The organism is Saccharopolyspora antibiotica (assembly GCF_047200635.1).
In the GTDB taxonomy this organism is placed as follows: domain Bacteria; phylum Actinomycetota; class Actinomycetes; order Mycobacteriales; family Pseudonocardiaceae; genus Saccharopolyspora_C.
The window spans coordinates 1-55,480 of record NZ_JBJZOI010000030.1 but is presented as its reverse complement, the minus strand read 5'-3'; the positions used below and the strand labels follow the sequence as shown (position 1 = coordinate 55,480).

The following is a 55,480-nucleotide window of genomic DNA, read 5'->3' as shown; positions in this document are numbered from 1 at the left end:
GAACGGGCGGGAGGGCAGCGTCTGGTACCAGTACGCCACCGAGGAGATGTCGTCGGAGCGCTTGTTCGCGTGCCCGTGCTCGATGCTCACCTTGATCGAGGACTCGAAGGTGATCGGGTCCTCCACGTGGAAGCGGTAGTAGGAGACCTGCCCGCTCCAGTTCCGCCCGCCCGGCAGCGTGAGCCCGTGGTACGGCGCGTGGTAGGGCTGGCTGGGGCACCAGGCGGTGTTGAAGTAGTCCTCGGTGCCGGTGCCGTGCAGCCGGGGCGGCCAGGGCTCGCCGTCGATGAAGATCATGTCATCGCCCTCGCCGTACCAGTTCCAGTCCGTCGTGGAGCGCAGGTTGTGCACGTTGAGCACCGAACCGACGTAGTGCCCGCGTCCCTCGGCCTCCAGGAGCACGTAGTTGCCCGCGCCGTCGAGGTTGATCCCGCCGAACAGGAACTCGTCGTTGGTCTGGTCGCCCTGCTCCACCCCGTCGGCGGGGTCCTCGCGGCGCCACTGCGCGTGGAAGTAGCCCAGCTCCGGATCCGCCCGGTGGTACTGCTCGTAGTCGATGTAGTAGTAGAAGATCACCGGCTTCAGGCTCATCTCGCTGATCAGCTCGAACCGGGCGCCCTCGGCGAAGGGCATCGCGAACCAGCAGTTGAAGCCCTTGCCGTCCTGCGGGCTCATCTGCAGCGGCGCGGAGACGAAGTTCTCGGTGCGCCCGTGGCCGATGCCGAAGAAGTCCCCCAGCGGCACCAGCACGCTCGGGTGCGCCGCGTCGTCCCAGGTGATCTTGAGGACGAGCCGCCGCAGGTAGTCGCCCTCGACCTCCGGCCGGTGCGGCCCGTCCTCCACCGCCACGGTGCACCACAGGTGGGTGACCGCGCCCGGCCCGGAGAGGCGAGCGAGCTCGCGGCTCTCCCCCGGCTGCAACCGGATGTTGTCGGTGTTGCCCCCCGTGCGGTCCCAGCTGGAGACCCGGCCCCGCTTGGACTGCCGCAACCTCGGCAGGTCCCGCAGGCTGCTCCCGAACGTCCCGTACCCGGACATGCGCCCCTCCCACATCGCGCCGCGCGCCACCGCGCGCACCGCTCATCCGATGAGATCCCCACGACACGTGCAGTCAACGTTCCGCGGCCCGTTCGTGTCGAGATCCTTCATCCGATCGGCATTTGCCAAGATCACCGTTTGCCGGTTTCGCCGATGCGGGAGGGCGGAGCTCAGGCGTGCGGCGGCCGGTAGTGCTCGACCCGCCGCAGCACGCCGCGGATCCGGGCCGCGTGCAGCGGCGACAGGGCGTAGCCCGGGTAGCTGGCGAACCAGCTCGCGCTGCCCATGCTGACCGCGTCCGCACCCGCCCAGAAGTACTCGCGGCAGTCGTCGAAGCTCCGGATGCCGCCGGTGCCGATGATCGGCAGCGTGACGCCCGCGTCGCGGAGCTCCTTGACCACGCGCAGCCCGATCGGCTTGATCGCCCGACCGGACAGGCCGCCGAACCCGTTCTTGAGCAGCGGCTGCCCGGTGTTCGGGTCCAGCCGCAGCCCCTTCACGGTGTTGATCGCGGTGAGCGCGGAGACCCCGTGCCGGGCGGCGAGCTTCGCGTGCGCCACGTAGTCGTAGTCCGAGGAGAGCTTGAGGATCACCGGGTGGTCGCTGCGCGGCACCGCCTGCGCCAGCACCGATTCGATGATCGAGTTGAAGTCGAAGTTGACGTTGTGGCAGGAGACGTTGAACTCGACGGCCGCGATGTCCCCGGCGGGCACGGCGGCGTTGACCTTCTCGACGAGGGTGACGAACTCCTCCGGGGAGAAGCCGCCGACCGAGATGATCGTGTTCTGCGAGCGGGTGCGGGGGTAGTAGTCGCGCAGGTAGGCGTCGATGCCGACGTTGCACCAGCCGAAGGCGTTCAGCCAGCCCCCGTCGACCTGCCGCAGCGCCCGTCCGTAGCGCTTGAGCAGGGCCGGGACCTCGTGCAGCGGCCACACGTCCTGGTTGGTGAAGTGCCCCTCGCGCGGCTCGACGGTGACGGTGCGGGTGGTGATCGCGCCGAACCTCTCCAGCGGGACGAACATCGAGATCGGGCTCATCCCGTAGGGCACCACCTTGGAGTTGGCGACGCCGTAGCCGAGCAGGCTGGACGAGGTCACCAGCCGGTTGCGCAGGTGGATGTCGCCGATCCGGACGGCGGGCGGCCGGGGCTCGTCCCGCACCAGCCGAAGGTTTCGCTCCTGGGCCACGCTCACGGTCTCCTCCTCCATCGCCGCCCGGCCGTGCGCCTCCCCCGCGGGGCCGCCCCGGGGGCCGGCGCGCGGGCCGGGATCTCCGGCGCTCGACGCCGCCCCCCATTGTCCCTCACCCGTTCGCCCCCTTCACAGGCGCGGTGCCGCAGTGATCAGTTGGAGTCGAACGGGCGGACGACGCGAGCCGCGCGGGGTTTCCCCGGCGGCGCGCCGTCGGGTGGAATCGGGTGCCGCGGTGGAAGCCCCCGACGGGCGGCCCCGCCGCGGGGACGCCCCGAGCTGGAGAGGACAGCGGTGCCCGAGACGACACGCCCCGATGCCACCGCGCGCCGCGCGCGCCGGGCGGTGACCGCGTACTTCGTGGTGAGCGGTTTCGCGCTGGCCTCGTGGACGGCGCGGATCCCGACGATCAAGCAGGACCTCGGGCTGGACGACTCCGGGGTGACGCTGGCGCTGTTCGCGGTGGCCGCCGGGTCGGTGCTGGCCATGCAGGTGTGCGGACACCTCACCGACCGGCTCGGCAGCGCCCGGCTGATGCCGCCCGCCGGGGTGCTGGTGGCCCTGTCCGGGGTGACGCCGGGCCTGGCGGGCGGGCTGCCCGCGCTGGTCGGCGGGCTGCTGGTGTTCGGTGCGGCGCACGGGACGATCGACGTGGCGATGAACTCGCACGCGGTGCGGGTGGAGCAGCGCTACGGGCGGCCGATCATGAGCACCTTCCACGCGACGTTCAGCCTCGGCGGCTTGCTCGGCGCGGGGTCGGGCGCGCTGGCCGCGCAGCTCGGGCTCACCCCGGCGGTGCACTTCGCGCTGACCGGGGCGGTGTTGGCGGCGCTGTCCCTGGTGGCCCGGCCGGCGCTGCTGCCGGCTGAGCCAGTCCCGGCCGGCCGGGGCGGGTCGCGGGCGCGCGGCATCCCGGCGGCGATCGTGTTCCTCGGCGCGCTCGGGTTCTTCTGCTCGGTCGGCGAGGGTTCGATGGCGGACTGGTCCTCGGTGTACCTGCACGACGAGCTGGGCACCGGGCCGGGCTACGCGGCCCTGGGCTACGCGGTGTTCTCCGCCACGATGGGGCTCTTCCGGTTCCTCGGCGACGGGCTGGTGGCGCGGTTCGGGCCGGTGCGGCTGGTGCGGGTCTGCGGGCTGATCGCGGGCGTCGGGCTGGGAGCGGCGCTGCTGGCGCACCACCCGGTCGCGGCGCTGGGCGGGTTCGCGCTGTTCGGCGTCGGTCTCTCCTGCATCGTGCCGCAGATCTTCAGCGCCGCCGGGCACCGCGATCCGGCGCGCAGCGGACGGGACCTGGCGCAGGTCAGCACGCTGTCCTACGGCGGCCTGCTGGCCGGTCCGGTGCTCATCGGGCTGCTCGCGCAGGGGTTCGGGCTCGGGGTCGGGCTGGCGGTGCCCGCGGCGCTGGCGCTGCTGGTGGCGGTGGCGGCCGGCGCGGTGCGCCCGCGCCCGGCTGCCCAGCCCGCGGGACGGGTCTGATCAGGCACCGGCTGTGACGGCGTAGCCTCCGGTTCGCTCGATCAGACGACACCGGAGCGGCGGAGATCACGGTTGCCCGACGCCGCGGCGGGGGAGTCAGATGAGCGTTGCGTGTCGAGCGCGCCGCTGCGGGCGCGTGAATTCGGAAGGAGGCGCTGTGGGCATTTTCAGCTGGATCATCTTCGGCCTGATCGCGGGCGCGATCGCGAAGCTCATCCTGCCGGGCAGGGACCCGGGCGGCATCATCGTGACGATCGCGATCGGCGTCGTCGGTGGTCTGCTCGGCGGCTGGCTGAGCAGCCAGTTCGGCGGAACCGGGGTGATGGAGTTCAGCGTGATGAGCTTCGTGTGGGCGGTGATCGGTTCGCTCATCCTGCTGATCGCCTACCGCTTGATCTTCGGCAGGTCGCGGTCCTGACCGCACGCACGACGGTGCCCGGGAGCCGCGCGCTCCCGGGCACCGCTGTGCCGCACGGCCCCGCTCAGGCCTCGCCCGGACCGGCGTCGGCGGAGCGGCGGGACTCCACCTCTCGGCGCAGCTCCCGCAGGTCGCGCATCGCCCGCACCGCCCGCTCGCCGTCGGCGGACTGCACCGCCAGCACCGAGATGTACTCGTCGTGCGGCAGCTCCAGCCGCGCCCAGGACGCACCGTCCGGGAAGCTGATCGCGCTCACCTCGTCCCACGAGTAGCGCCGGGTGCTGAAGACGTTGCGCACCTCCAGGCCCCCCAGGTCGGCGCGGAGCCGGGGCCGGGCCAGCAGCAGCGCCCCGCAGGCCAGCAGCACGCCGAGCCCCGCCATCGCGAGCTGGTCGGAGAGCCGGAAGTAGACGCCAGTCGGCGTCTCCCGCAGCAGCACCGCGACGACGGTGAACGCCACCACCAGCACGATCGCCACCGGGATCACCACCTGGCGGATCCTGATCGGCCGCACCACCACGGTGCGAACCGCGTCCGAGGGTCGCTCCTCCACCACGCCCGCGCCTCCCGCCGGTCCGTCCTGCACCTCAGCTGAGTCCATGCGCCCAGTTTGCCCGTTCCCGCCGCCGACGCGGCGGCGCCCCCGGGGGCCGAGGTGGGCCCGTCCACCGCGGCGACCGGGCGCGCGACCGGCGCAGCGCGCGGGTGCGAGGCGCGAAACTCCTCAGCGGGCGCGCAGGTCGCGGAGGACGAGGGCCGTCTCCAGCGCGGCGGCCGTCGCCTCGAAGCCCTTGTCCTCCACCGAGTCCGGGAACCCGGCCCGGTCCAGGGCCTGCTGCTCGGTGTCGCAGGTGAGCAGCCCGTTGCCGACCGCGGTCGACTCGTCCAGCGCCACCCTGGTCAGCCCGGCGGTCACCGAATCGCAGACGTAGTCGAAGTGCGGGGTACCGCCCCTGATCACCACGCCCAGCGCGACGACCGCGTCGTGGTCGCGGGCGAGCTGCTGGCAGACCACCGGCAGCTCGATCGAGCCCGGAACCCGGACCACGGTCGGTTCCGGGATGCCGGCCTCGCGGGCGGCCTCCCGGGCGCGCTCCAGCATCCGGCCGGTGATCCGCTCGTGCCAGCGGATGCCCGCGATGGCCAGCCTCAGCCCGTCCGCGCGCGGGACCTCGACCCGCGGCCTGCCCTCGCCGCTCATGCGGTGGCCCCCGGCCTGCCCACGCCGGTGCCGTCGCCGTCGCCGGTGACGGAGGAGTCCTCGCCGTCGTCGAGGTGGTTCAACTCGTGTCCCATCCGATCGCGTTTGGTGCGCAGGTAGTGCAGGTTCTCCGGGTTCGGCCGGATCGGCAGCGGTTCCCGCCCGGAGATCCGCAGGCCGTAGCCCTCCAGCCCGATCCGCTTCTCCGGGTTGTTCGTCAGCAGCCGCATGGACTTCACACCCAGGTCGCCGAGGATCTGCGCGCCCTGGCCGTAGTCCCGGCTGTCCACCGGCATCCCGAGCGCGACGTTGGCGTCCACGGTGTCGGCCCCGTCGTCCTGCAGCTGGTAGGCCTGCAGCTTGTGGATCAGCCCGATGCCGCGGCCCTCGTGCCCGCGCATGTAGAGCACGACGCCGCGCCCCTCCTCGGCGACCTTCTCCATCGCCGCCGCCAGCTGCGGACCGCAGTCGCAGCGCAGCGAGCCGAGCACGTCACCGGTGAGGCACTCCGAGTGCACCCGCACCAGCACGTCCTCGCCGTCGCCGAGGTCGCCGTAGACCAGCGCCAGGTGCTCGATGCCGTCGAGGGTGCTGTCGTAGCCGAAGGTGCGGAAGGTGCCGTGCGCGGTGGGGATGCGCGCCTCGGCGACCCGCTCCACCTGCTTCTCGAAGCGCCTGCGGTAGGCGATGAGGTCGGCGATCGTGATCAGCCGCAGGTCGTGCTCGTCGGCGAACACCTCCAGCTCGTCGCGGCGGGCCATGTCGCCCTCGGACTTCTGGCTGACGATCTCGCAGAGCGCGCCGACGGGCCGGAGCCCGGCGAGCCGCGCCAGGTCCACGCTGGCCTCGGTGTGCCCGGGCCTGCGCAGCACCCCGCCCTCGCGGGCGCGCAGCGGCACCACGTGCCCGGGCCGGTGCAGATCGGCCGACCGGGAACCGGGGTCGGCCAGCACCTGCAGGGTCCGCGCCCGGTCGCCCGCGGAGATGCCGGTGCTCACGCCCTCGGCGGCGTCGACGGTCACCGTGTACGCGGTGCCCTTGCGGTCCTGGTTGGTGTGGTACATCGGCGGGAGGTCGAGCCGGTCGCAGTCCTCGCCGGTCATGCCGACGCAGACGTACCCGGAGGTGTAGCGCACCATGAACGCCACCAGCTCGGGCGTCGCCTTCTCCGCGGCGAAGATCAGATCGCCTTCGTTCTCGCGATCCTCGTCGTCGACCACGATCACCGGCCGGCCGTCGGCCAGGTCGGCCAGGGCCCGCTCGATGTCCTCGAACCTGTTGCTCACCGTGTCCGTGCTTCTTTCGCTCCGGGACCGCTGCGCCGCGATCCCCTCGGTTCGGCCCTGCCGGGAGGGCCCCGGCACGACCATTGTCCTCCCGCTGGCCAGCCTCGATCCCGCCGTGCGGGTCAGGGACGGGGCGCGTCCACTCCGAGCTGGGCGGCGGCGAGTCGTTCCAGGTGCTTGGCCAGCACGTCGACCTCGATGTTGACCTCTTCCCCCGGACGGCGCACTCCCAGGGTGGTGAGCTCCCTCGTGGTGGGAATGAGGGCGACGCTGAACCCGGTTCGCTCCGCGTCGACCACGGTCAGCGAGACCCCGTCGACGGTGATCGAGCCCTTCGGCACCAGGTAGCGCGACAGGTGCTCGGGGATCTCGAAGCGGGTGAGGTCGTCGTCGGAGCCGCGCAGCACGGCGGTGCCGTCCACGTGCCCCTGGACGATGTGCCCGCCGAGCCGGTCGCCGAGCGCCATCGCGCGCTCCAGGTTCACCCGGTCTCCGGCGGCGAGGTGCCGGATCGCGCTGCGGCGCACGGTCTCGCGCACCACGTCGACGGTGAACCGGCCGTCGCCGCACTCCACGACGGTCAGGCACACGCCGTTGACGGCGATCGAGTCGCCGTGCCCGGCATCGGAGGTCACCAGCGGGCCCTCGACGGTGAGCCGGACCCCGTCCCCGGTGTCCTCGGCGGACACGACCGTGCCGAGCTCCTCGACGATCCCGGTGAACATGGTCCTCCTCCTCAGCGGCGGGCCGGCACCGCGCTCACGCGCACGTCCGGTCCGCTCATCGTGGTCTCTTCGATGTCCCACCACCATGCCTGCGAGACGCTCGCCACCCCGGCGTCGCCGAGCGCCGCCGCGCCGGAACCGAGCAGGGCGGGTGCGAGGTAGGCCAGCACCCGGTCCACGCGCTCGGCGGCGACGAACGCACCGGCGAGGGTGGGGCCGCCCTCGAGCAGCACGTCCACCACGCCGCGCCCGGCGAGCTCGTCGAGCGCGGCCGCCGGGTCGCCGCCGGGCAGCCGGAGCGTGGGGGCGGCGTCGTCGAACACCCGCGCCCCGGCGGGCAGCTCGCGGTCGCCGAGCACGACGCGCAGCGGCTGGTGCGCGCGCAGCCCGCCGTCGGGCTCGCGGGCGGTGAGCCGCGGGTCGTCGGCGAGCACCGTGCCGGTCCCGGCGAGGATCGCGTCCACCTTGCCGCGCAGCTCGTGCACCTCGGCCCGGGAGGTCGCGGAGCTGATCCACTTGCTGCTGCCGTCGGCGGCGGCGGAGCGCCCGTCGAGGCTCGCGGCGTACTTCCAGGTGACGTGCGGGCGCCCGGTCCGGGCGAAGTGCAGCCAGGCGCGCAGCGGGCCGCGGGCGATCTGCTCGCCGAGCAATCCGGACTCGACGCGCACCCCGGCGGCGCGCAGCACCTCGGCTCCCCCGGCGGCCACCGGGTTCGGGTCGGGGACGGCGTGCACCACCCGCGCCACCCCGGCGGCCAGCAGCGCCGAGGTGCACGGCGCGGTGCGGCCGGTGTGCGCGCAGGGTTCGAGGGTGACCACGGCGGTGCCGCCGCGAGCCCGCTCCCCCGCCTCGCGCAGCGCGACGACCTCGGCGTGCGGCCCGCCGGGCGGCAGCGTCGCGCCGACTCCGGCGACCGCGCCGGAGGCGTCGAGCACCACGCAGCCCACGGGCGGGTTCGGGCTCGTCGTGCCCCGCACCCGCTCGCTCGCGGCGAGCGCGGCGAGCATCGCCGCGCGCACCGGGTCGGCCCGGCCCGCCTCGGGGTGCCCCGGCCCGCTCACCGCCGGGCGTGGGCGAAGCCGGGAGCGGCCTGGGCGCGCAGCGCCTCGACCGCGCGGGCCGGGTCCTCGGCGCCGTAGACGGCCGACCCCGCCACGAAGCAGTCCACGCCCGCCTCGGCGGCCTGCTCGATGGTGTCGGCGTTGATGCCGCCGTCGATCTCCACGACGAGGTTCAGGTGCCCGGTGTCGACCAGGTTCCGCGCGGTGCGGGCCTTGTCCAGCACCTCGGCGATGAACGACTGGCCGCCGAAACCGGGTTCCACCGACATCACCAGCAGCGTGTCGTAGTGCTGGAGCACCTCGACGTACTGCTCCAGCGGCGTCCCCGGCTTGATCGAGAGACCGGCCTTGGCTCCCGCGGCGCGCAGGTCCTTGGCGATCTTGACCGGGTCGTGGGCGGCCTCGGCGTGCACGGTGACGTTGTGCGCGCCCGCCTCGGCGTAGCCGATCGCCCAGCGGTCCGGGTCGTCGATCATCAGGTGGCAGTCCAGCGGGATGTCGGTCGCGTCGAGCAGCGACCGCACCACCGGCAGGCCGAGGGTCAGGTTCGGCACGAAGTGCGCGTCCATCACGTCCACGTGCACCCAGTCGGCGCCCGCGACGGCGTCGAGCTCGGTGGCCAGGCGGGCGAAGTCCGCGGACAGGATGGAGGGCGCGATCATCGGCTGGTTCGACACACGCCGGAGTGTAGATTCCGGCCCCGCTCCCGGCGTCCGGGCCCCGCTCAGCTCCGGGAGCGGCGCCGCAGCAGGGCGTAGGCGGCGCAGAGCACGAGCAGGAACGGCACGCCCGCCTTCCACGCGGTGTTGAACTGCTCGGTGAACGGGGTGGTGAGCAGCACCGCCGCCACGAACAGCATCGCCAGCACCGTGGTCACCGGCGCCCCCGGCAGCCGCACCGGCGAGTCGGGCAGCCCCTCGGCCGCGCGCCTGCGCCGGAACACCAGGTGGCTGGCGAAGATGATCAACCAGGTGATCAGCGCGCCGAACAGCGCCAGGCCCAGCAGCAGCGGGAACGCGGTGGACTCGGCGAGCACCGAGATCAGCACCGCCAGCACCAGCCCGCCCGCCGACAGCAGCAGCGCGCGGCGCGGCGCGCCGCTGCGGCTGAGCCCCGCGAACCACCGGGGCGCGTAGCCGTCCACGGCCAGCGAGTAGGTCATCCGAGCGGTGACGTACAGGTTCGTGTTCATCGCCGACAGGGCGGCGGTGAGCACCACGAAGTTCATGATCCCGGCGGCGGCCGGGACGCCCGCGGTGGCGAACAGCGCCACGAACGGGCTCTGCGTGACGTCCTCCTCGGTGGAGACCTGGTTCCACGGCAGGATGGAGACGACCACCAGCATCCCCAGCACGTAGAACAACCCGAGGCGCAGCACCATGTTCCGCGCCGCGCGCGGCACGTCCCGCGACGGGTTCCGGGACTCGGAGGCGGTGACGGCGACGGCCTCGGTCCCGAGGTAGGAGAAGGTGACCACGGTCAGCGCCAGCCACACGGCGCCGATCCCGTTGGGCAGGAACCCGCCGTGCTCGGTGAGCGCGTCCACGCCGGTCGCGGGCCTGCCGGGCAGCCCGAAGACGATGTAGGTGATGCCCAGCAGCACGAACACCACGATCGTGACGACCTTGATCAGCGCGAACCAGTACTCGAATTCGCCGAAGTACTTCACCGCCGAGGCGTTGATCGCCAGCATCACCGCCGAGAACACCACCACCGGCAGCCACAGCGGCAGCTGCGGGTACCAGAACTGCACGTAGAGCCCGGCGGCGACGACCTCGCTGCCGATGTTGACGACCTGCGCGGCCCAGTAGATCCAGCGCTGCACGAATCCGGCGAGGCCGCCGAGGTAGCGCTGCGCGATCGCCCCGAACCCACCCGCCTCGGGGTGCACCACGACCATCTCGGCGAGCGCGTAGGCCAGGGCGAGCGCGGCGAACGCGGCCACCGCGTAGGCGATGATCACCGCGGGGCCCGCGATGTTGATGGCGAGTCCGGAGCCGAGGAACAGCCCGGTGCCGATGGCGCCGCCGATGGCGATCATGCCGACCTGGCGGCCGCTGAGGTCGCGGCGCAGGCCGCCCCCCGCTTCCCGCTCCGGCCCGGTCGTGCCCGCGTGCTCCACTCGCCGCCTCCTGACGCTCCGCGCGCGTTCGCGCGCACAGCACCCTACGACGGCGCCAGCGACGATCTCACCGGACTAGCGCGGACGGGCGGTGCGGATGATCCGCGCACCGGCCGCTGGTCGACGGCCGGTGCGCGAACGGGTCAGCGCGGGAGGTCCAGGGAGATGGGGGTGCCCTCCTGCACCGAGCGGCTGACGGTGCAGTAGCGCTCGATCGCGCGCTCCACCGCGTCCAGCAGCTTCGCCCGGTCGCCCTCGGCGACCGCGCCCAGGTCCACGTCGAAGCCGACCCGCACGGACTCGAACTTGTTGGGGTCCTCGGCGGCCTTCGTCCGGTCGGCGCGCACCGCGAACCCGGCGTCCGGCCCGACCCGGCGGACCAGCAGGTTCTCGCTGGTCACCGCCGAGCAGGAGGCGATCGCGGCGAGCAGCAGCTCACCGGGGGTGAAGGCGTCGGGCGCGCCGTCCCGACCGATGTCGACCCGCCCGCCGCGGCCGTTGGTCGCGGTGAAGCGGTGATCGCCGGTGCGCCGCACCTCGACCGGGGTGGACGTTCCGGGCGCGGCCTGCTCGGGCGTGGATGCCATGGGTGCTCCTCGTCGCGGGGGCGGTGGTGCTCCGGCCGGCTCAGCCGGTGCCGGTGTCCTGGGCGCGGGACCGCGAGATCAGGTCCTCGCGGGCGCGGGCGACCCGCGAGCGCACGGTCCCCAGCTCGCAGCCGCACACCTCGGCGGCCTCCTGGTAGGTCAACCCGAGGACCTGGGTCAGCACCAGCGCCTCCCGGCGGTCCTCGGCGAGCCCGTCGAGCAGCAGGTTCACCTCGACCAGCTCCTCGAATCCGCGTCCCGCGCGTCCCCCGGCCTCGGCGGCGACCACCCAGTCCGCCGCGACGGTCCGCGGCCGGGCCCGGTCGTGGCGGACCTGGTCGACGGCCACCCGACGCGCGATGGACAGCAGCCAGGTGCGCGCGGAGGCCGTCCCGCGGAAGGTGCGCACGGCCCGCAGCGCTCGCAGGTAGGTCTCCTGGGCGAGGTCGTCGGCGGCCGACACCCCGGCGAGGTGGGCCAGGAAGCGCCAGACGTCGCGCTGGGTGGTGCGGACGAAGTCCTCCAGCGCGCGGCGGTCGCCCTTCCCGGCGGCCAGCGCGAGCGCCGTCACACGAGCGTCTTCGGCCTCCGAGTGCGTCACGGTCCCCGAGAGTAGTCGACGCCCCGCCGGGAACTCCGCCCCCGCTTCGGCCGACAATCTGACCGTGAACTGCGAGACCTGCCGGACCTCGGTGTCCGCCGCGCTGGACGGGGAGCCCGCCGACGTCCCCGCGGCGGAGATCGACGAACACCTGGAGCACTGCGCGGCCTGCCGGGCCTTCCAGACCGAGGCGGTCGGGCTGAGCCGTCGGCTGCGGGTGCGCCCGGTGCACCCGACGCCGGACCTCGCGGCGGCGGTGCTGGCCCGCGCGCCGCGGCGGGACCGGTGGCGCTCGGCGCTGCGCGGCGCGCTGGTGGTGACGGCGCTGGCGCAGCTGCTGCTGGCGTTCGGTCAGGTGCTCGGCCTGGGGATGCACGGGCACGGAGCGCACGACCACGGCGGCATGGCGGCGCACCTGTTCAACGAGAGCACCGCGTGGAACCTGGCGCTCGGGGTGGGCCTGCTGTGGTCCGCCTGGCGCGACCGCGCGGCGAGCGGGGTGCTGCCGGTGCTGAGCGCGTTCGTCGCCGCGCTGGCCGCGTTCTCCGCGCACGACCTGGTCGTCGGAGCCGCCACCGCGGAGCGGGTGGCCTCGCACGCGCTGCTGGTGGTCGGGCTCGGGCTGCTGTTCGCGGTGCACCGCCGGGGAACCGGCGGCGGGCCCGCCCCGTCGGCGTCGGCCGGCGAAGCCGACGCCCGGGTCCCGGGCGACGGCAGCGCCCCGGACCGCGCCCCGGACGGCCCGCCGCACCTGCGTCCCACGGCCCAGGAACGAGCCGCCTGACGAGGGCGGCCCCGCGCGGTGGGCTCGTGCTCGGCGCCTCCGCCTGCTCGGCGGCGAAGCCGCCGAGCGGCGACCAGCCCGATCCGGCACCGCAGCGGTCCCCTCGCGGGAGGAGCGCTGCGGTTCCGCCGGCGCGCCCCCGGCTGCGACCGGTCCGTCGGCGGCCGGTGGGAGGTCACACCCGGAGCAGCGCGCAGAACATGGCGTCCGTGCCGTGCTTGTGCGGCCAGAGCTGCACGGTGGGGCCGTCGCCGAGGTCGGGGACGCCGGGGAAGTGCTCGCGGGCGTCGAGGAGTTCGGCGCCGCTGCGGCGCACCACGTCGGAGATGACGCCCTCGGTCTCGGAGAGGTGCGGGGAGCACACCACGTAGCCGACGATCCCGCCGGGCCGGGTGAGGCCGATCGCCGAGAGCAGCAGCGCGCGCTGCAGCTTCGCGAGCTCCGCCACGTCCGAGGGCTGCCGCCGCCAGCGGGCCTCGGGCCGTCGCCGCAGGGCGCCGAGCCCCGTGCAGGGGGCGTCGACCAGCACCCGGTCGTAGCCGGGTTCCAAGCCGGGTTCGCGGCCGTCGGCCACGTGCACGGAGACCGAGAGGCCCTTGGTCGCCTTGCGGACCAGCTCGGCGCGGTGCTCGGACTGCTCGACGGCGTCGAGGGTTCCGCCGTCGAGGGTGACCAGGGCGCCCAGCAGCGCGGCCTTGCCGCCGGGCCCGGCGCACAGGTCGAGCCAGCGGGTGTCGGAGCCCGTGATCTCGGGCCGGGTGACGGCGAGCGCGGTGAGCTGGCTGCCCTCGTCCTGGACGGCGGCGAAGCCCTCCCGGACCGGTTCGAGGTCGCCCGGGTCGCCCGCTCCGGCCTCCAGGTGGACGCCGTAGGGCGAGTAGGGCGCCTCGTCGCCGCCGGTGATGGCGGCGAGCTCCTCGTTGCTGATCTCACCGGGCCGGGCGACGAGGTGCACCTCGGGGCGGGCGTCGTCGGCGGCCAGCGCGGCGGCGAGCTCGTCGCCGGTGTCCGCGAGCGCGTCGGCGAAGGCCTGCGCGACCCAGCGGGGGTGCGCGTGGCGCAGCGCGAGGTGCCCGACGGGGTCGGCGAGCCGGTCGGGGGCGAGGTGCTCGACCCACTGCTGCTCGTCGCGCTCGCTGGCGCGGCGCATCACGGCGTTGGCGAATCCGGCGAGCTTCGAACCGGCCTGCCCGCGCACGATGTCCACCGTGGAGGCCACGGCGGCGTGATCGGGAATCCTGGTGCGCAGCAACTGGTAGACGCCCATCCGCAGCGCGTCCAGCACGACCGGGTCCACTTCGGACACCGCGCGGCCGCTGCAATCGGCGATCACCGCGTCCAGCAGGCCCCGGGCCCGGCAGGAGCCGTAGGCGAGCTCGGTGGCCAGCCCGGCGTCCCGGCCGCTGAGCTTGCGCTGCCGCAGCAGTCCCGGCAGCGTGAGGTTCGCGTAGGCGTCGCGCTCGCGCACGGCGCGCAGCGTGTCCAGCGCGGCCATCCGCGCCGGGTCCTGCTCCGGTGGCCGGTCCGGGGCGTTGCCGCGCTTCGGCGGGCGGCCGCCGCGCGGGCGCGACGGGCGGCGGGGGCGGTGGTCGTTCACTGCAGCCGTTCTCCTTGCTCGATGCGGGTTCCGCGCGCCCAGTCCCTGGCCGCCATGCGCTTCTTGCCCTGCGCCTGCACCTCGCCCAGCTCGACCGCTCCGGTGGCGGTGCCGACCAGCACGCGGCGCCGCTGCACGTCGATCTCCCCCGGTGCGAGGCCGGTCTCTTCGGTGCGGCTGACCGGTCCGAGCTTGAGCCGCTCGTCCCGGAACCACGCCCACGCCCCGGGATCCGGGCTCACCGAGCGGATCAGCCGGTCCACGGCGAGGGCGGGCGCGGTGAAATCGGCCCTGGCGTCCTCCGGGGTGACCTTCGGCGCGTAGCTGACGCCCTCGGCGGGCTGCGGGCGCGCGTCGAGGGTGCCGTCCTCGATGCCGTCCAGCGTCGCGGCGAGCAGCCCGGCGCCGGAGACCGCCAGCCGCTCCAGCAGCGCGCCGGAGGTGTCGGTGTCCCGCACCGGCTCGGTGACCACCCCGTAGACCGGGCCCGCGTCCAGCTCGGGGACCAGGCGGAAGGTGGCGGCGCCGGTGATCTCGTCGCCGTGCCGGACCGCGGCCTGCACCGGGGCCGCGCCGCGCCACGCGGGCAGCAGCGAGAAGTGCAGGTTGACCCAGCCGTGCGCGGGAACGTCGAGCGCCTCCTGCTTGAGCAGCGCGCCGTAGGCCACCACCGGGCAGCAGTCGGGCGCGATGTCCCGCAGGCGCGCGAGGAAGTCCGGGTCGGAGGGCCGCGCCGGGGTGAGGACCTCGATGCCGTGCTCGTCGGCGAGCTCGCCGACCGGGGAGCGCAGCACCTTGCGGCCGCGACCGGCGCGCGCGTCGGGCCGGGTGATCACGGCGGCGACCTCGTGGCGCCCGGAGTCGAGCAGCGCCCGCAGCGAGGGAACGGCCGGGGCGGGGGTGCCGGCGAAGACGAGCCGCATCTCAGCGCTTCCCGAACAGCGGGTGCGGGCTCTCCTTGAGCACCGGGACCTGGCCGTCGAACCAGTCCGCCTGGCGGATCTCGCGCAGCGCGGCCTTGCGGGTCTCGGCGTCGAGCCGGTCCACGAACAGCACGCCGTCCAGGTGGTCGGTCTCGTGCTGGACGCAGCGGGCCAGCAGGTCGGTGCCCTCGACCTCGACCGGGTCGCCGTGCACGTTCCAGCCGCGCGCCACCACGTGCCGGTGCCGCAGGCAGTCCCAGGTCATGCCGGGGATGGACAGGCAGCCCTCGGGGCCGTCCTGCATCTCCTCCCCCACGACCTCCCAGCCCGGGTTGATCAGGTGCCCCTCGAAGCCGTCGCACCGGTAGGTGAACACCCGCAGCCCGACGCCGAGCTGCGGCGCGGCCAGCCCGGCCCCGCCCTGCTCGTGCATCGTGTCCCACAGGTCGCGCACCAGGGTGCGCAGCTCCTTGTCGAAGTCCACGACCTCCTCGGCGCGGGTCCGCAGGACGGGATCGCCGAAGAGTCGGACGGGCTGGACGGTCACGCGGGGCTCCGGTTCGGGGTCGGCGGGTTCGGGCCAGGCGGCTCGCCGGACGCGACGAGCGGGCCCGCCGAGTCTAGTCGCCTCCCCCGCGCTCCCCGATCCGGCGCGGCCGGGCCCGCTCCCGCCGGTCAGGGCACCGGGAACACGACCTCCGCCGCGCCCCCGCCGCGCCGTTCGCGCTCGGCCGCCGCGAGCCAGCGGCCGTCCGGCAACCGCTCGACCCCGGTGGCCGCGCCGATCTCCGCGCTCTCGGTGAACTCGTGCCCGAGCGCGCGCAGCCGCCCGGCCTCGGGACGGGCCAGGAAGCCCGGCTCGGCCTCGGTGCTCGGCGCGTTGCGCTGCGAAGCGCGCGGCTCGGCGATGGCGTCGACCAGCGGCAGGCCGCGGTCGAGCCTGCCGGTGAGCACCTGGAGCACGGTGGTGATGATCGTGGCGCCGCCGGGGCTGCCCGCCGCGAGCACGGGTGCGCCGTCCCGCAGCACGATCACCGGGCTGATCGAGCTGCGCGGCCGCTTGCCCGGACCGGGCAGGTTCGGGTCCGGTTCGCCGGGCGTGGTCGGCCGGAACGAGAAGTCGGTGAGCTCGTTGTTGAGCAGGAATCCGCGGCCGGGAACGGTGATCCCGCTGCCGCCGGTCTGCTCGATGGTGAGCGTGTAGGACACCACGTCGCCGCTGGCGTCGGCGACGGTGAGGTGGGTGGTGTTCGGCCCCTCCTGGGGGACGCGGCCGGGCGCGGGAGCGGCGGGGGCGCAGGGCTTCGGGTGGCGCGGGTCGGCGGCGGCGACCGGGGTCGGCAGCACCGAACCGGGGTCGATCAGGCAGGCGCGGGAGTCGGCGAACTCCTGTCCGGTGAGCTCGTCGACGGGCACGTCGGTGGTGGCCGGGTCGCCGACCCAGCGGTCGCGGTCCGCGAAGCCGATCTTGCTGGCCTCCAGGAAGCGGTGCAGGTACTGCTCCTGGCCGAGCCGCGCCAGGTCGCTGCGCTCCAGGACGTTGAGCGCCTCGCCGACCGTGGTCCCGCCCGACGAGGAGGGCGCCATGCCGTAGACGTCGTGACCCCGGTACTCGGTGCGGGTCGGTTCGCGGCGCTCGACCCGGTAGTCCCGCAGGTCCTCGGCGGTCATCCCGCCGGGCCGGACCGCGCGCCCGGCGGCCGGGTCGACCGGCGGGGTCCGCACGGCGTCGACCACGTCCGCGCCGATCTCGCCCCGGTACAGCGGGTCGAGCCCCTTCTCGCCGAGGGTGCGGTAGGTCTCGGCGAGGTCCGGGTTGCGGAAGGTGCTGCCGGTGGCGGGCGGGGCTCCACCGGGCAGGAAGAGATCGCGGGTGGCGGGGAAGGCGCTGAAGCGCTCCTGGTTGGCGGCGGTCTGCTCGCGGAACGTGTCGTCGACGACGAAACCCTCCCTCGCCAGCCGTTCCGCCGGGCGCAGCACCTCCCGGAGGTCCTGGTCGCCCCATTCCTCCAGCGCGCGCTGCCAGGTGGCGGGGGTGCCGGGGACGCCGACGCCGAGGCCGCTGGTGATCGCCTCCGCGCTCGGGATCGGCTCGCCGCCCTCCAGGAACATCTCCGGGTGGGCGGAGGCCGGGGCGGTCTCGCGGCCGTCCAGGGTGCTGACCTCCCCGGTCTCGGCGTCGTAGTGCACGAAGTAGCCCCCGCCGCCGATCCCGGCGGAGTAGGGCTCGGTGACGCCGAGCGCGGCCGCGACGGCGACCGCGGCGTCGGCGGCGGTACCGCCCCGGCGCAGCACCTCGACGCCGGCGCGGGTGGCGTCCGGGTCGACGCTGGAGACCGCGCCGCCGTAACCGATCGCCTCCGCGCTCTTGGGCGTCGGCTGCGGCGCCACCACCACCGGTCCCGCGTGGGCCACCGGCGCGGCGACCGCGCAGCAGGCGATCATCGCGAGGCCGATCCGGGCAGGTCGTGCTCGCACCATGTCTTCGCCCTCCGATCTCCGGGTCCCGCCACTGTGCCGACCCCGCGCCCTCCCGACAACACGGTCGGGGCAACGGGCCGGCGAACCGCCCGCCCCGCGGGACGGGGCGGGCGGGGGTGCGTCGAGCGGCCGGGCCGCTCACCGCCGGTCAGGGCTTCGGCGCCAGGGCCTCGCCGTGGTAGCGGCAGTTCGGCGCCCACATCAGGAACGAGGGCATCCCGCCGTCGCGGGCCGCGTCGATCTGCGCCGCCACCTCGGCCGGCCCGTAGCTGGCGCCGAGGCTGAAGTCCTGCAGCCACGGGATGATCTGCACGTCGGTTCCCTCGACCGCCTTGGCGAACTCGCCGAGCGAACGCCGCACGATGTCGTAGGGCTGGGTGTTGGGGTCGTCCACCCCGAACTCGCCCGGCCCCCAGTGCGAGGGGTAGACCATCGGCGCGATGTAGTCCACGTACTTCGCCATCCGCGGGATGTCCTGGGCGATCTGGGTGGGCCGGTCCACGGCGATGCCGAAGACGGAGGCGCCCAGCAGCGCGCCCTCGGAGCGGACGGCGGTCTGGGTGTCGCGGAGGAACTCCGCGATGCCCTGCTCCGGCGTCGTGCTCAGGCCGGCGAAGCGCATGTTCTCGATGTCGCCGTCCGGCCGGCGCACGTAGTCGTAGAGGATGTCGTCGAAGCCCAGCGACGCGGCCTCGGCGGCGATGTCGATGTTGTACTGGCGGACCGCGGGATCGGCGAAGTTGGTGAAGGCGTAGTCGCCGTAGCCGCTGCTCCAGGGCTGCCCGGCGGCGGTCTGCACCACCCGTTCCGGGCGCCCCTCGCGCCAGGACGCCTCGCCGAGCACCGGGTCCTTGAACGCGACGAGCCTGCCGACGACCCGCACGCCCATGCCGTGCAGCTGGTCGAGCGCTTCGCGGGCGTCGTAGTAGTTCTTCACCGCGCCGATCCGGTTCGCCTCGGGCACCGCCGAGTCGTAGGGGATCTCGCCGCTCTCGTCCTTGATGTCGAGTTCGACGGTGTCGATGCGGCCCTGCCGGGCCATGTCCAGCACCGGTTCGCGCAGGGTGTCGCTGGTCCAGGCGAGTCCGGTCATGTGCACGGCCCGCATCCCGGGGTGCTTGATGTGCACGGTCATGACGCGTTCCACCCGGTTGCCCGCCTGGTCGCTGGCCACGACCGGCACCTCGCGCTCGGGGCGCTCGACGACGGCCGAGAAGGCGCCGTCGGGGCCGGGGCGGACGGGCGCGCCCGCGACCGTGACCTCGTCGGCACCGGTGGCCCGCCCCGTCACGGTGACGGGTGCACCGAGCTTCTCCGGGCGCAGCGAGTCCTCGACGTCCAGCTCCGGCGGCGCGCTGTCCACGGTGAACTCGTGCGTGGTGCTGGCGGAGCCGAGCCAGGACATCGCTCGCGGCGTGATGATCTCGAGCTCGTGCGGGCCGTCGGGCAGGGGCGGAGCGTGCACGGCGAGCGCGCCGGACTGCTCCGCCGTGGGGACGGGCCGTCCGTCGAGCAGCACCCGGGTGGCCCCGGCGGCTTCGGAGCGGATCCGCACGGATCCGTCGGTCAGCGCTTCGGCGCGCAGCGGGTGCGACGGGAGCCCGTCCACCTGAACGTCCTGTGTGGACGTGCCGCGCAGCAGCAGGAATCCCGCGATCAGCAGCACGATCGCGGCGGCGGCCGCGATGCCCCAGCGCGGAATTCCGCCCGCGAATCCGCTGCCGCGGCTGGTTTCGGTGGTCTCCGTGGGCCCATCGGGCGCAGGATCGGTCACGGCTTTCGCCTCCCCGACGTCGGCGAATCCGGACAACGATGCACGTTACGTTGCCGGTTGAACGTTCGCGCCACCCTTCCAGGTAATAACGCGGAGATCAACAAGTCACTTGGAGTATCTACATCGGGCATTAACTGCACTAACGTGCGAACCGATGTTGAGCGCGATCGAGCGCGCCTGCGTCGTGACTGCGGCGGCTCTGCTCGCCCTGTCCGGTGCCGCGTGCAGCAGCCAGGAACCCGCCCCCGAAGCGCCCGACGCGGCCGCGACTCCGCCCGCGCCACCGCCGCCGCCGGCTCCGCCACCGCCACCGGCTCCGGAATCGGTGCGGGCCAACGAACTCGGCCGGATCCCGGTGCTCATGTACCACCGGATCACCACCGAGCCCAGCAGCGTCTACGACCGCACCCCGCAGGACTTCCGCGCCGAGCTGGAACGGCTGCACTCGGAGGGCTACGCGCCCATCACCGCCAGCGAGTACGCGGACGGCCGCATCGACGTCCCGGCGGGCAAGCACCCCGTCGTGCTCACCTTCGACGACGGCTCAGCCGGGCAGTTCGCGCTCGACCCCGGGGGACGGCCCGCGCCGGGCACCGCGGTGCGCATCCTGCTCGACACCGCGGCCGCGCACCCCGATTTCCGGGCCACCGCCACGTTCTTCGTGTTCGATCCGCCCTTCGAGGACCCCGGCGGCGAGATCACGCTGCCCTGGCTGCACGAGCACGGGTTCGAGATCGGCAACCACACCCTCGACCACCCGAACCTCGGCAAGGTCGACTCGGCGGAGGCCCAGCGCTCGATCGCCGGGATGCAGCGGCTCATCAACGAGGCGCTGCCCGAGGTGCCGGTCCGCTCGCTCGCGCTGCCGCTGGGCGTGCACCCCGACGACGAGGCGCTGGCCTCGGACGGCTCCGCGGACGGCGTCACCTACCACCACGACAGCGTGTTCCTGGTCGGCTCCAACCCGGCGCGCTCGCCGTTCGACGCGGACTTCGACCGCGCGAACATCCCCCGGATCCGCTCGCAGGGCGCCACCGGCGAGGAGGCCGAGTACGGCTCGACGCACTGGCTCGACGAACTCGCCGCCGACCCGGACTCCCGCTACACCTCCGACGGCGACCCGAACCGCGTCTCCGCCCCGCGCTCGGCCTCCGGCACCCCGGCCCCCGGCCTCCCCGCCCTCTACCGCTACTGATCCGCGGGAGGTCCCGGCCGCGCCGGGAGGAAGCCCCGGGCCGGGACCCCGGCGGCGGCCCGGCCGGGTGCCGGGCCGCCGCCGGCGACCTCACCCGCGATCGGACGGGGACCTCCGTCAGAGGAGTTCGAGGGGATCGACCCGGACCTTGATCCGCTCCGCCGGGCGCCGGGAGGCGCGGACCGCCTGCGCCGCGTGCAGGGCCGCCGCGAGCTCGCGGCCCTCGGGCCGGGCGACGCGGACCAGGGCGCGTTCCTGATCGGAGCCGCCGTCCTCGTCGACCTCGCCCAGCGGCACCGGGCCCAGGACCTCGCCGGTGCCGGGCAGCTCCAGGCAGTCCAGCAGGTCGTTCACCGCGTCCGGTGAGCCGTCCACCGCCGCCACCCGCATCGCGGGCGGGAAGCCCAGCTCGGCGCGCCCGGCCAGCTCCAGCCCCGCGTGCCAGGCCGGGTCCCAGCGCACCAGGGCCTGCACCGGCTGCAACGCCGACTCCGCCATCACCACGACCCGGCCACCGTCCCGCGCGGGCCGCACCAGCGCCGCCGCAGCCAGCCACAACCGCAGCGCCTCCTCGGTCGCGCGCAGCTCGGGCCGGGAGAGCAGCGTCCTCCCGTCCAGCAGCAACGCCGCGCCGTAGCCGCCCTCGGCGATCGGCTCCGCCCCCGGCGTGCACACGACCAGCGCCGGACCCGCCGGAACGCTCGCCAGCACCTCCCCGCCGCCCGAGGTGCGCACGGCGACTCCGCTGAACGCCCTGCCGAGCTCCTCGGCGGTCCGCCCGGCCCCGATCGCGATCGCCCGCAACCGCCGCGACCCGCAGGACCCGCACCGGAACGCGGCCTCGGCCGCCCCGCACCAGCGGCAGGCCGCCGGTTTCGGTTGCCCGCCCTCGGTTCCGCCCGGCAGCCCCAGCGGCCCCGCGCACCGGCGGCACCGCGCCTGCTCGCGGCAGTCCCCGCAGGCCAGCGCGGGCACGTAGCCCCGCCGCGGGACCTGCACCAGCACCGGGGCGCCCGCGCGCAGCGCCGCCCGCGCCGCGTCGAAGGCCACCGACGGCAGCCGCGCCGCCCGCGCGGCCGGATCCCGGGCCAGCTGGGTGTCGTCGGCACCGATCGCCACCACGTGCGGAGCGGCCGCCCGCACCTCGTCGCGCGACGCCACCACCTCCTGCGCCCACCCGGTCTCCGCCAGCAGCGCCGCCTCGGCGGTGCGGGCGAACCCGGCCACCACGACCGCCGCCCCGGCCGCGTGCGCGCGATGGGTCAGCACGTCCCGCGCGTGCGGGTAGGGCATCGTCGGATAGCTGTGCATGGTGTCGCCGTCGTCCCACACCACGGCCAGGCCGAGGTCCAGCACCGGGGCGAACATCGCCGCCCGGGTGCCCACCACCACGCGCACCGCGCCGCGCAGCACCGCCAGCCACCGCTGGTAGCGCGCCTCCGGCCCGAGCTCCGAGGTGAGCGCGACGACCCCGGACTCCCCGAGCAGCCGCGCGCAGGCCTCGCGCAACCGGGCCACGTCGCGATGATCGGGCACCACCAGCAGCGCGCCCCGGCCCGCGGCGGCGGCAGTCGCGGCGGCCTCCGCGAGCCGCTGCGCCCACTCCTCCCCCGGCAGCGCCTGCCAGACCGCGCGCGCCGGCCTGCCCGCGTGCACCGCCTCCAGCAGCGCCGGACCGCGCTGGTAGCGGGACCAGGCTTCCGCCGGGGGCCGCTGCGGGGCGGGGGCGGGCTCGGTGGCCCGCTTCTCCGCGCGGGCGTGCCGGGCCGGCACCGCCAGCCGCACGACGTCGGCGAGCATCCCGCCGTAGCGGGCGGCGACCGCGCGGCACAGCTCCAGCAGCCGCGGCGGCAGCACCACCTCGGAGGAGATCACCCGGTCCACCCACTGCAGGGTCCCGGTGAAATCCGATTCCGCCTTGCGCTCCAGCAGGTAGCCGTCGACCAGCTTCCCCCGGAACCGCACCCGCACCCGGCAACCGGCGACGGCGGCGGCGTGCAGGCGGTCCGGGATCAGGTAGTCGAAGGCCCGGTCCAGATGCGCGGGCAGCGAGACCTCCACCAGCACGGAGGCGACGGGGAGTTCGGGCGCGGCCGTGCGCTCCGCCTTCCCCGCGCCCGTGCTGCCGCTGCCCGCCATGCCCACTTCTCTACCAGAGCGCCGCCGCGGCACCGCGGACCCGGTCCCGGCGCGGGTCACTACGATGCGGCGGTCAGCTGTGAAAGGACCCCGCGTGTTCGACGTCGTCTTCTACCACCCCGAGATCCCCGGCAACACGGGCAACGCGATCCGGATGGCCGCCGGTTCCGGGTGCGCGCTGCACCTGGTGCGCCCGCTCGGGTTCGACGTCTCGGACGCGCGGCTGCGCCGGGCGGGCCTGGACTACCGGGACCGCGCGGTGCTGCGGGTGCACGACGACTGGGACGCGCTGCTGGCCGAGCTCGACCCGCCGCGCGTGCACGCCTTCACCACCTCCGCGACGACCTCCCTGGAGCAGGTGCGCTACCGGCCGGGCGACGTGCTGCTGTTCGGGCCGGAGTCGGTGGGACTGCCCGCCGACGTGCTCGCCTCCGAGCGGATCACCGACCAGGTCCGGATCCCGATGCTGCCGGGGATCCGCTCGATGAACCTCGCGAACTCGGCGGCAGTCGCCGTCTACGAGGCCTGGCGCCAGCAGGACTACGCGATGCCCTGACCGCCGACCCCCACCGCGCGGCCGCGCCCCGGCCGGCTCGGGGCCGGGCGGCGGATCACAACCGGCAGGCCTCCAGCGGGGTCACCAGGATCGCGCGGGCGCCCGCCGCCCAGAGCCGGTCCATGATCACCTGGGCCTGGTGGCGCAGCACCATCACCCGCACCGCGACCCAGCCCCGCTCGTCCAGCGGGGAGACCGTCGGCGACTCCATGCCGGGCGTGATCGCGCGGGCGGCGTCGAGCGCGGAGGTCGGGCAGTTGTAGTCCATCATCACGTACTGCCGGGCGATGAGGACCCCGCGCAACCGCTGGATCAGCACCTCCACGGCTTGCTCGCTGTCCTCCGGGAGGTCGCGGGTGCCCCGCACCAGCACCGCCTCGGAGCGCAGGATCGGTTCACCGATCGTGCGCAGCCCGGCCTCGTGCAACGAGGCACCGGTCTCGACGACGTCCGCGATCGCGTCCGCCAACCCGAGCTCCACGGCGGTCTCCACGGCTCCGTCGAGCTCGATGACGTCCACCTCGATGCCGAGGTCGGCGGCCGCCGCCGACACCAGCGGCGCGAAGGAGGTCGCGACCCGCCTGCCGTCGAGCTCGCGCAGCTCGCCGATGCCGCCGGCCGGGGCGGCGAAGTAGAACCGGGACACCCCGAAGTCCAGCGGCAGCAGCTCCCGGGTGCTCACGTCGGTCCCCGCCGCCTGCAGCAGGTCCTGGCCGGTGATGCCCACGTCGAGCACGCCGCTGCCGACGGTGCGCGCGATGTCGGTGGGGCGCAGGAAGACGAACTGGACGTCGTTGGCGGTGTCGGTGGCGAACAGCGCCTTGTGCTCGCGGTGCACGCGGTAGCCGGCGTCGGACAGGAGCTGGATGGCAGGACCGCTCAGCGATCCCTTGTTGGGCACGGCGACCCGAAGCATGGTCATTCCTCTGGCGATGTCGGTGGGAGGGGACTGCCCCGGCTCAGGCGGGGCGGCGGGGCGTTCCGCCCGCTGCACGCTGCGGGCGGAACCCGCTATGGCGCTGACCACCGCACATCGACCGCACCCTCCTCCGCCGGGCAGGTGATCCCCGCCCGGAGTTCCGTCCGCGCGCAACCCTTCGTACGAACGAAATGGTGTCACACCAGGTAGCCGCGCGGTCCGCGACATGTCCGCGCTCACTCCCGCGATGGCCGCGCGCGTAAGCTGCGGGCCCCACTCCGACGGGAGGAACCCGATGCCCGACCGCCACCTCGTCGATGCTCACGTGCTGCTGCTGCGCGGGTCGCGGGTGCTGCTGAGCAGGCGGCGCGGCGGTGCCTTCGACGGCGGCTGGCACCTGCCCTCCGGGAAGGTGGACGCGGGCGAGGACGTCGTCTCCGCCGCCGTGCGAGAGGCTTGGGAGGAGGTCGGGGTGCGCATCGATCCGGCGGACCTGGCGCACGTGCACTCGGTGCACATCACCGGGCCGGGCCAGGAGCCGAGGTTCGGGTTCTTCTTCCGCACCGCCCGCTGGTCGGGCGAGCCGGAGAACCGGGAGCCGGAGAAGTGCCACGAGCTCGGCTGGTTCGACCTGGACGCGCTGCCCCGGCCGATGATCGAGTACGCGGAGCTCGGCGTGCGGGCCCTGGGCAGCGGGATCCGGTTCTCCACGCACGGCTGGACGTGATCAGAGCGCGGCGCGCAGCGCGGCGGCCCGGTCCGGGTGCTCCCAGGGCAGGTCGAGATCGGTCCGTCCGAAGTGGCCGTACGCGGCGGTCGGGGTGTAGCGCGGGCGCAGCAGGTCCAGATCGCGGATGATCGCGGCGGGCCGCAGGTCGAACACCGCGCCGATGGCGTCCCGGATCCGGTGCGGTGCGGCGGTCTCGGTGCCGAAGGTCTCCACGAACAGCCCGATCGGCGCGGCGGTTCCGATGGCGTAGGCGACCTGCACCTCGATCCGGCGGGCGAGCCCCGCCGCGAGCGCGTTCACCGCCACCCAGCGCAGCGCGTACGCCGCCGATCTGTCCACCTTGGACGGATCTTTGCCGGAGAAGGCCCCGCCGCCGTGCCGGGCCATCCCGCCGTAGGTGTCCACCATGATCTTGCGGCCGGTGAGCCCGGCATCCGCCGCCGGGCCGCCGAGCACGAACCGCCCCGTCGGGTTCACCAGCACCCGCGCGCCCGAGCGGTCCAGCGCCACGCCCACCGATTCCAGCCGGGCCAGCTCCGGAGCGAGGACGAGCTCGCGCACCTCGGCGTCCAGCTGGGTCTCCTCCACCGCCGGGGAGTGCTGGGCGGAGAGCACCACGGTGCCCAGCGCCACCGGCCGGTCGCCCTCGTAGGCGATGGTCACCTGGGTCTTGCCGTCCGGGCGCAGGTGCGGCAGCAACCCGCCGCGGCGCACCTCCGCGAGCCGCCGGGCCAGCCGGTGCGCCAGCGCGATCGGCAGCGGCATCCGCTCCGGGGTCTCGTCGCAGGCGTAGCCGAACATCATTCCCTGGTCCCCGGCGCCCTGCCGGGCGACCTCGTCGTCGACACCGCGCAGCCGGGCCTCGTAGCCCCGGGCCACGCCGCGCGCGATGTCCGGGGACTGCGCGTCGATGGCGACGTTCACGCCGCAGGAGTGCCCGTCGAAGCCGACGGCGGAGGAGTCGTACCCGATCCGCAGCACCTGCTCGCGCACCACGCCGGGGATGTCCACGTACGCCTCGGAGGTGACCTCGCCGACGACGTGCACCTGGCCGGTGGTGACCAACGCCTCGACCGCGGCGCGGGAGGCGGGGTCCTGCGCCAGCAGCGCGTCCAGCACCGCGTCGCTGATGGCGTCGCAGATCTTGTCCGGGTGCCCCTCGGTCACCGACTCGCTGGTGAACAACCGCCGCACGATCCACCCCCTGCGCTGGATGTGAGCGGCCCGGCTCAGCCCTCGTCGAGCCGCCGGGTCACAGCATCCCACAACCGGGCCGAGAGCAGGGACTTCGCGCCGTGCGGCAGCGGGGTCTCGGTGCCGTCGGTGGACAGCAACCAGCCCGCGTTGTCCTCCACCTCGAAGGCCTTCCCGTCACCGACGGTGTTCACCACGAGCAGGTCGCAGCCCTTGCGGCCGAGCTTGCGGCGGCCGTGCTCCAGCACCGTGGTGCCGGGATCCCCGGTCTCGGCGGCGAATCCGACGATCAGGCCGACGTCCAGGCGGCCGTCGCGGCGCCGCTCGACGAGCTCGGCGAGGACGTCGGGGTTGCGGGTGAGCTTCACCGGGGCGGGATCGGCGTCCGCCTTCTTGATCTTGTGCTCGGCGAGGTCCACCGGCCGGAAGTCGGCCACGGCCGCGGCCATCACCACCGCGTCGGCGCCCGCGGACTCGGCGAGCACGGACTCCCGCAGCTGCTCGGCCGTACCCACGTGCACCACCCGGACCCCGGCGGGTTCCACCAGGTCAGCGGTGTGCGCGGAGACGAGCACGACCTCCGCGCCGCGGTGCGCGGCGACCCGAGCCAGCGCGTAGCCCTGCCGCCCGGAGGACCGGTTCCCCAGGTAGCGCACCGGGTCCAGCGGCTCGCGGGTGCCGCCCGCGGAGATCACCACGCGACGCCCGTCCAGGTCGCGGGGCAGTGCGGACGCCTCCGCCAGCAGCAGCCGGGCCAGGTCCACGATCTCCACCGGGTCCGGCAACCGGCCCTTGCCGGTGTCCTTGCCGGTGAGCCTGCCGCTGGCGGGTTCGGCGACGACCACGCCCCGGGAGCGCAGCGTCGCGACGTTCTGCCGGGTCGCGGGGTGCTCCCACATCTCGGTGTGCATCGCGGGCACCACCAGCACCGGGCAGCGCGCGGTGAGCAGCGTCGAGGTCAGCAGGTCGTCGGCCTGGCCGTGCGCGGCGCGCGCCAGCAGGTCGGCGGTGGCCGGGGCGACCACGACGAGCTCGGCCTCCTGGCCGAGCCGCACGTGCCGCACCTGGTCGACGTCGGTGAACACCCCGGCGCGAACCGGGTGCCCGGACAACGCCTCGAAGGTCGCGGCGCCGACGAAGTTCAGCGCCGCCTCGGTGGGCACCACCCGCACGTCGTGGCCGGATTCGGTCAGGCGCCGCAGCACCTCGCAGGCCTTGTAGGCCGCGATGCCACCGCTGACGCCCAGCACGACCCGCGGGCGGCCCACGTCAGGTTGCCGTGTCACGGAAGGCTCACTCGCCTTCGGTGTGCTCCAGGACGCCGGCGTGGATCTCGCGCAGCGCGATCGAGAGCGGCTTCTCGCGCGGGCCGGGCTCCACCAGCGGGCCGACGTACTCCAGCAGGCCCTCGCCGAGCTGGGCGTAGTAGTCGTTGATCTGGCGGGCCCGCTTCGCCGAGTAGATCGCCAGCGCGTACTTCGAGCTGACCTGCTCCAGCAGGTCGTCGATCGGCGGGTTGGTGATGCCCTCGGGCGAGGTCAGCGAGGACCGGGTGTTGAGGGCGGCGAGCGCGTTCGGGGTGGTCACGTGGTGGCTCCTGTGCTGTGGACGGGGACCTCGGCGGGCGCCGGAGCGCGGACGGCGGCGGCTCGGCCGTCGACCGGACGCCGGTCCGGCGTCCGAGCACGTGGGCTCAGACCCGGCGACCGGTCACCAATCGTATCAATTCGCTGGTCGCGGACCGCACATCGGCGTTGACCACGGTCTCGTCGAACTCCGGTTCGGCCGCCAGCTCCTCCCGCGCGGTCGCGAGCCGGGCCTCGACCACCTCGGGGTCCTCGGTCCCCCGGCCGGTGAGACGCTGCACGAGTTCCTCCCAGGAGGGGGGCAGCAGCATCACGAGCCGGGCCTCGGGCATCGACCGGCGAACCTGCCGGGCTCCCTGCAGCTCGATCTCCAGCACGGCATCGCGGCCCGCCGCCAGCGCGGCCTCCACGGGAGCCCGCGGGGTGCCGTAGCAGTTGCCCGCGTACCGCGCGTGCTCGAGGAGTTCGCCCGCGGCGGCCATCCGCTCGAACTCGCGCGCGCTGACGAAGTGGTAGTGCGCGCCGTCGACCTCACCGGCCCGGGGCCTGCGGGTGGTCACCGACACGCTGAAGTAGATCTCCGGTGCCCGCTGGCGGAGTTCGGCCAGCACGCTCGACTTGCCGACCCCGGAAGGCCCGGAAACGACGGTGAGCCGGGGCCCGTCCTCGCGGACCGACCCCGGCTCGACACCGGTACGGGTGTCGATCACTCGGCGGCGAACTCGGTGAGCAGCGCCTTGCGCTGACGCTCACCCAGCCCGCGGAGCCGGCGGCTGTTCGCGATCTCCAGCCGCTCCATGATCTGCTGAGCGCGGACCTTGCCCACGCCGGGAAGGGCCTCAAGCAGCGCGGACACCTTCATCTTGCCCAAGACCTCGTCGTTGTCGGCGGTGTCCAGGACCTCTGCCAGGCTGGTTCCACCGCGCTTGAGGCGCTCTTTGAGCTCGGCTCGGGCGCGACGGGCGGCAGCCGCCTTTTCCAAAGCTGCTGCCCGCTGCTCCTCGGTCAGCTGGGGAAGGGCCACCATGTCCTCCGTGATGTGGGGTTTCTCTTGATCGGTGCGGCGACGGTACCGAGTCCCGCCCACCGGGTTCCACGCGGGTCCGGCTTGCTGGGCGGGCGGTCCGGGGGAAGATCCCGCCACCTGACCCCTCGGGCGGCGCGTGCAAGGGGTGCACGAGCACGGGGCCGCTGCAACTCTTACCAACAATGGCGCTGAAGTGCACTAACCTCGCAGAAAACTCTTCCGATCTGTCCGATTTCCGGGCGGTTGAGCCACGCCGGGGTCGTCCTCGCAGGTCACACCGAGCCTGATACCACGAGGACGGGAAGTCGATCAAGACTCGGATCCGGCTTTCAGCCGATCTTTCCGATCGCCCGGCCCCAGCGTCCCGAACGCCCGGCCGGACCGGCGCCCGGTGCGCGCGGCGGAGCCCCGCGCGCACCGGTTCACCCGGAGATGAAATGATCTTGATCGTAGCGCGCTCTCCGCAGGTCACCGGGATGATCCGCGCTCCCCCTCGACATCCCCTCGCTGAAGGACGCACCGATGAACCGCTGCGACGGCGTTCCGCGCGCCCTCCCCGCTCCCGGCCAGCCCGCCACGACCGGCGGCGGTGGCGCGCGGCGGAGATCGGCGAGCGCCTGAGGGCTCAGCCGTCCTGGTCCTGGCCGCTGTCGCCACCGCCGCCCTGCCCGTCTCCGGCGCTGCCCTGCCCGTCTCCGGCGGCGCCTTCTCCGTTGCCGGTGTTCCCCTGGTCGGCCCCGGTCTTCCCCTGGCCGTTGCCGGAGTTCCCCTGGTCGGCCCCGGTCTTCCCCTCGCCGTTGCCGGAGTTCCCCTGGTCGTTGCCGGAGTTCCCCGGGCCGCTCCCGGTGTTCCCCTCGCCGTTGCCCGTGTTCCCCTGGTCGGCGCCGTTCCCCTTGCCGCTGGTGCCGTCGTCGTGCGGGGTGGGCCCGGGGGGATTCGGCTCCCCTCGCGGCGGCTGCGGGACCGGACGCGGCGGCGGGACCGGGCCGCCGGTCCCCGGCGCCGGAGGTGCGGGCGATCCCGGGACCGTGACGACCACCGGAGCGGGAGGCGGGGGCTCGGGGAACGTCGCGACGTCCTCCGCGATCCGGTCGGCCGCCTCCAGCAGGCTGTGCGCGTGCGCCGGGTCGAGATCACCCGCGGCGTGCGCGGCGGCGATCCGCCGGGTGAGGGCCGCGAGCGCGCGCTCGGCGGCGGCCCGGTCGTGACGTTGCGCGGTGCTCCGGACCTCGCTGGCGGCGGCCATGATCTCCGCGCGCGCCCCAGGTTCCACCAGGGGCCCCGGCGGGCCGCCGCAGGAGACGAGCAGCACCAGTGCGGGCACCGTCCACAGAGCACGCCTCATCCACGCACCAGCCCATCGAGATTCGCGAGGTCGGAAGGCAGCCGGCCGATGCCGGGCGGCCCGGATTCCGGCGGCAGCACCGGACGATCCGGGGCGCCCCGGCCGGGGACGAGCAGCAGGACCGCGACGACCAGCAGGAGCAGCAGACCGAGACCGACGCCGAGCAGCGGCGCGCGGCGGCGGGGGCGCGGCTCCGCGACCGCGTGGTACTCCTGAGTTCCGCCGGATCCGGCGGACTCCTGCCGCGACGGCTCGGACTCCGGAGCTTCCGGGGCGAGCTCGGCGGCGAACGACCGCGCGCAGCGTGCGGCGGCGGGCCGCTCGTCCGGCTCGTAGGCGGTCATGGTGCGCAGCACCTCGCCCAGCGGTTGCGGCAGCGACTCCGGGACGCGCGGGCCGCGGGTCAGCCGGGCGACGGCCGCCTCGGCCTGCGAACCGTCGTACTCGGCACGCCCGGTCAGGCACTCCAGCAGCACCAGGCCCAGGGAGTAGACGTCGGCGGCGTAGCCGATCTCGTCGTCGCGCACCTGCTCCGGAGCCATGTAGTGCGCCGAGCCCATGATGATCCCGGAGTCGGTCATCCGGCCCACGGCGTCCGCGAGCCGGGAGATGCCGAAGTCGGCGAGGAAGACCCGCCCGTCCTCGGTGATCAGCACGTTGGAGGGCTTGACGTCGCGGTGCACGATCCCGTTGCCGTGCACGTAGGCCAGCACCTCGGACAGCCGCCGCCCCAGCTCCGCGACCCGCTCCGGTTCGAGCGGGCCGTCGGCCAGCACGGAGGTCAGGGTCCGGCCCTCGACGAGCTGCATCACCAGGTACGGCTCGCCCTCGCCGGATTCGGCGCCCGCGTCGTGCACGGCCACCAGCCCGGGGTGGCTGAGCCCGGCCAGCAGCCGCGCCTCGTCCTCGAAGCGGCGCCGGGAGGTCTCGTCGGCGTCGGAGCGGAAGACCTTCACCGCGACAGGACGCCCCAGCCGGGTGTCCAGCGCCCGGTAGACGACGGACATGCCGCCGTGTCCCAGGCGCCTGCCCAGCCGGTACCGCCCGCCCAGCAGTGGCGGAGCCGCGTCGCTCATCCGTCCCTCCGCGCGGTTCGTCCCCGAACCGCCCCCAGCCTCGATCGACGCCGACCATAACCGACGTGGATCACGCACGGGACGCGGAACGAGCACGGGGGGCCGTCCCGGGCGCACCGGGACGGCCCCCCGCTCGGGCGCGGTGCCGGGACTAGTCGCGCTCCATCGCCGACATGTCGATGCGGCCTCGGACGCAGAACCAGCCGATGACCAGCGCGATCAGGATCAGCGGCAGCGCCATCAGGGTGATCCGGCCGATCTCGTCGAAGGCCATCAGCACGACCACCGAGGCCAGGAAGGCCAGTGTGACGAGCTCGATGTACGGCGAGAACGGCAGCCGGTAGCTCGGGCGCGTCACCTCGCCGCGCGCGGCCGCCCGCACGAACAGCAGGTGGCTGAGCACGATGATGGCCCAGGTGGCGAGGATGCCGATGGAGGCGAAGTTCAGCACGATCTCGAAGGCGTCGTCCGGGACGACCGCGTTGAGGCCGACGCCGACGACGCAGACCGCGGCGGTGAGCAGGATGCCGCCGTAGGGAACCTGGCTCTTGTTCATCAGCCCGGTGAACTTCGGCGCCGAACCGGCCGCCGACATCGAGCGCAGGATGCGGCCAGTGGAGTACAGCCCGGAGTTGAGGCTGGACATCGCGGCGGTCAGCACGACCAGGTTCATGATGTCGCCCGCGCCCGGGACGCCGAGGTTGGACAGCACCGTGACGAACGGGCTCTCGCCGTCCTTGTAGGACGTCCACGGCATCAGCATGGACAGCAGGACCACCGAACCGACGTAGAAGATCCCGATCCGCCACATGATCGAGTTGATCGCCTTGGGCATGATCTTCTCGGGGTTCTCGGTCTCCCCGGCGGCGACGCCGACCAGCTCGACCGAGGCGTAGGCGAACACGACGCCCTGCATGATGAGCACCAACGGCACGATGCCGCCCGGGAGGATGCCGCCGTTGTCGGAGATGACCGCCGGTCCCGCCTCCTGCCCCGCGATCGGGTGCCCGGTCACCACGAGGTAGATGCCGACGAGCATGAACGCCACCAGCGCGCCGACCTTGATGATGGCGAACCAGAACTCCATCTCGCCGAACAGCCGGACGGAGACCATGTTCAGCGCGAGCACGACGGCGAGCGCGATCAGCGCCAGCACCCACTGCGGGATCGGGCTGAACATCGCCCAGAAGTGCGCGTAGAGGGCGATCGCGGTGATGTCGGCGATGCCGGTGGTCGACCAGTTCAGGAAGTGCATCCAGCCCGCGGTGTAGGCGCCCTTCTCGCCCATGAACTCCCGGGCGTAGGACACGAACGCGCCGGAGGAGGGGCGGTAGAGGATGAGCTCGCCGAGGGCGCGCACCACGAAGAACGCGAACAGGCCGCACACCGCGTAGGCGATGAACAGGGCGGGGCCGGCCTGCGCGAGCCTGCCGCCCGCGCCGAGGAAGAGACCGGTTCCGATCGCGCCGCCGATGGCGATCATGTTGATGTGCCGGGCCTTCAGCGATTTGCTGTACCCGGCGTCTCCGGCGTCCGCGGGCGGCTGCCCGCTCGGTTCACCGGCCTGGAGGGTTTGTTCGCTCACTGTGTCCGGAACTTCCGTTCTGCTCGTCCGCGCGGGTGGCCGCGTGGTTGCTCGCGACGCCTCGAGATCGTCGTGGATCCGCACCCCGGTCGCGCGTCGAGACGCGCGGAGCGGATGACGGGAGGGGTCTTTCGGACGCAAGGGATCCGGGCGACCACGTTCCAGCGGCCCGCACGACCCGTTCCGATGCTTGGGACGGAATGGTGGAGCGCGCGCGTTGAATTGTCAAGATCGACACCGAAAAATCCGAATCGAGCAGTATTTCGGGAAATAAATGTAATGAACATCGCACTTCGCGCGAGCTTTCCCCGCCCGCCCACCCGGATACCGAATCAGCAGGCCACGAGCCCGAGTGCGGCCCGGTGAGGGGTTTCCCGAAACACTGCGCCCGCCGCGCGGGCATCAAGCGCCACCTCTGGAACCCGGGTGTTCAATCCTCGGGGACGCGAATGTCAGCACCTTCCGCGCGCCCGCGGGACGCAATTCCGGCCGCCCGGCGAAATCAATTCTTCGCTTTCCGGAGCGCTTCCCCGGCCCGCTCGGGCTCCCCGGCCGCTCCTCCGGGCCGCCCCGGCGCCGACCGCTGCGGCCCGGCCTCCCCGAGCTCGGTCACGCCGCCCCGGGAGCCAGCGCCGCGAGCCGGTCGGCCTCCGCGTCGTCGGCGGCCACGAAGTCGATGCCCGAGCCGTCGGCGAGCTCGACCCGCAGCGCGAAGGCGCTGCGCCGCCCGGGCAGCGCGCGGGTGGTCCCGGTGCGGGACCGGATCAACTCGGCCGGGACCTCCACCCGCTCGATCGCCGCGGTCTCCTCCACCCACGCCAGCCGACGCGAGGTGAGCACCCAGGACCCCCGGCGCCCCGCCGTCCGCCACGGATCGACCGCCGCGACCAGCGGGCACTCCGGGGAGGATCCGAACAGCACCGCCGAGGGCCGCTCCGGCGGCTCGGCCGGCAGGGCCGCGCACTCGTCCCGGCCGTCCCAGCGCAAGCCCGCGACGTCGTAGGCGAGGTCGCCGAGCCCGTCCCCCACCACCAGGTGGATCTCCTCGTCCGGCGCGCACCAGTCCCGGCGGAGGGCACCGCCCGCGTTCCTGTCCGTCACCCGTTCCCCCGTTCCGAAGGCCCGGGCGCGCCCGCCCGGCCCGCTGCCCGCGCACCCGCTCCTGCGACGCTCGCGGGACGCTCCCGGTTCCCCGGGTGTCCGCGAACACGTTCGTGCCCGGCACATCCTGGGTGATGTCCGTCCGGTTCAGGGCCCCGAGCGCAGAACTCGCCACGCTGAACCGATTCCTGCCCCGGCCCGGAGACCGCCGGGGCCGGGGCGACGAGTCCCGCGCGGCCCGGGAGGCCCGGTCCGGTTCCCCGGTTCCCGACCGGCCGGGGCGATCGTGCTGCTAGGTTCGCCGCCGCAGAGGAACACGCAGAACAGGACGGAACCGTTGCCCCTTTCCGAGGACACCCCGTCCGGTGCGCGGGCCCGGCAGCAGCCCGCCCCGGAGCACCGCGTCAGCACCGGATGGCGGATCGGCCGGCTCGCCGCGGAGATCGTCGTGCGGCTGCTCGTGCTGCTGGTCTTCCACACCACGATGGGCGCGACCGGGATCACGACCACCGACGGCGTGCCGACCGAGCGGGGGACGGCCCGGGCCACCGACTGCGAGCGCGCGGGGCCGGTGAGCATGTCCGGGCTCGGCTTCTGGTGGACCTGCGAGGCGACGGTCACCTGGGCGGACGGGCGCAGCGAGCAGCGCACCTTCAAGTTCTCCGACCTCACCCCGGACAACCGCACCGCTCCGGCGCCGGTGGAGCGCCGCGAGCTCGACAACCGGGGCAGCAACGTGGTCATCGCCGACGCGGGTTCCTTCGCCCCGCTCGGCTGGGCGTTGTTCGTGCCGCTGCTCGGGCTCGCGTTCGTCGGCGTCCGCCTCCCCATCCCGCCGCGCGGCCCCGATCCGGAGCGCCGCGGGCGGGCCCGGCTGGCGGTGTGGCCGCCCGCGCTGCTGGCCGCCGGGTGGTGGCTGGTCATCGCGGGCGGCCTCGGCCACGGCCGGCTGGCGGTGCTGACCTGGCTGCCGGTGGTGGTGATCGTCGCGGGGCACGCGCTGCTCGCCGTCGGAGCGGGATTCGCGATCAACCGGCGGCGGCACGGCTATCCGGAGTTCGAACCGCCGGTGCGGGTCGGCGGCAGGCTGTTCCGGGCGAATCTGCTGCTGACACTGGGCATCCTCGGCCTGGGCCTCGGCCTGGTGAGCGGTCAGGAACCGCTGGGCATCGCCGCGCTCACCGCGCTCCCGGTCGCCGCCCTCGGCCTCGGCGCCCGCTCCCGCCTGGTGGTCCGCCGGATCCAGGCCGAGCAGCAGGCGCTGTGACCGGCGGGGCGGTGGAGCAGGGCTCCACCGCCCCATCGGCTCAACCGCAGTTGGTGCCGCGTTTGCCGCCTTCGGTGCCGCTGATGCGGCCCATCCAGTCGACGCACCTGCCCGCGGCGGCCAGGTAGATCGGTCCGGCGTAGCTGGTGAACTGGCCGCCGTCGAAGACCGGCCAGTGCGTGCCCACCGGGTTGATCGACAGACCGGCCTCGACGAGCACCGCCGATCCCGAGCTGTTGCGCTTGGCCACCACGCAGTTGCGGCCGTTGCCCGCGTTGTAGGTGAGGAACACCGTGCCCTTGCTGCCGATCGGCGCGCTGTTCACGACGCCGTAGCCGGAGCCGCACTCACCGCCGTAGGTGGCCGCGGCCGCTTCCGGCGCGGCGAAGACCGCCGAGCCCGAAAGCACGAGCCCCACCGCGCCCAGCACCGCGGCCGTCGTCCTCGTTCTCCTCATGGCTTCTCCTCCCAGGGGTGCGCGTCAGCCGCAGTTGGTCCCGTACCGGGCGTCGGTGGCGGTGCCGATGGTGCCGCCCCAGTCGACGCACGCACCGGGTGCCGAGACGTGCACGGGGCCGGCGTAGGCGGTGTAGTTCCCGCTGTCGATGGCCCAGCCCGCGTCCGAGGACTTGCGCAGGAACGCCTCCACCAGCGTCGCCGTGCCGGAGGTGGTGCGGACGGTGACGACGCAGTTCTTGCGGTTGCCCGCGTTGTAGGTGAGGAACACCGATCCCCGGCCGGAGGGGAGGTCGAAGCTGTTCACCACCGAGTAGCCGCTGCCGCACTGCCCGCCGTAGCGGGCCGCCGCGGTCGCGTCGGCGACGGCCGGAGCTGCCGTCACCCCGGCCAGGGCCGTCGCGCCGAGGACCGCCGCGATGATCTTCCTTCGCATGATTCGGATCCCCCTCATCCGCAGTTGGTGTCGACGCCGCCGCTGGACTGGGTGCCGATCCCGCCCAGCCAGGTCACGCAGCGACCGGCGGCGGCGCGGTACACCGGCCCGGCGTAGGTGGTGTAGTAGTCGTCGTCGATCGCGTACCACGCGGCGTCGTCCTCCCGGGCGATCGCGGCGGCCATCCGCACCGCGCTCCCCGGGGAGTTCCGCACGGTCACCACGCAGTTCATGCCCTTGCTCGCGTTGTAGGTGAGGAACACCGTCCCCAGGTTCCCGATGTTCTTCTGGTTGACGACGGCGTAGCCGCTGCCGCAGACGCCGTTGTAGGACGCCGCCTGCGCCGGTGCCGCCCCCAGCAGCACTCCCCCGGTCACCGCGCAGGCCACCAACCCCGCCGCGGCGGTCTTCCGCTTTCCGCTCATGGTCATCGCCTCTCTCCTGAGCTCGTTCCGGCTCGGTGGGACCAGTGGACCAACCCGGGCGCACACGTCCGGCACACGACGAGCACAGGCCCGCCGCCCCACCGAGCTCCGGCGCGCCGGGATGGCGCCGACAGCGGATGGCCGGTCGGCCGGGTCAGGCCGAGAAGTCGGCGGTGTCGATCTCGGCGCGGGTGCGCTCCGCCTCCACGGCGAATCCGGCGGCGGCGAACCAGTTCCGCGCCGCGGCCCCGTGCCGCCGGGCCCGCTCCGCGCGGCCGAGCAGGAGCAGGCAGCAGGCCAGCTCCCGCTGCGCCCTGGCGCGTTCGGCGGGCAGGTCCGGCACGATCGACAGCGCCCGCTCGGCGAAGCGCAGCGCGGCCGCGACGCGCCCCCGAGCGCGATCGATGCGGCTGAGCAACCGGTACGCCCAGGCGGTCCCGGCGTCGTCCGCCCGCTCCTGGAAGGAGCTCAGCGCCTGCCAGACCTCGTAGCCGCCCTCGCCGAGCTCGCCCGCGTCCAGGTGCGCCTCGGCGAGGAACAGCCGCAGGTTGGCCGCCATGTCCACGTCACCGAGCCGCCCGGCCAGCGCCAGGCTCCGCCGGAGCAGCAGCACCGCGTGCGGGGTGTCGCCCCGCTCCCGCTCCACCCGCCCCAGCTCCAGGTACACCGAGAGCTCGGCGGCGTCGTCGGCGAGCGCGCGGGCCGTGGTCATCGCGCCGGTGAGGTGCTCCACGGCCTGCTCGAAGTCGCCGGAGCGGCGGGCGATCGCGGCCAGCGAGCAGCGCGCGGCGAGGGCCCCGCGCACGTTGCCGCTGCCGCCGAACCCCGCTATCGCCCGGTCGTGGCAGTGCCGCGCCTCGGCGGGCCGACCGCGCCACTCCGCCATCCACCCGAGGCCGTGCCAGCAGTACGCCGCGCCCTCCGCGTCGGCGAGGTCGGTGAACAGCCGACGGGCGGCGGTGAACTCGCGCACCGCGCGATCGAGGTCGTCGCGGCGGCAGCACAGCACGCCGCGTTGCTGCCGCAGCACCGCCTCGGCCCGGGTCCGCACCGCGCGCGGTTGGGCGCGGTCCGCGCGGAGCGCGTCGAGCGCCAGGCGGTTGACCTCGGACCAGTCCTCGTAGTCGGCGCGCAGGTCCTGGTAGGCGGCCGAGGCCGCCGCGAGCCGCCAGGCCTGCTCGGCGAGGCCCAGCGCCACCGCCTGCGCCAGGATCGCGCGCAGCGCCGGCCACTCCGCGTCGAACCACCGGAGCGGATCGCACGCCGGGGCGGCGTCGGGCGGCGGCGCGCAGGGAGCCGCGTCCGGGCACAGGTCGGGGTGCGGCAGCCGCCGGTTGTGCTGCTCGGCGAGTCGCACCCACGCGGTGACGAGCCTGCGCAGCGCATCGGGGGCGGTGTCCTCCGGCAGTTCGCGGCCGAAGGCGCGGGTCAGGTCGTGCATCCGGAACCACTGCCGCGCGAGGGCGTCCCGGCCGCCGGCCTCCAGCAGCCGCGCCTCGGCCAGCGCCTCCACGCACTCCTCCGCCTCGGCCGGATCGGCCGCCAGCAGCGGTGCCGCGATCCACGCCGGGAACTCCTCCACGTCCACTTCGGACAGCAACCGGAACGACCGCCGCACCTCGGGGGCCAGTCCCCGGTAGCTCAGCGCGAGGCTGGCCCGCACGTCGAGGTCGCCCGCGCGCAGGTGGGTGAGCCGGGTGCGCTCGTCGGCGAGCCGGTCCGCGAGGGCGCCCAGCGGCCAGTGCGGGCGGGCCTGCAACTTCGCGGCGGCGATCCGCAGCGCCAGCGGCAGTCCCCCGCAGTACGCCACGATCCGCGCGGCGGAGCCCGCCTCCAGCCGGACCCGCTCCGCGCCGAGCCAGCGCTCCAGCACCCGCGTCCCGGCCGCGGCGTCGAGCACGCCCAGCGACACGTGCGCCACCGCGTCCAGCCCGGTCAGCGCCGAGCGGCAGGTGAGCACGACGGCGGAGCCCGGGGTTCCCGGGATCAGCGGCCGGACCTGCGCGGCGCTCAGCGCGCCGTCGAGCAGGACCAGCACTCGCCGGTCGGCGAGCTGGTGCCGGTAGAGCGCGGCCCGTTCGGCGAGGTCCTCCGGGACGGCCGCGCCCCGAACGCCGAGCGAGCGCAGCAGCCGCCCCAGCACGTCCCGGGGTGCGGCGGGAACGCCCCGGCCGTCGTGCAGCACCGCGAACAGCTGGCCGTCCGGGTAGTGCTCCCGGACCAGGTGCGCCGCGCGCACCGCCAGCGTCGTCTTCCCCGTCCCCGCCGCGCCGCTGATCACCCACACCGGGGGTGGTTCGGCCGGCGCGCGGGTCCGGGTCAGCCCGTCGCCGAGCCGCGCGAGCTCGTCGTCCCGCGCGGTGCACGCGGCGGGAGCGGGCGGGAGCTCGCCCGGGACGCGGATCAGCGGTTCCGGGGCGGCGGGCGCGGCGAGGCCCGGATCGGCGGCGAGCACCCGGCGGTGCAGCTCCTGCAGCTCGGCGCCCGGATCGAGGCCGCACTCCCGGGCCAGCAGCCCGCGGACCTCCGCGTAGGCGGCGAGCGCGTCGGTGGTCCTGCCCGCGCGGTGGAGCGCGAGCACCAGCTGCGCCCACAGCCGTTCCCGCAGCGGGTGCTCGTCGACCAGCCCGCGCAGCGCCGGCAGCAGCGCCGCGTGCGCGCCGAGGGCCAGCGCGATCTCGTGGTGGCGCTCCACGACGTGCAGGCGCTCCTCGTCGAGCCGGTCGGCCTCGGCCTGCAACGCGGTGGTGCGGGCCAGGTTCTCCAGGGCCGTCCCGCTCCAGAGCGCGAGCGCCGCCGCGAAGTGCTCCCCGGCCCCCCGCGCGTCCCCTTCCCGCGAGGCGCGCTCGCCCGCTGCCGCGAGTGCCCGGAACCGCAGCACGTCCAGCGCCTCAGGTGCGACGGCGAGCAGGTAACCGCCCGGGCGGGTGAGCACCGGATGCCCGAGCCTGCGCCGCAGCGAGACCACGTGGGTTCGCAGGTTGGCCGCGGCCGAGCGCGGAGGGCGATCCCACACCATCCCGATCAGCACCCCGGTGGGCACCGCTCGCCCCGCGTGCAGCAGCAGCGCGGCGAGCACCGACCGCTGGCGGGGGCTCAGCGGCACGAGCTCGTCGCGCGCGTCCCGGCATTCGACCGGACCCAACAGCCGAAAGCGCACCGTCCCCCATCTCCCGCCGCCGATCTCCGGATTTCCGACATTAGCGACGATCGGGGTGCCCCGGAACGCCCGTCACCGGGATGCAGGAAGCCGCCGCTGCACCGGCCGGAGGATCACCGCGCGTCCGGCGGAACGCGGGTGGTTCGACCGGAGCCGGGCCGTTCCGGACGGGATCGCGATTGATCTTCGCGGCACCCGCGCGATGCGCACCGAACCGACTAACAATTTCCCCAACCGGAGCAATTCCCGCTATCCACCATCGATCTTCGGCTTTCCGGGTGACGAGTATTTTCACCCCTCCCGCGGCGAACCCGCTTCGCTAGAGTTGCTCCCAGCCATCGCGCATTGATCATGGGAGGATTCTCGTGAACATCCGTGTGGAACCGGGGGAAATCGACTCGCTGGCTCGCGAACTCGAACGCTCCCACTACGATCTCGCCGAATTCGAGGCACCCGCCGAGGCGGACGCCGGACCGTCCGGACCCGCGGTGAACGCGACGCTGGCCGGGCTGGTGCGAGCTGCCGCGGGGCTGGCCGAGCAGACGTGGCGCACGACCGGTGACCTGCTCGCGGGAAGGGCGACCTACACCGAGATCGACACCGGCAACGCCGAGCAGATTCACCGCACAGCACCGCGTTGAACAGCACGGGGGACCGCAGATGCCGCTGAACACCTTCATCGCCGGAAATCCCGGCTCAGTTCGAAGAACCGCTGCCGCGATCGCCGGGCTCGCGAAACGGGTGGACGGGACCGCCTCGGATTGGCAGCACGTCCGCGGTCGTTCCGAATCCACTTGGGAGGGTGCCGCGGGCGACGCTTTCCGCGCGAGAGCCGCCGCCACCGGCAGCGGCGCCGATGATCTCGCGGACCTGTGCGACGTCCTTTCCGCGGCGCTGATCTCGTTCGCGGACGATCTCACGACCGCGGAAATCCGCATGGCGCAGGCCGAGCAGGTGGCGGTGGGCGGCGGCCTCGCGATGATGGGGCGCACGCTGATCCTCGAACCGGGCCCGATGCCGCTGGCTCCCGCCGAGCTCGTCCGTCAGAGCACGGCGTTCCGCGAAGCGCGGGAGACCGTCGCGCAGGCTCGGGTGATCGAACGGACCGCGCACGAACGCCTCGCCGCCGCGCTGCGGAGTAATTCGGCCGGGCTGGAGCTCCTGGAGCGGGCCGGCGGCTGGGAACGCGCCGCCGCCAGCGCGACCAGCCCGGCGGCGGCGTCCCTCGCCGCGGCGGCGGCGAGGATGGACGACCGGGCGCTCAGCGCCACCCGGACCATGATCGAGAAAGCCGCGGCCACCGGCCCGGCCGCCGTGCACGGCGTGTGGAGCGCGCTGACCGGCGCGCAGCGGGACGAGTTGGCGGACCGGTTCCCCCGGCTGGTCGGCGGCACCGACGGAGTTCCGGCCGCGGCACGGGATCGGGCCAACCGATCCGTCTTCGCCGCGCAGCGGCGCGCCGTGGTCACCGAGCTCGACGCGGCGCGCACCCGGCTGCGCGAGGACTTCGCCCGGCACGGGCGCAGCGACACCGCGCGGGGCTCGGAGATCAAGGAGCTGGGGGAAGCGCTCCGGGGCATGGACGCGCTCCAGGCCGCGCTCGGTCCCTCGGCCGAGACGACCGGCTACTACCTGCTGGGCCTCGATTCGACGGCCGGGCACCGCGGGCAGGTGATCGTCGCGCACGGGAACCCGGACCTGGCCGAGCACACGATGACCTCGGTTCCCGGCACGTTCAGCGATCTCGGCAACGCGGCGGAGTACGTCGCGCTCAACGACGACGTGCTCCACCGGGCGAACGAGCTCTCCGGCGGGAGGAACGCCGTGATCACCTGGACCGCCTACCAGTCGCCCGACCACCTGGCGGCAGCGGCGTTCGGCGGTTACGCCGCGGACGCGCACGCCGACCTGTCCCGGTTCCAGGAGGGCCTGCGGGTCACCCACGAAGGGCCGCCGTCGCACAACACGCTGGCCGGGCACAGCTACGGGTCGACGGTCACCGGGACGACGGCGGCGCACGGCGGGGCGCACGCGGACGAGCTCGTGTTCCTCGGCAGCCCCGGGGTCGGCGTGGACCACGCCACCGAGCTCGGAGTTCCCGGTGAGCACGTCTGGGCCGCCAAGTCCGACGAGGATCCGATCGACGGGACCCCGTCCCTCAACCCGCTCGACTGGGGGCCCACGGTGTTCGGCGGCACCGATCACGCCCGGTACGGCGTCGACCCCACCGATCCCGCCTTCGGCGGGCGGATCATGCCGAACGCGCCCGGCAGCGGCCACAACGATTACTGGGCCGAGGGGCCCTCCCGTGAGAGCATGGCCCGCATCATGACGGGCACCGTCGGCGGACGAACAGGAGCTCCGTGATGCCGACCGCGAACCCGCCCCAGCGCGGAGTCGGCCTGGTGCCGCTGCGGATCGCCGGAACCGCGATCGGTGGCGTGGTCATGGCGTGCGGCCTGGTCGGCTGGTTCTCGTACCTGGGGGCCACGGGGAGCGGCTTCGATCCGCACGACACCGGCCCCGGTGTCACCGACTCGCAGTTGATCGGCCTGTTCTTCGGGCTGTGGATCGTGCCGTGGCTGATCGGCCTGGCGCTCGTGCTGCTCGCCATCGCCGGGTGGCTCCGCCGCACGACCTGGGTCCTGCTCGGCCTGACGGCACTCATGCTCGTCGCGTCGCTGGTCACCTACCTGGTGGGCGCGTCCTGAGCTCACCCGTCGAAGCGGCCCGCGCTGATGCCGCGGAGGAACGAGTTCCACGACGCGGCGCTGACGACGAGGACGCCGCCGCCGGGATCCTTGGAATCGCGGGCCGCAACGGCGTGCTCGAAGCGGGCGACCTCCACGCACTTCTCCACCGAGCTGCTGTAACTGCTCTTGCGCCACGCGAGCGCCCCGAATTCCTCGTGCTGCACTGAGCTCACCTCATTCTGATGCGCGCCGATGCCAGTCATCGGCGAGGTGCTGAACCAGGTCGATCGATTCGACCGGGGAGAGCGCGGACTCGCGAAGCGAGCGGAGCACTTCCCTGCGCTCCGCGACGACCGGTTCCTCTTCGACATAAGACAGACAGCCCACGGTCTCCCCGAGCACCAGGTCGGCGTGTTCGGCGAATTCCAGGTACAGGAAAGGGCCGTCGAGCCCGGCGTGCGCTCCCGCAGAGAGCGGCAAGACCTGCACGCTCACGTTCGCCCGGTGCGCGACGGCGGCGACGCGCTGGAGCTGCTGGTGCATCACCGCCGCGCTGCCGACCAGCCGTTCCAGCACGGTCTGCTCGATGAGGAACTCGAACCGGCGCGAACTGTGCAGCAGGGTCTGTCGTGCGACGCGCTGATCGAGCAGCCTCCTCAGGAGCACCTCGTCGGGGCGACCCGGCAACACCTGCGCCACCGCCGCCACGTACCCCGGGGACTGGAGCAATCCCGGGACGAGCATCGTCTCGTAGCTGCGCAGCGCGGTCGCCTCGGCCTCGAAGGAGGTGAAGTCCGCCCACGTCTGCTCCAACGATGAGTGGGGAATGGTCCACCAATTCGGGCTCATCGCGTTGCGCACCAGGTTGAGGACGTCTTGCCGCTCGCGGGCGGGCACGCGGTAGAAACCCAACAACGCCGCGACGTCATCGGATTTCAGGCCGCGCTGCGCGGATTCCATCCGGCTGAGCTTGGTCGGCGAGATGCCCAGCGCTCGCGCCACCTCCGAGGCGGTGCTCCCGCTGCGCAATCGGAGATCCCGCAATCGGCTCGCGACTCGGCGCGCCCTGACCGGAACTGCCCTGCCGCCGCTCATCCTGCCCCCTCGATCCGTGGGAACAGCGTGCCGAGTTGCCGCCGTGGCAAGCCAGGGCGATCACCCGGAAGAATCATTGCTGGCCGCCCTGGCAACTCCGCAGAGTTCCTCGCACACCAACGAGATCCGAGCATCGGGGAGGCAGGCATGACCGACACCACGTGGGAGATCCCGGCAGCGGCGGAGGCCGGGAGCATCACGATCGCGCTGCGGGCGGGCCGCATCGCGCTGGCTCAGGGAGACGTGGAGATCACCGTCCGGCGGGAGCAGCTGGGCGAGGTCTCCGACAAGCTGTACTTCCTCGACATGGCCTTCCAGGCCGACGCGGAGGAGATCATCGACGCCCTCTGCGCTCGCTGACCGCTCCCCCGCGAAGACGACCGGCCCGTCCACCCCGGTTCGACGGGGCCGACGGGCCGGTCACCCCGGAGCTCGGCCCCCGCGCGGCCCCGCGTTGACCTGGACCGGCGGCGCGATGTTGGATGGGCCTGAGCGCTGGGGGCGCTCGCGTCGGCGGGTCGCTCCGGAGATCCGGAGATCCGGCCTCCGCCGGACGCGCGGAACCGCGGCGGCGCCGCGATCGTCGATCGGGGTGCCGCTGGTCGCACCCGACCCGGCGCGAGGCGCGCTCGGCGCCGCAGCACGCACGACACCGGGGGTTCCACCGCATGACCGAACAATCACCGCAGCAGTTCCTCGCGTCCCTGCAGGGCCGCGCCGACGAGATGGTGCGCCAGTCCCAGCAGTTGCAGGAACGGCTCGGCGCCCTCACCGAGACCGCCACCGAAGGCGGGGTCTCGGTCACCGTGGGCTCCAACGGGGCCCTCCAGGACCTGCAGTTCGACCGGAGCTCGATGCAGCGCGGCCCGTCCGAGCTGCGGGAGGTCGTCCTGCGGCTCGCCGCGCAGGCCCAGAGCTCAGTCGCGCACCAGGTCGCGCGGACGGTGGAACCGTTCGCGGGCCCGTCGGCGATGGAATTCCTGCGAACTCAGCTCCCGGCGGAACCCGAGGACGGCGCCGGGCGTCGGAACGACGATCCGGACTTCGACGAGGACGAACCGCCGCAGACCTACCTGCGGTGAGCACTGGGGAGCGCACTTCCATGTTCAACGTGATACCGAGCCGGTTGACCACGCACTCGCAGTGGCTCACCGGACTCGCCGACGACATCGCGGCCGCGGGGCAGAAGGGCGGCGGGGTGTCGTTCGGCGTCGACAGCTTCGGCCTGGTGGGCCAGGTCTTCGCCGGGCAGGCCCGGCAGACCTCGCAGCAGGCGGCGCAGGAGATCGAGCGGTTCTCCGAGCTCACCCGCGACCTCGGTGAGCGGGTCGACGCGGCGGCGCAGGACTACCAGGACGTCGACGTGCACAACGCGACCTGCCTCGGGCAGGTGCGGATATGACGGACGTGCTCGTCGACGTCGACGGCCAGGCCGTCGAATCCGGGGCGCACACCGCGGGCGCCGGGATCGTGGACTCGGCGCGGGCCACCTGGTCCGCGTTCAACAACGAGGACTGGGGCGAGTTCGCCGCCAGCGGCGGGGTGCTCGCGCTCGACGCGCTGATCACCGCCATCGACCCGGTCGGCTCCGCGCTGGCCGCCGGCGTCGGGTGGCTGATGGAGCACCTGGCCCCGCTGCGCGAGGCGCTCGACTTCCTCGCGGGCGACCCGAACGCCATCAAGGCGGGCGCCGACACCTGGCAGGAGGTCAAGGCCGAGCTGGAGAAGCTCGCCGGGGAGATCCCCGGCCAGGTCCAGGCGCACACCGCCGAGTGGCAGGGCAAGGCCTGCGACGCCTACGTGCAGCGGTCCGCCGAGCTCGCCGAGGGCGTGGAGGCCATGTCGGTGAGCGCCGGGACCGCCTCCGCCGCGATCGCGACCGCGGGCACCATGGTCGCCACCTGCCGCGGCCTGATCCGCGACATCGTCGCCGCCGTGGTCGCCGAGCTCATCAAGGGCGCGCTGGCCGCGCTGGCCGGGTCCGTGGTCAGCTTCGGGGCGACCGTGGCCGGTTACCTCGGTTACGCGGCCGGGCGGGTCGGGATGACCCTGTCGAAGATCGCGACGAAGGTCAGCGAGCTGCTGGGCAAGCTCGGCAAGGCCGGGACGCACCTGGCGAAGGCGCTGGACGACATGGCCGAGGCCAGCGCGAAGGTCGGCGCCAAGCTCACCACCGGTGGGGCGCAGGTGTTCCCCACCTCACCCGGGCTGGGCGGGGCGGCGACCGCCGCCGGGCAGGCCACCTCCCGCGCCTCGGACGCTCTCGGCTCCACCGCGAGCGCGGTCGGCCGGGGCGGCGACGCGCTGGGCAGCGCCGGGGCGCGCACCGCGGACGCGGCGACGGGCCTCGGCAAGGGCGCCGACCAGCTCGGCGGCCGGGGGCTCGGTCTGGTGGACGACGCCGGGGACCTCGGGCAGGCCGCGCAGCGCGGCACGCAGCGGGGCGTGGACGCGGCGACGCTGTGGCGGGAGGGCGGCGGCATCGACGGCGCCGCCGCCCGCGAGACCGCCGAAACGATCTCCGACGTCCGCACCGCCGAGAGCCAGGCCGCGCGCGGCGCCGTCGGCGCCCAGCAGTACCACGAGCAGAACTACGCCGAGGGCGACTACTACGACACCTCGCACCGCCTCGCCGGGACCATCCCCTCCGCCGAGGAGCACTTCCCGAAGTGACGTGAACGGCCCCTCCACCCGACGAGACGGGGTGGAGGGGCCGTTCCCCGCCTGAACTACGACTCCAGCAGCGCGCCCAGCTCGTCGCGGACCCGCTGGGCCGCCAGCCGCAGCTGCGGGACCGACGGGCCGTGGCGGAGGACGTCGCGCGCCGTGGCGGGCAGCACCGAGGGCAGGGCCGCGCCGAAGGTGGCGCGCAGGTCCTGCACCGTCGCGCCCTGGGCGCCGAGGCCCGGCGCCAGGATCGGCCCGTTGAGCCGGGAGAAGTCCAGCTCCCCCGGCTTGATCGTCGCCCCGGCGACGACGCCGACGTGCCCGCCGGGCTCCGCCCCGGCGTTGTTCTCCGCCGCCGCGTCCACGATGGACTGGCTGACCGCGCGGCCGTCCTCGGTCGTGGCGCGCTGCAGCGCCACGCCCTCCGGGTTGGAGGTGCGGGCGAGCACGAACACGCCGCGGCCGGTCTGCTCCGCGATCCCCAGCGCCGGGGCCAGCGAGCCGAACCCGAGGTACGGCGAGACGGTGATGGCGTCCGCCGCCAGCGGCGAGTGCTCGTCGAGGTAGGCGTTGGCGTAGGCCGCCATCGTCGAGCCGATGTCGCCGCGCTTGACGTCCAGCAGCACCAGCGCCCCGGCCTCGCGGGAGGCCGCGACGACCTTCTCCAGCACCGCCACGCCCGCCGATCCGTAGACCTCGAAGAACGCCGACTGCGGCTTGAGCACGGCGACCTCACCGGCCAGCGCCTCCACCGCCGTCAGCGCGAACCGCTCCAGCGCGGCCGGGCTCTCCTCCAGGCCCCAGGCGTGCAGCAGGGCCGGATGCGGGTCGATCCCGACGCACAGCGCGCCGCGCGCGGCGACCACGTCGGCCAGCCGCTTGCCGAAGCCCGCGCGGACCGCCGTCATCGGAGCCCGCCGCCCTCGCGCAGCGCCGCCTGCAGCGCCTGCAGCGGGCGCACGCCGATCTCGCCCTTGAGCGCCGCCTCGATGCCCTGCACGGCCGCCGCCGCGCCCTGCACCGTGGTGATGCAGGGGATGTCGCGGGACACGGCGGCGGTGCGGATCTCGTACCCGTCGACGCGCGGGCCCGGGTTGCCGTACGGGGTGTTCACGACCATGTCGATCTCACCGGCGCGGATCAGGTCGATGACGTCGCGGTCCTCGCCCTTCTCGTTGTGCTTGCGCACCTCCGTGGCGGGGATCCCGTTGCGGCGCAGCACCTCCGTGGTGCCGGAGGTCGCCAGGATCTCGAAGCCGAGATCGGCGAGGCGCTTCACCGGGAACACCAGGGCCCGCTTGTCCTTGTTCGCCACCGAGACGAACACGGTGCCCGAGGTGGGCAGCGAGCCGTAGGCGGCGGACTGGGACTTGGCGAACGCCTGCCCGAAGGAGACGTCGATGCCCATCACCTCACCGGTGGACTTCATCTCCGGCCCCAGCAGCGAGTCGACGCCGTGGCCCTCGGGCGTGCGGAAGCGGTGGAACGGCAGGACCGCCTCCTTGACCGCGACCGGGGCGTCGATCGGCAGGTCCGCGCCGTCACCGGTGGTCGGCAGGATCCCCTCGGAGCGCAGGTCGCCGATGGTGGCGCCGAGCATGATCCGGGAGGCGGCCTTGGCCAGCGGGGCGGCGGTGGCCTTCGAGACGAACGGCACGGTGCGGGAGGCGCGCGGGTTGGCCTCCAGCACGTAGAGCACGTCGTCCTTGAGCGCGTACTGCACGTTGAGCAGCCCGCGCACCCCGATGCCGTGCGCGATGGCCTTGGTGGACTCGCGGACCTTCTCGATGTCCTGGCGGCCCAGCGTGATCGGCGGCAGGGCGCAGGCCGAGTCGCCGGAGTGGATCCCCGCCTCCTCGATGTGCTCCATCACGCCGCCGAGGTACACGTCCTCGCCGTCGCAGAGCGCGTCCACGTCGATCTCGATGGCGTCGTCGAGGAAGTTGTCCACCAGCACCGGGTGTTCCGGGGTGACCTCGGTGGCCCGGTTGATGTAGTTCTCCAGCGAGGCCTCGTCGTAGACGATCTCCATGCCCCGGCCGCCGAGGACGTAGGAGGGGCGCACCAGCACCGGGTAGCCGATCTCGTCGGCGATCCGCCTGGCGGCGTCGAACGAGGTCGCCATGCCGTACTTCGGCGCGGGCAGCCCGGCCTTGCGCAGCACGTCGCCGAACGCACCGCGCTCCTCCGCGAGGTGGATCGCTTCCGGCGGGGTGCCCACGATCGGCACCCCCGCGTCCGCGAGCCGCTGCGCCAGGCCCAGCGGGGTCTGCCCGCCCAGCTGCACGATCACCCCGGCGACCTCGCCGGAGGCCCGCTCGGAATCGACGACCTCCAGCACGTCCTCGAAGGTCAGCGGCTCGAAGTACAGCCGGTCCGCGGTGTCGTAGTCGGTGGACACCGTCTCCGGGTTGCAGTTGACCATCACGGTCTCGAACCCGGCCTCGCGCAGCGAGGTCGCCGCGTGCACGCAGGAGTAGTCGAACTCGATGCCCTGCCCGATCCGGTTCGGCCCCGAGCCGAGGATGATCACCTTCGGCTTCTCGCGCTGCTCGGTGACCTCCGACTCGGCGGCGGGGTCGAGCTCGTAGGCCGAGTAGTGGTACGGCGTGCGGGCGGCGAACTCGGCCGCGCAGGTGTCCACCGTCTTGTAGACCGGCCGCACCCCGAGCCGGTGCCGCAGCGAACGCACACCGTCCTCATCGGACAGTTCCGGGCGCAGCGCGGCGAGCTGCCGGTCCGACAGACCGGAGCGCTTCGCCAGCCGCAGCAGGTCCGCGTCCAGCACCGGAGCCTCGATCAGCTCGGCGCGCAGCTCCACCAGCGCGGCGACCTGGTCCACGAACCACGGGTCGATGCCCGAGGCCTCGTGCACCTGCGCCACCGTCGCGCCCAGCCGCAGCGCGCGCTCGACGGTGTAGAGCCTCCCGTCGTGCGGGGTGCGCAGCGCGTCCAGGGTGGACTCCAGGGTCGCGCCCTCCGGGTCGCCCTTCGTCCAGAAGCCGATCCGCGAGGTCTCCATCGAGCGCAGCGCCTTGCCCAGCGCCTCCTGGAAGGAGCGGCCCAGCGACATCGCCTCGCCGACGCTCTTCATCGTCGTCGTCAGCAGCGGGTCGGCGCCCGGGAACTTCTCGAAGGCGAACCTCGGCACCTTGACGACCACGTAGTCCAGCGTCGGCTCGAAGCTCGCCGGGGTCTCGCCGGTGATGTCGTTGCGGATCTCGTCGAGGGTGTAGCCGATCGCCAGCTTCGCCGCGATCTTCGCGATGGGGAAACCGGTCGCCTTCGACGCCAGCGCCGAGGAGCGCGACACCCGCGGGTTCATCTCGATCACGACCATCCGCCCGGTCTCCGGGTGGATCGCGAACTGGATGTTGCAGCCGCCGGTGTCCACCCCGACCTCGCGCAGCACGTCGATGCCGACGTTGCGCATGTGCTGGTACTCGCGGTCGGTCAGCGTCATCGCCGGGGCCACCGTCACCGAGTCACCGGTGTGCACGCCCATCGGGTCGATGTTCTCGATGGAGCAGATGATCACCACGTTGTCCGCGTGGTCGCGCATCAGCTCCAGCTCGTACTCCTTCCACCCGAGCACGCTCTCCTCGATGAGCACCTCGTGCACCGGGGACTCGGTCAGGCCCAGCGAGGCCATCCGCTCCAGGTCCTCGTGGGTGTGCGCCATGCCGGAGCCCAGCCCGCCCATCGTGAAGCTGGGGCGGATGACGACGGGCAGCGAGTGCTGGTCGACGAAGTCGCGGACCTCGTCCATCGACTTGCACACCGAGCTCTCCGGGACCTCGCCGCCGATCGAGCGGACGATGTCCTTGAACCGCTGCCGGTCCTCGCCGCGCTGGATCGCCTCGACGTCGGCGCCGATCAGCTCCACGCCGTACTTCTCCAGCACGCCGCGCTCGTCCAGCGCCATCGCGGTGTTCAGCGCGGTCTGCCCGCCGAGGGTCGCCAGCAGGGCGTCCGGCCGCTCGGCCGCGATGACCTTCTCCACGAACTCCGGGGTGATCGGCTCCACGTAGGTCGCGTCGGCGAACTCCGGGTCCGTCATGATCGTCGCGGGGTTGGAGTTGACCAGGCTGACCCGCAGCCCCTCCTCCCGCAGCACCCGGCAGGCCTGGGTGCCCGAGTAGTCGAACTCGCAGGCCTGGCCGATGACGATCGGCCCCGAGCCGATCACCATCACATGCTTGATATCAGTGCGCTTCGCCATCAGCGGGCCTCGCTCATCATGCTGGTGAACTCGTCGAACAGGGGTGCGGCGTCGTGCGGTCCGGCCGCCGCCTCCGGGTGGTACTGGACGCTGAACGCGGGGCCGTCGAGCAGCCGAAGGCCCTCGACGGTGCCGTCGTTCGGGCAGTAGTGGCTGATCTTCGCGGCGCCGAAGTCGGTGTCGAACCGCTCGCCCGGCTCGCCCTCGACGGCGAAACCGTGGTTCTGCGCGGTGATCGCGACCTTGCCGGTGTCCACGTCGATCACCGGGATGTTGATGCCCCGGTGCCCGTAGCGCATCTTGTAGGTACCGCGGCCGAGCGCCCGGCCCAGCAGCTGGTTGCCGAAGCAGATCCCGAACAGCGGCAGCTTCCGGGACAACACCTCGCGGGTGAGCGCCACGGCGTGCTCGGCGGTCGCCGGGTCGCCGGGGCCGTTGGACAGGAACACCCCGTCCGGGTTCACCGCCAGCAGGTCGTCCGCGGTGGACGACAGCGGGAGCACGTGCACCTCGATGCCGCGCTGGGCCATCATCCGCGGCGTGTTCGACTTGATGCCCAGGTCCAGCGCGGCGACGGTGAACCGCTTCTCGCCCTGCGCCGCGACCACGTACGGCTCGGCCGTGGTCACGTCACCGGCCAGATCGGCGCCCGCCATCCGGTCCGAGGAAGCGACCTGCGCGACCAGCTCCTCGTCCGAGCCCAGCGCCGCACCGGAGAAGATCCCCGCGCGCATCGCGCCGCGCTCCCGCAGGTGCCGGGTCACCGTCCGGGTGTCCAGTCCCGCGATGCCCACCACGCCCTGCTCGCGGAGCTCCGCGTCCAGCGAGCGCCGCGAGCGCCAGTTCGAGGGCGCCCGGGCGGGGTCCCGCACCGCGTAACCGGAAACCCAGATCCGGGCCGACTCGTCGTCCTCGTCGTTCCAACCGGTGTTGCCGATCTGCGGCGCCGTCTGCACCACGATCTGCCGGTGGTACGACGGGTCGGTCAGCGTCTCCTGATAGCCGGTCATGGCGGTGGAGAACACCGCCTCACCGAACGTGCGGCCCTCCTGCCCGTAGGCGGCACCGCGGAAGATCCGCCCGTCCTCGAGCACCAAAGCCGCCGGGATGTGCGCGGTCATGCCTGTCCCTCCGGGTTGTCATCACGTCCTGCGGCAGGCGCCAGCGCCCGCACCGCGTTCGCCCACTCGTCCTGAGCGGACTTGTCATCCGCGCGGAAGCCGGTGTCGATGTCCTGGTCCCCCAACCGCCAGGTCACCACCAGCATCCCCGCACCGGGAACGACCTTGTTCGCCAGCTTGTGATCCACCCGGGCGTCCAGCACGGACTCCCCGGGGATCCAGATCGGACTCGCACCGGTCCGCTCCAGCAGCAGCCCGGAACCGCGCAGCCTCGCCACCGCGTTCGCCCGGTGCCCGATGTCACCGACCGCGATCCGGTCCTGCCAGTCGCCCGCCCTGGTGCTGCCCACGTAGAAACCGGTGGCGTCGGCCAGCAGCTCCGGCAGCTCGGCCACGCCCTCCGGGACCTGCGGGAACTCCGCGAGCTCCGCTTCCTGGCGCCGCTTGCGGTTCAGCCAGCCGCGGCGCATGGCGAAGAACACCAGCACCAGCAGCACCAGCAGCGCCAGCACCCACAACGTCCGCCCCATCAGCGCCGCACCTCGCCCTCGTGCGCCGTGACCCGGCCGCGCAGCACCGTCGCGCGCACCCGGCCCGGAAGCTCCATCCCCTCGAACGGGGTGTTCGCCGAGATGCTCGCCAGCTCCGCACCGCGCACCGTCCACCGCGCCGCCGGGTCCACCAGCGCCAGGTTCGCCGGCTCGCCCACCGCGATCGGGCGGCCCTGGTCGGGCAGGCCCGCGATCGCGGCGGGGCGCTCGCTGAGCACCCGGGCCACGCCGCGCCAGTCCAGCAACCCCGGCTCGACCATGGTGCGCACCAGCACGCCGAGGGCCGTCTGCAAGCCGAGCATCCCGGGCTTGGCCGCCGACCACTCGCAGTCCTTGTCCTGGGCGGCGTGCGGGGCGTGGTCGGTGGCCACGCAGTCGACCGTGCCGTCGGCCAGCGCCTGCCGCAGCGCCAGCACGTCGGCGTCCGTGCGCAGCGGCGGGTTGACCTTGTGCACCGGGTCGTAGCCGGCCAGCAGGTCGTCGGTGAGCAGCAGGTGGTGCGGCGTGACCTCCGCCGAGACCGAACCCGCCGACTCCCGCGACTTCCACCAGCGCAGGATCTCCGCCGTGCCCGCCGTCGAGACGTGGCAGACGTGCAGGGTGCCACCGGTGTGCCCGGCCAGCAGGCAGTCCCGGGCCACGATCGACTCCTCGGCCGGGGCGGGCCAGCCCGCGAGGCCGAGCCGGGCCGCGTTCGCGCCCTCGTGGGCCTGCGCGCCGACCGTGAGCCGCGGCTCCTCCGCGTGCTGGGCCACCACCACGCCCAGCGCCTTCGCGTACTCCAACGCGCGGCGCATCACCAGCGGGTCGTGCACGCACTTGCCGTCGTCGGAGAACATCCGCACCCCGGCCGCCGAGCGGGCCATCGTGCCCAGCTCCGCCAGCTGCTCGCCGCCGAGGCCGACCGTCACCGCGCCCACCGGGTGCACGTCCACCAGGCCGATCTCGCGACCGCGCCGCCACACGTGCTCCACGATCACCGCGTTGTCCGCCACCGGGTCGGTGTTGGCCATCGCGAACACCGCCGTGTAGCCGCCCAGGGCCGCGGCGACCGACCCGGTCTCCACCGTCTCGGTGTCCTCGCGGCCGGGCTCGCGCAGGTGGGTGTGCAGGTCCACGAACCCGGGCAGCAGCACCCCGCCCCCGCCCGGCACGACCTCGTCGGCCTCGGCGTCCAGGTCCGCGCCGATCTCGGCGATGACCCCGCCGTCGACCAGCACGTCCACCGGTTCACCGTCGCCGTAGGGGCGGACTTCCTCGATCAGGACCCGGCTCATGCCGCGATCTCCTCTCCGGCCAGCAGGTGGTACAGCACCGCCATGCGCACGTGGACCCCGTTGCGGACCTGCTCGGTGATGGCCGCGCGGGGCGAGTCGGCCACCGCCGGCGCGATCTCCATGCCGCGCAGCATCGGGCCCGGGTGCAGCACCACCGCGTGCTCCGGCAGCAGCGCGAGCCGCCGCTCGTTGAGCCCGTAGGCGATCGAGTACTCCCGCGCCGAGGGGAAGAACCCGCCGTGCATCCGCTCGGCCTGCACCCGCAGCAGCATCACCGCGTCCAGGCCTGGCAGCACCGGGTCCAGCTCGTGCACGACCTCCGCGCCCCAGTGCCCGATGCCGTGCGGCACCAGCGTCGGCGGCGCCACCAGGACCACGTCGACGCCGAGGGTGCGCAGCAGGTGGACGTTCGAGCGCGCCACCCTGCTGTGCAGCAGGTCGCCGACGATCGCGATCCGCCGCCCCGCGAGCTCGCCGAGGCGCTCCCGCAGCGTCGCCGCGTCCAGCAGCGCCTGCGTGGGGTGCTCGTGCATCCCGTCGCCCGCGTTGACCACCTGGGTGCCCGCCTCGTCCAGCCAGCCCGCGAGCCGGTGCGCCGCGCCCGAGGCCGGATGGCGCACGATCACGCAGTCCGCGCCCGCCGCCGAGAGGGTCAGCGCGGTGTCCCGCAGCGACTCGCCCTTGCCGACCGAGGAGGCCGAGGCCGACACGTTGATCACGTCGGCGCTCATCCACTTGCCCGCGACCTCGAACGACACCCGGGTCCGGGTGGAGTTCTCGTAGAACATCGTCATCACGGTGCGCCCGCGCAGCGTCGGCAGCTTGCGCACCTCGCGCCCCAGCAGCGTCTGCTTGAGCGTGCCCGCGGTGTCCAGGACCGCCGTGGCGGTCGCCGCGTCCAGGCCTTCGGTGGACAGCAGGTGCCGCATCACCGCACCTCCGCGCTGCGCCGGATGACCACCGAGTCCACCTCGTCGACCTCCGCGAACCGGACCGCGACCTCCTCGCCGCGAGACGTCGGCACGTTCTTGCCGACGTAGTCCGCGCGGATCGGCAGCTCCCGGTGCCCGCGGTCGACCAGGACCGCCAGCTGCACCGCGCTCGGCCTGCCCTGGTCCCGGAGGGCGTCCAGGGCGGCGCGCACGGTGCGGCCGGAGAACAGCACGTCGTCGACGAGGACGACCAGCGCGCCGTCGACGCCGCCCGGCGGCAGGCTGCTCGGCTCCAGCGGCCGGTTGGGACGTTTCCTCAGGTCATCGCGGTAGAGCGTGATGTCCAGCGTGCCGGAGGGGACCTCGACACCGCTGAACTCGGCGATCCGGTCCGCCAGGCGGCGGGCCAGCGGCACGCCCCGGGTGGGCACTCCCAGCAGCACCACTCGCGGATCGTCCCGCACGGCCGTGTCCAGGGCCGTCTTCTCGATGATCTGATGAGCGATGCGGGCGATCGTGCGCGCAACGTCACCGGCCGAGAGCAGCTCCCGCTGCCCGGCCGGATCCGTCGCGCCCGCCTGCCGGCGTGACGCCACGGGTGTGCCTCCTTCCCCGCCTCACTGGACGGGTCCTTAAAGGATGGTTGATTCCCCAGTGGACGCGGTGCGCGTGCACCCGCCCTCCGGTGCGAACATCGACACGCCCACGCGGACGAGCCGTGCTCGCCTTGTACGCTATCAGCGTCACCAGGTCAATCGTCCGGGTGGTGTGTGAGTACTCGCCCCAGCGCCACACGAAGACCAACTTGACCTAGTGACACTTGCGAGCGAACATTACTCTCCGTATCAATCTGAGCTTTCCTCCCCGGCAACCGATCTAGGCTGACGGGGCGAATGAAACGGAGAAACGCCACATGGGCGACTACGCCAAGGCGCTGGGCGGCAAGCTCCGCGCTATCCGCCAGCAGCAGGGTCTCTCGCTGCACGGCGTCGAGCAGAAGTCAGGCGGGCGGTGGAAGGCCGTGGTCGTCGGGTCCTATGAACGTGGCGACCGAGCGGTCACCGTGCAGAAGCTCGCCGAACTGGCCGACTTCTACGGTGTTCCGGTCGCGGAGCTACTCCCGGAAGGGCGGGTGCCCTCCGGCGCCGAACCGGCCACCAAGGTCGTGATCAACCTGGAGCGGTTGCAGCAGTTGCCCGCCGAGAAGGTCGGGCCTCTCGCGCGGTACGCGGCGACCATCCAGAGCCAGCGCGGCGACTACAACGGCAAGGTGCTGTCCATCCGGACCGAGGACCTGCGATCCCTCGCCATCATCTACGACATGACCCCCGGCGAGCTCACCGAACAGCTCATCGACTGGGGTGTCCTGCCGCCCGAGGCGCGACCCGCCCGGGAGGAGTGAGACCACGAGCCACCGGCTGCTGGGGGGGGGGGAGGAAAAAAAGAGAAGGAGAGGGG

55 protein-coding genes and 1 pseudogene (1 of these 56 cut by a window edge) are annotated in these 55,480 nt (G+C 73.7%); 16 read left to right on the top strand and 40 right to left on the bottom strand.

Annotation, left to right across the window (positions count from 1 at the left end; translation table 11 throughout):
• A protein-coding gene (locus tag ACL03H_RS21710) for a glycoside hydrolase family 172 protein (RefSeq protein WP_412813138.1) crosses the window boundary here: on the bottom strand, window positions 1-1,038 show its 5' portion. 42 nt of this gene lie to the left of the window's left edge; 1,038 of the gene's 1,080 nt are visible here — the first part of the coding sequence; the start codon lies at window positions 1,036-1,038; its stop codon lies off the left edge, out of view.
• Between the two features lie 170 nt (window positions 1,039-1,208).
• Complete coding sequence (locus ACL03H_RS21705; protein WP_412813137.1) at window positions 1,209-2,225, bottom strand: beta/alpha barrel domain-containing protein; 1,017 nt, start codon at window positions 2,223-2,225, stop codon at window positions 1,209-1,211.
• Window positions 2,226-2,522: 297 nt separating this feature from the next.
• Here ACL03H_RS21705 and ACL03H_RS21700 point away from each other — a divergent pair, with 297 nt between their 5' ends.
• The gene (locus tag ACL03H_RS21700) at window positions 2,523-3,707 is read left to right on the top strand and encodes an MFS transporter (RefSeq protein WP_412813136.1); all 1,185 of its coding nucleotides are present in this window, start codon (window positions 2,523-2,525) and stop codon (window positions 3,705-3,707) included.
• Window positions 3,708-3,864: 157 nt separating this feature from the next.
• Window positions 3,865-4,125, top strand: a complete 261-nt coding sequence (locus ACL03H_RS21695; protein ID WP_412813135.1) for a GlsB/YeaQ/YmgE family stress response membrane protein — start codon at window positions 3,865-3,867, stop codon at window positions 4,123-4,125.
• A gap of 64 nt (window positions 4,126-4,189) precedes the next feature.
• On the opposite strand, the gene ACL03H_RS21690 is transcribed toward ACL03H_RS21695, so the two are convergent.
• The 9 genes from ACL03H_RS21690 to ACL03H_RS21650 form a co-directional block, all read right to left on the bottom strand.
• On the bottom strand, window positions 4,190-4,726 hold the full coding sequence (locus tag ACL03H_RS21690; RefSeq protein WP_412813134.1) for a PH domain-containing protein: 537 nt from the start codon (window positions 4,724-4,726) through the stop codon (window positions 4,190-4,192).
• Between the two features lie 123 nt (window positions 4,727-4,849).
• Window positions 4,850-5,326 (bottom strand): 6,7-dimethyl-8-ribityllumazine synthase, encoded by a 477-nt coding sequence (gene ribH, locus ACL03H_RS21685; protein WP_412813133.1) that lies wholly within the window; start codon window positions 5,324-5,326, stop codon window positions 4,850-4,852.
• The gene (locus tag ACL03H_RS21680) at window positions 5,323-6,612 is read right to left on the bottom strand and encodes a bifunctional 3,4-dihydroxy-2-butanone-4-phosphate synthase/GTP cyclohydrolase II (protein ID WP_412813132.1); all 1,290 of its coding nucleotides are present in this window, start codon (window positions 6,610-6,612) and stop codon (window positions 5,323-5,325) included. The genes ribH and ACL03H_RS21680 overlap by 4 nt, the downstream gene beginning before the upstream one ends.
• Window positions 6,613-6,734: 122 nt before the next feature.
• A complete protein-coding gene (locus ACL03H_RS21675) occupies window positions 6,735-7,337 on the bottom strand; it encodes a riboflavin synthase (protein WP_412813131.1) in 603 nt (200 codons plus the stop codon).
• Between the two features lie 11 nt (window positions 7,338-7,348).
• Window positions 7,349-8,344, bottom strand: a complete 996-nt coding sequence (ribD, locus tag ACL03H_RS21670; RefSeq protein ID WP_412813147.1) for a bifunctional diaminohydroxyphosphoribosylaminopyrimidine deaminase/5-amino-6-(5-phosphoribosylamino)uracil reductase RibD — start codon at window positions 8,342-8,344, stop codon at window positions 7,349-7,351.
• A 50-nt stretch (window positions 8,345-8,394) separates the two neighbouring features.
• Complete coding sequence (gene rpe / locus ACL03H_RS21665; protein ID WP_412813146.1) at window positions 8,395-9,060, bottom strand: ribulose-phosphate 3-epimerase; 666 nt, start codon at window positions 9,058-9,060, stop codon at window positions 8,395-8,397.
• Between the two features lie 62 nt (window positions 9,061-9,122).
• On the bottom strand, window positions 9,123-10,520 hold the full coding sequence (locus ACL03H_RS21660) for an amino acid permease (RefSeq protein ID WP_412813130.1): 1,398 nt from the start codon (window positions 10,518-10,520) through the stop codon (window positions 9,123-9,125).
• Between the two features lie 143 nt (window positions 10,521-10,663).
• Window positions 10,664-11,107 carry an OsmC family protein gene (locus ACL03H_RS21655; protein WP_412813129.1) on the bottom strand — a complete coding sequence of 148 codons (444 nt, stop codon included), beginning with the start codon at window positions 11,105-11,107 and terminating at the stop codon, window positions 10,664-10,666.
• A gap of 40 nt (window positions 11,108-11,147) precedes the next feature.
• Window positions 11,148-11,708, bottom strand: a complete 561-nt coding sequence (locus ACL03H_RS21650; RefSeq protein WP_412813128.1) for a sigma-70 family RNA polymerase sigma factor — start codon at window positions 11,706-11,708, stop codon at window positions 11,148-11,150.
• 64 nt (window positions 11,709-11,772) lie between these two features.
• Between ACL03H_RS21650 and ACL03H_RS21645 the strand changes: the two genes are divergently transcribed.
• On the top strand, window positions 11,773-12,492 hold the full coding sequence (locus ACL03H_RS21645) for a zf-HC2 domain-containing protein (RefSeq protein ID WP_412813127.1): 720 nt from the start codon (window positions 11,773-11,775) through the stop codon (window positions 12,490-12,492).
• 175 nt (window positions 12,493-12,667) lie between these two features.
• Here ACL03H_RS21645 and ACL03H_RS21640 read toward each other — a convergent pair whose 3' ends face one another.
• The 5 genes from ACL03H_RS21640 to ACL03H_RS21620 all read right to left on the bottom strand — a co-directional run bounded on the left by ACL03H_RS21640 (window position 12,668) and on the right by ACL03H_RS21620 (window position 19,162).
• Window positions 12,668-14,089, bottom strand: coding sequence for an RsmB/NOP family class I SAM-dependent RNA methyltransferase (locus ACL03H_RS21640; protein ID WP_412813126.1), 1,422 nt, complete (start codon window positions 14,087-14,089; stop codon window positions 12,668-12,670).
• Window positions 14,086-15,012: a methionyl-tRNA formyltransferase gene (gene fmt / locus ACL03H_RS21635; RefSeq protein WP_412813125.1), complete on the bottom strand. Its 927-nt coding sequence runs from the start codon at window positions 15,010-15,012 to the stop codon at window positions 14,086-14,088. The genes ACL03H_RS21640 and fmt overlap by 4 nt, the downstream gene beginning before the upstream one ends.
• Window position 15,013: 1 nt before the next feature.
• Window positions 15,014-15,559 carry a peptide deformylase gene (gene def / locus ACL03H_RS21630; RefSeq protein ID WP_412813124.1) on the bottom strand — a complete coding sequence of 182 codons (546 nt, stop codon included), beginning with the start codon at window positions 15,557-15,559 and terminating at the stop codon, window positions 15,014-15,016.
• 128 nt (window positions 15,560-15,687) lie between these two features.
• Window positions 15,688-17,493, bottom strand: a complete 1,806-nt coding sequence (ggt, locus tag ACL03H_RS21625) for a gamma-glutamyltransferase (RefSeq protein WP_412813123.1) — start codon at window positions 17,491-17,493, stop codon at window positions 15,688-15,690.
• Between the two features lie 148 nt (window positions 17,494-17,641).
• A complete protein-coding gene (locus ACL03H_RS21620) occupies window positions 17,642-19,162 on the bottom strand; it encodes a putative glycoside hydrolase (RefSeq protein ID WP_412813145.1) in 1,521 nt (506 codons plus the stop codon).
• A 259-nt stretch (window positions 19,163-19,421) separates the two neighbouring features.
• Between ACL03H_RS21620 and ACL03H_RS21615 the strand changes: the two genes are divergently transcribed.
• The gene (locus ACL03H_RS21615; protein ID WP_412813122.1) at window positions 19,422-20,462 is read left to right on the top strand and encodes a polysaccharide deacetylase family protein; all 1,041 of its coding nucleotides are present in this window, start codon (window positions 19,422-19,424) and stop codon (window positions 20,460-20,462) included.
• A 117-nt stretch (window positions 20,463-20,579) separates the two neighbouring features.
• Here the strand turns inward: ACL03H_RS21615 and ACL03H_RS21610 are convergent, their stop codons facing one another.
• The gene (locus ACL03H_RS21610) at window positions 20,580-22,601 is read right to left on the bottom strand and encodes a primosomal protein N' (RefSeq protein ID WP_412813121.1); all 2,022 of its coding nucleotides are present in this window, start codon (window positions 22,599-22,601) and stop codon (window positions 20,580-20,582) included.
• Window positions 22,602-22,695: 94 nt separating this feature from the next.
• Here ACL03H_RS21610 and ACL03H_RS21605 point away from each other — a divergent pair, with 94 nt between their 5' ends.
• Window positions 22,696-23,157 (top strand): tRNA (cytidine(34)-2'-O)-methyltransferase, encoded by a 462-nt coding sequence (locus ACL03H_RS21605; RefSeq protein ID WP_412813120.1) that lies wholly within the window; start codon window positions 22,696-22,698, stop codon window positions 23,155-23,157.
• A gap of 55 nt (window positions 23,158-23,212) precedes the next feature.
• Here the strand turns inward: ACL03H_RS21605 and hisG are convergent, their stop codons facing one another.
• Window positions 23,213-24,073, bottom strand: coding sequence for an ATP phosphoribosyltransferase (gene hisG, locus ACL03H_RS21600; RefSeq protein ID WP_412813119.1), 861 nt, complete (start codon window positions 24,071-24,073; stop codon window positions 23,213-23,215).
• A gap of 298 nt (window positions 24,074-24,371) precedes the next feature.
• Between hisG and ACL03H_RS21595 the strand changes: the two genes are divergently transcribed.
• Window positions 24,372-24,803, top strand: a complete 432-nt coding sequence (locus ACL03H_RS21595; RefSeq protein WP_412813118.1) for an NUDIX hydrolase — start codon at window positions 24,372-24,374, stop codon at window positions 24,801-24,803.
• On the opposite strand, the gene metK is transcribed toward ACL03H_RS21595, so the two are convergent.
• The 9 genes from metK to ACL03H_RS21550 all read right to left on the bottom strand — a co-directional run bounded on the left by metK (window position 24,804) and on the right by ACL03H_RS21550 (window position 33,720).
• Entirely contained in the window at window positions 24,804-25,991 is a 1,188-nt protein-coding gene (metK, locus tag ACL03H_RS21590; RefSeq protein WP_412813144.1) for a methionine adenosyltransferase, read from the bottom strand.
• Window positions 25,992-26,035: 44 nt separating this feature from the next.
• A complete protein-coding gene (gene coaBC, locus ACL03H_RS21585; protein ID WP_412813117.1) occupies window positions 26,036-27,286 on the bottom strand; it encodes a bifunctional phosphopantothenoylcysteine decarboxylase/phosphopantothenate--cysteine ligase CoaBC in 1,251 nt (416 codons plus the stop codon).
• Window positions 27,287-27,293: 7 nt separating this feature from the next.
• Window positions 27,294-27,587, bottom strand: a complete 294-nt coding sequence (gene rpoZ, locus ACL03H_RS21580) for a DNA-directed RNA polymerase subunit omega (protein WP_412813116.1) — start codon at window positions 27,585-27,587, stop codon at window positions 27,294-27,296.
• Between the two features lie 106 nt (window positions 27,588-27,693).
• Entirely contained in the window at window positions 27,694-28,296 is a 603-nt protein-coding gene (gene gmk, locus ACL03H_RS21575; protein WP_412813115.1) for a guanylate kinase, read from the bottom strand.
• Complete coding sequence (mihF, locus tag ACL03H_RS21570) at window positions 28,293-28,610, bottom strand: integration host factor, actinobacterial type (protein ID WP_184484996.1); 318 nt, start codon at window positions 28,608-28,610, stop codon at window positions 28,293-28,295. Before mihF ends, gmk begins: the two co-directional genes overlap by 4 nt.
• A gap of 628 nt (window positions 28,611-29,238) precedes the next feature.
• Window positions 29,239-29,958 carry a hypothetical protein gene (locus tag ACL03H_RS21565; protein WP_412813114.1) on the bottom strand — a complete coding sequence of 240 codons (720 nt, stop codon included), beginning with the start codon at window positions 29,956-29,958 and terminating at the stop codon, window positions 29,239-29,241.
• The gene (locus tag ACL03H_RS21560) at window positions 29,955-31,034 is read right to left on the bottom strand and encodes a serine/threonine-protein kinase (RefSeq protein WP_412813113.1); all 1,080 of its coding nucleotides are present in this window, start codon (window positions 31,032-31,034) and stop codon (window positions 29,955-29,957) included. The genes ACL03H_RS21565 and ACL03H_RS21560 overlap by 4 nt, the downstream gene beginning before the upstream one ends.
• A 151-nt stretch (window positions 31,035-31,185) precedes the next feature.
• Window positions 31,186-32,619: an amino acid permease gene (locus ACL03H_RS21555; RefSeq protein WP_412813112.1), complete on the bottom strand. Its 1,434-nt coding sequence runs from the start codon at window positions 32,617-32,619 to the stop codon at window positions 31,186-31,188.
• Between the two features lie 609 nt (window positions 32,620-33,228).
• Window positions 33,229-33,720 (bottom strand): hypothetical protein, encoded by a 492-nt coding sequence (locus ACL03H_RS21550; protein ID WP_412813111.1) that lies wholly within the window; start codon window positions 33,718-33,720, stop codon window positions 33,229-33,231.
• Window positions 33,721-34,057: 337 nt separating this feature from the next.
• On the opposite strand from ACL03H_RS21550, the gene ACL03H_RS21545 reads away from it, so the two are divergent.
• Window positions 34,058-34,987: a DUF6346 domain-containing protein gene (locus tag ACL03H_RS21545; protein WP_412813110.1), complete on the top strand. Its 930-nt coding sequence runs from the start codon at window positions 34,058-34,060 to the stop codon at window positions 34,985-34,987.
• 40 nt (window positions 34,988-35,027) lie between these two features.
• On the opposite strand, the gene ACL03H_RS21540 is transcribed toward ACL03H_RS21545, so the two are convergent.
• From ACL03H_RS21540 to ACL03H_RS21525, 4 genes are all read right to left on the bottom strand, one after another.
• Entirely contained in the window at window positions 35,028-35,444 is a 417-nt protein-coding gene (locus ACL03H_RS21540; RefSeq protein WP_412813109.1) for a spore-associated protein A, read from the bottom strand.
• A gap of 24 nt (window positions 35,445-35,468) precedes the next feature.
• Window positions 35,469-35,879 carry a spore-associated protein A gene (locus ACL03H_RS21535; RefSeq protein WP_412813108.1) on the bottom strand — a complete coding sequence of 137 codons (411 nt, stop codon included), beginning with the start codon at window positions 35,877-35,879 and terminating at the stop codon, window positions 35,469-35,471.
• 14 nt (window positions 35,880-35,893) lie between these two features.
• Entirely contained in the window at window positions 35,894-36,310 is a 417-nt protein-coding gene (locus ACL03H_RS21530; protein ID WP_412813107.1) for a spore-associated protein A, read from the bottom strand.
• 148 nt (window positions 36,311-36,458) lie between these two features.
• Window positions 36,459-39,464, bottom strand: coding sequence for an AfsR/SARP family transcriptional regulator (locus ACL03H_RS21525; protein ID WP_412813106.1), 3,006 nt, complete (start codon window positions 39,462-39,464; stop codon window positions 36,459-36,461).
• Between the two features lie 365 nt (window positions 39,465-39,829).
• On the opposite strand from ACL03H_RS21525, the gene ACL03H_RS21520 reads away from it, so the two are divergent.
• From ACL03H_RS21520 to ACL03H_RS21505, 4 genes and pseudogenes are all read left to right on the top strand, one after another.
• Window positions 39,830-40,105, top strand: a complete 276-nt coding sequence (locus tag ACL03H_RS21520; protein WP_412813105.1) for a hypothetical protein — start codon at window positions 39,830-39,832, stop codon at window positions 40,103-40,105.
• A gap of 19 nt (window positions 40,106-40,124) precedes the next feature.
• Window positions 40,125-40,382, top strand: a pseudogene (locus tag ACL03H_RS21515) (WXG100 family type VII secretion target); the annotation flags it as partial.
• Between the two features lie 18 nt (window positions 40,383-40,400).
• Window positions 40,401-41,831, top strand: coding sequence for an alpha/beta hydrolase (locus tag ACL03H_RS21510; protein WP_412813143.1), 1,431 nt, complete (start codon window positions 40,401-40,403; stop codon window positions 41,829-41,831).
• Window positions 41,831-42,175 (top strand): hypothetical protein, encoded by a 345-nt coding sequence (locus ACL03H_RS21505; protein WP_412813104.1) that lies wholly within the window; start codon window positions 41,831-41,833, stop codon window positions 42,173-42,175. Before ACL03H_RS21510 ends, ACL03H_RS21505 begins: the two co-directional genes overlap by 1 nt.
• Window positions 42,176-42,177: 2 nt before the next feature.
• Here the strand turns inward: ACL03H_RS21505 and ACL03H_RS21500 are convergent, their stop codons facing one another.
• Both ACL03H_RS21500 and ACL03H_RS21495 read right to left on the bottom strand, forming a co-directional pair.
• Window positions 42,178-42,381 carry a DUF397 domain-containing protein gene (locus tag ACL03H_RS21500; protein ID WP_412813103.1) on the bottom strand — a complete coding sequence of 68 codons (204 nt, stop codon included), beginning with the start codon at window positions 42,379-42,381 and terminating at the stop codon, window positions 42,178-42,180.
• A gap of 10 nt (window positions 42,382-42,391) precedes the next feature.
• Window positions 42,392-43,252: a helix-turn-helix domain-containing protein gene (locus ACL03H_RS21495; protein ID WP_412813102.1), complete on the bottom strand. Its 861-nt coding sequence runs from the start codon at window positions 43,250-43,252 to the stop codon at window positions 42,392-42,394.
• A 147-nt stretch (window positions 43,253-43,399) separates the two neighbouring features.
• Between ACL03H_RS21495 and ACL03H_RS21490 the strand changes: the two genes are divergently transcribed.
• From ACL03H_RS21490 to ACL03H_RS21475, 4 genes are all read left to right on the top strand, one after another.
• Window positions 43,400-43,612, top strand: coding sequence for a hypothetical protein (locus ACL03H_RS21490; protein ID WP_412813101.1), 213 nt, complete (start codon window positions 43,400-43,402; stop codon window positions 43,610-43,612).
• Window positions 43,613-43,920: 308 nt separating this feature from the next.
• The gene (locus tag ACL03H_RS21485) at window positions 43,921-44,334 is read left to right on the top strand and encodes a YbaB/EbfC family nucleoid-associated protein (RefSeq protein WP_412813100.1); all 414 of its coding nucleotides are present in this window, start codon (window positions 43,921-43,923) and stop codon (window positions 44,332-44,334) included.
• Between the two features lie 20 nt (window positions 44,335-44,354).
• Entirely contained in the window at window positions 44,355-44,654 is a 300-nt protein-coding gene (locus tag ACL03H_RS21480; RefSeq protein ID WP_412813099.1) for a type VII secretion target, read from the top strand.
• Window positions 44,651-45,925, top strand: a complete 1,275-nt coding sequence (locus ACL03H_RS21475) for a WXG100 family type VII secretion target (RefSeq protein ID WP_412813098.1) — start codon at window positions 44,651-44,653, stop codon at window positions 45,923-45,925. Before ACL03H_RS21480 ends, ACL03H_RS21475 begins: the two co-directional genes overlap by 4 nt.
• Before the next feature lie 56 nt (window positions 45,926-45,981).
• Here the strand turns inward: ACL03H_RS21475 and pyrF are convergent, their stop codons facing one another.
• Genes pyrF through pyrR form a run of 7 tightly spaced genes read right to left on the bottom strand, consistent with a single transcriptional unit; the run spans window position 45,982 to window position 54,618 of the window.
• Window positions 45,982-46,827 carry an orotidine-5'-phosphate decarboxylase gene (pyrF, locus tag ACL03H_RS21470; protein ID WP_412813097.1) on the bottom strand — a complete coding sequence of 282 codons (846 nt, stop codon included), beginning with the start codon at window positions 46,825-46,827 and terminating at the stop codon, window positions 45,982-45,984.
• Window positions 46,824-50,141 (bottom strand): carbamoyl-phosphate synthase large subunit, encoded by a 3,318-nt coding sequence (gene carB, locus ACL03H_RS21465; RefSeq protein ID WP_412813096.1) that lies wholly within the window; start codon window positions 50,139-50,141, stop codon window positions 46,824-46,826. Before carB ends, pyrF begins: the two co-directional genes overlap by 4 nt.
• Entirely contained in the window at window positions 50,141-51,262 is a 1,122-nt protein-coding gene (gene carA, locus ACL03H_RS21460) for a glutamine-hydrolyzing carbamoyl-phosphate synthase small subunit (RefSeq protein WP_412813095.1), read from the bottom strand. Before carA ends, carB begins: the two co-directional genes overlap by 1 nt.
• Window positions 51,259-51,792, bottom strand: a complete 534-nt coding sequence (locus tag ACL03H_RS21455) for a PH-like domain-containing protein (protein ID WP_412813094.1) — start codon at window positions 51,790-51,792, stop codon at window positions 51,259-51,261. The genes carA and ACL03H_RS21455 overlap by 4 nt, the downstream gene beginning before the upstream one ends.
• On the bottom strand, window positions 51,792-53,090 hold the full coding sequence (locus tag ACL03H_RS21450) for a dihydroorotase (RefSeq protein ID WP_412813093.1): 1,299 nt from the start codon (window positions 53,088-53,090) through the stop codon (window positions 51,792-51,794). Before ACL03H_RS21450 ends, ACL03H_RS21455 begins: the two co-directional genes overlap by 1 nt.
• On the bottom strand, window positions 53,087-54,019 hold the full coding sequence (locus tag ACL03H_RS21445; RefSeq protein ID WP_412813092.1) for an aspartate carbamoyltransferase catalytic subunit: 933 nt from the start codon (window positions 54,017-54,019) through the stop codon (window positions 53,087-53,089). Before ACL03H_RS21445 ends, ACL03H_RS21450 begins: the two co-directional genes overlap by 4 nt.
• Window positions 54,019-54,618: a bifunctional pyr operon transcriptional regulator/uracil phosphoribosyltransferase PyrR gene (gene pyrR / locus ACL03H_RS21440; RefSeq protein ID WP_412813091.1), complete on the bottom strand. Its 600-nt coding sequence runs from the start codon at window positions 54,616-54,618 to the stop codon at window positions 54,019-54,021. Before pyrR ends, ACL03H_RS21445 begins: the two co-directional genes overlap by 1 nt.
• A 317-nt stretch (window positions 54,619-54,935) precedes the next feature.
• On the opposite strand from pyrR, the gene bldD reads away from it, so the two are divergent.
• Entirely contained in the window at window positions 54,936-55,424 is a 489-nt protein-coding gene (gene bldD, locus ACL03H_RS21435; RefSeq protein ID WP_009943043.1) for a transcriptional regulator BldD, read from the top strand.
• Window positions 55,425-55,480 lie beyond the last annotated feature (56 nt).

Coding starts and splice junctions, on each gene's coding strand:
- ACL03H_RS21690 (WP_412813134.1), bottom strand. CDS start 4,726: ATGGACTCAGCTGAGGTGCAGGACGGACCGGCGGGAGGCGCGGGCGTG.
- ribH (WP_412813133.1), bottom strand. CDS start 5,326: ATGAGCGGCGAGGGCAGGCCGCGGGTCGAGGTCCCGCGCGCGGACGGG.
- ACL03H_RS21675 (WP_412813131.1), bottom strand. CDS start 7,337: ATGTTCACCGGGATCGTCGAGGAGCTCGGCACGGTCGTGTCCGCCGAG.
- ribD (WP_412813147.1), bottom strand. CDS start 8,344: ATGCTCGCCGCGCTCGCCGCGAGCGAGCGGGTGCGGGGCACGACGAGC.
- rpe (WP_412813146.1), bottom strand. CDS start 9,060: ATGATCGCGCCCTCCATCCTGTCCGCGGACTTCGCCCGCCTGGCCACC.
- ACL03H_RS21655 (WP_412813129.1), bottom strand. CDS start 11,107: ATGGCATCCACGCCCGAGCAGGCCGCGCCCGGAACGTCCACCCCGGTC.
- fmt (WP_412813125.1), bottom strand. CDS start 15,012: ATGCGGCTCGTCTTCGCCGGCACCCCCGCCCCGGCCGTTCCCTCGCTG.
- ggt (WP_412813123.1), bottom strand. CDS start 17,493: ATGGTGCGAGCACGACCTGCCCGGATCGGCCTCGCGATGATCGCCTGC.
- ACL03H_RS21615 (WP_412813122.1), top strand. CDS start 19,422: ATGTTGAGCGCGATCGAGCGCGCCTGCGTCGTGACTGCGGCGGCTCTG.
- ACL03H_RS21610 (WP_412813121.1), bottom strand. CDS start 22,601: ATGGCGGGCAGCGGCAGCACGGGCGCGGGGAAGGCGGAGCGCACGGCC.
- hisG (WP_412813119.1), bottom strand. CDS start 24,073: ATGCTTCGGGTCGCCGTGCCCAACAAGGGATCGCTGAGCGGTCCTGCC.
- ACL03H_RS21595 (WP_412813118.1), top strand. CDS start 24,372: ATGCCCGACCGCCACCTCGTCGATGCTCACGTGCTGCTGCTGCGCGGG.
- ACL03H_RS21565 (WP_412813114.1), bottom strand. CDS start 29,958: ATGAGGCGTGCTCTGTGGACGGTGCCCGCACTGGTGCTGCTCGTCTCC.
- ACL03H_RS21560 (WP_412813113.1), bottom strand. CDS start 31,034: ATGAGCGACGCGGCTCCGCCACTGCTGGGCGGGCGGTACCGGCTGGGC.
- ACL03H_RS21540 (WP_412813109.1), bottom strand. CDS start 35,444: ATGAGGAGAACGAGGACGACGGCCGCGGTGCTGGGCGCGGTGGGGCTC.
- ACL03H_RS21535 (WP_412813108.1), bottom strand. CDS start 35,879: ATGCGAAGGAAGATCATCGCGGCGGTCCTCGGCGCGACGGCCCTGGCC.
- ACL03H_RS21530 (WP_412813107.1), bottom strand. CDS start 36,310: ATGACCATGAGCGGAAAGCGGAAGACCGCCGCGGCGGGGTTGGTGGCC.
- ACL03H_RS21510 (WP_412813143.1), top strand. CDS start 40,401: ATGGCGCAGGCCGAGCAGGTGGCGGTGGGCGGCGGCCTCGCGATGATG.
- ACL03H_RS21505 (WP_412813104.1), top strand. CDS start 41,831: ATGCCGACCGCGAACCCGCCCCAGCGCGGAGTCGGCCTGGTGCCGCTG.
- ACL03H_RS21495 (WP_412813102.1), bottom strand. CDS start 43,252: ATGAGCGGCGGCAGGGCAGTTCCGGTCAGGGCGCGCCGAGTCGCGAGC.
- ACL03H_RS21490 (WP_412813101.1), top strand. CDS start 43,400: ATGACCGACACCACGTGGGAGATCCCGGCAGCGGCGGAGGCCGGGAGC.
- ACL03H_RS21485 (WP_412813100.1), top strand. CDS start 43,921: ATGACCGAACAATCACCGCAGCAGTTCCTCGCGTCCCTGCAGGGCCGC.
- ACL03H_RS21480 (WP_412813099.1), top strand. CDS start 44,355: ATGTTCAACGTGATACCGAGCCGGTTGACCACGCACTCGCAGTGGCTC.
- ACL03H_RS21475 (WP_412813098.1), top strand. CDS start 44,651: ATGACGGACGTGCTCGTCGACGTCGACGGCCAGGCCGTCGAATCCGGG.
- pyrF (WP_412813097.1), bottom strand. CDS start 46,827: ATGACGGCGGTCCGCGCGGGCTTCGGCAAGCGGCTGGCCGACGTGGTC.
- carB (WP_412813096.1), bottom strand. CDS start 50,141: ATGGCGAAGCGCACTGATATCAAGCATGTGATGGTGATCGGCTCGGGG.
- carA (WP_412813095.1), bottom strand. CDS start 51,262: ATGACCGCGCACATCCCGGCGGCTTTGGTGCTCGAGGACGGGCGGATC.
- ACL03H_RS21455 (WP_412813094.1), bottom strand. CDS start 51,792: ATGGGGCGGACGTTGTGGGTGCTGGCGCTGCTGGTGCTGCTGGTGCTG.
- ACL03H_RS21450 (WP_412813093.1), bottom strand. CDS start 53,090: ATGAGCCGGGTCCTGATCGAGGAAGTCCGCCCCTACGGCGACGGTGAA.
- ACL03H_RS21445 (WP_412813092.1), bottom strand. CDS start 54,019: ATGCGGCACCTGCTGTCCACCGAAGGCCTGGACGCGGCGACCGCCACG.
- bldD (WP_009943043.1), top strand. CDS start 54,936: ATGGGCGACTACGCCAAGGCGCTGGGCGGCAAGCTCCGCGCTATCCGC.